Origin of the sequence: Pseudomonas sp. L13 (assembly GCF_009935965.1) — a bacterium.
GTDB classification, from domain to species: Bacteria; Pseudomonadota; Gammaproteobacteria; order Pseudomonadales; family Pseudomonadaceae; genus Aquipseudomonas; species Aquipseudomonas lactis.
Genome location: NZ_QODJ01000033.1, coordinates 1 through 55,917 on the forward strand (window position 1 = coordinate 1; position 55,917 = coordinate 55,917).

Here is a 55,917-nt window from a genome sequence, read left to right on the forward strand (position 1 = left end):
CCGAGTGGTGGGGCAAGAGCGCTTTGCTTACTTTCGCGCTTTTCGAAAGTGAGCCGCCGTCAGGGCGGAACCCTAAGCGGCCGTTACCTAAATAACGGATATATACCCGGTCCAACTGTGTTGACTGCCAGGCCGCCTTCGCAGGCAAGCCAGCTCCCACATTTTGATATGTGAATACATTCAAATGTGGGAGCTGGCTTGCCTGCGATAGCGGCCTCAAGGCCGACACCAATCACAACTTGGCAATCGACACCTCAGTGGATTTCACAAAGGCAATCACTTCACTGCCGATCACCAGCTCCAACTCCTTGACCGAACGAGTAGTAATCACCGAGGTGACAATGCCAGACGCGGTCTGCACGTCAATTTCCGACAGCACGTCGCCGACCACGATCTCCTTGATGGTGCCTTTGAACTGGTTACGCACGTTGATGGCTTTAATAGTCATACGGTTTCTCCTCGGGTCGAAATAGCTGCAAGTTGTTAGCTGCAAGCTGCAAGTAAAAGCGCTGTGCTTCCCCTTGCAGCTTCAAGCTTGAAGCTTGCTGCTGCTTTATTGCGCCCAACGCAATTGCGTCGGCAGCGGTGAAACAGGTTCGGGTTCCGGTGGTGAGCCGGGGAGCGACAGCACGCGGTTGAGCACCTCGGCTTCCAGCGCGGCCAGGCGGTGTGAGCCACGGGCCCGTGGGCGTGGCAGGTCGATGGTCAGGTCGAGGCCGATTTCGCCGTTTTCGATCAGAATCACGCGGTCGGCAATCGCCACGGCTTCGCTGACGTCGTGGGTCACCAGCAACACCGTGAAGCCGTGCTTGCGCCACAGGTTCTCGATCAGTTGCTGCATCTCGATGCGGGTCAGGGCATCCAGTGCGCCCAGCGGTTCATCGAGCAGCAACAGCCGCGGTTGGTGGATCAACGCCCGGGCGAGGGCCACGCGCTGTTTCTGGCCACCGGACAACGCCGCCGGCCATTCATTGGCGCGCTCGGCCAGGCCAACCGCTTCCAGCGCATCCAGCGCTTTGGGCCGCCAGTCGCCCTTGAGGCCCAGGCCGACGTTATCGATGATCTTCTTCCATGGCAGCAAACGCGCTTCCTGGAACATCAACCGCGTATCTTCAATCGCTTCGTGCAGCGGCGCGGAGCCGGCCAGCAGCTCGCCGCCACTGGCTTTGTCCAGCCCCGCCAACAGGCGCAGCAAGGTACTTTTGCCGCAACCACTGCGGCCGACCACGGCCACGAACTGCCCTGCGGGAATATGCAGGTCAATCTCCTTGAGTACTTCGCGGGTACCAAAGGCCTTGCGCAATTTGCGCACCGCCAGCGGGATGCCCTTCAACAAGCGCGGAGGTTGTTGAGCCGTCATGCTGCACCTCCTTTGACTTGATACGCCGGGTGCCAGCGCAGCCACACACGCTCCAGCCCACGGGCTGCCAGGTCGGCCAGTTTGCCGAGGATGGCGTACATGACGATGGCCAGCACCACCACGTCGGTTTGCAGGAATTCACGGGCATTCATTGCCAGGTAACCGATGCCGGAACTTGCCGAGATGGTTTCCGCCACGATCAGCGTAAGCCACATGAAGCCCAGGGCAAAGCGCACCCCCACCAGGATCGACGGCAGCGCGCCCGGCAGGATCACTTGCCAGAACAGGCTGAAACCGGATAAGCCATAGCTGCGCGACATCTCTACCAGCGCCGGGTCGACATTGCGGATGCCGTGGTAAGTGTTCAGGTAGATCGGGAACAAGGTCCCCAGGGCCACGAGGAAAATCTTCGCGGTCTCATCGATGCCGAACCACAGGATCACCAGCGGAATCAGCGCCAGGTGCGGCACGTTGCGGATCATCTGCACGGAGCTGTCGAGCAAGCGCTCGCCCCACTTCGACAGCCCGGTGATAAAGCCCAGGGCCAGACCGATGCTGCCACCGATCACAAAACCCAGGCCGGCGCGCCAGCCGCTGATGGCCAGGTGCGTCCAGATTTCGCCGCTGACCACCAGGTTCACCCCGGCTTCGATCACCGCGCTCGGCGCTGGCAGAATGCGCGTCGACAACCAACCCGCCGACACCGACAACTGCCACACCGCCAGCAATAAGATCGGCAGCACCCAGGGCGCCACGCGATGGCTGATTTTTTCTAAGTCCATAACGGCGCCTCAGCTCTGTGACGCAGCTTTGGGAAGGATGTCGTTGGCGACCATCTCGCCGAACGGGCTGACGTAGCCGGCGCTTTTGGGCAGCTCGGGACGTTCGATATCCAGGTGCGGGAACAACAGCTCCGCCACCCGATACGACTCTTCCAGGTGTGGATAACCGGAGAAGATAAAGGTATCGATGCCCAGGTCCGCGTACTCCTTGACCCGCGCCGCAACCGTTGGGCCATCGCCCACCAGCGCCGTCCCTGCGCCGCCACGTACCAGGCCGACGCCGGCCCACAGGTTAGGGCTGACTTCCAGGTTGTCACGGCTACCGCCATGCAAGGCTGCCATGCGTTGCTGGCCCACCGAATCGAAGCGCGCCAGGGATGCCTGGGCGCGAGCGATGGTCTCGTCGTCCAGGTGGGAGATCAGTTTGTCGGCGGCTTTCCAGGCTTCGTCGTTGGTTTCGCGCACGATCACGTGCAAGCGAATGCCAAAGCGCACCGTGCGTCCCAGCTTTGCGGCCTTGGCGCGTACCTGCGCGATCTTTTCCGCGACGGCTGCCGGCGGCTCGCCCCAGGTCAGCACCATCTCCACCTGTTCGGCCGCCAGGTCCTGGGCGGCTTCGGAGGAACCCCCGAAATACAGTGGCGGGCGTGGCTGCTGGATCGGTGGGTAGAGCAATTTGGCGCCTTTGACGCTGATGTGTTCGCCGTCGTAGTCCACGGTCTCGCCTTCCAGGACACGGCGCCAGATGCGGGTGAATTCCACCGACGCCTGGTAGCGTTCTTCATGGCTCAAGAACAAACCGTCGCCAGCCAGTTCTTCCGGATCGCCACCGGTGACCAGGTTGAACAGCGCACGACCGCCAGACAGTCTGTCCAGGGTCGCGGCCTGACGCGCGGCCACGGTCGGGGAGATGATTCCGGGGCGCAGGGCAACCAAAAATTTCAAGCGCTGGGTCACGGGGATCAGCGAGGCAGCCACCAACCACGAGTCTTCGCAAGAGCGACCCGTAGGGATCAACACCCCGCCGAAACCCAGGCGGTCAGCGGCCTGGGCCACTTGTTGCAAATAACCGTGGTCGACAGCGCGGGCGCCTTCGGCGGTGCCAAGGTAATGACCGTCGCCGTGGGTGGGCAGGAACCAGAAAATATTGAGGCTCATGGAGTTGTCTCCTGAATGAAGTCGGATTACGGCGCTTTGGCAACCGCGGCGGGTGGCGTCCAGATCACGTCCTTGATGCTCAAGGGCTTGGGGATCAATTTGAGTTGGTAGAAGCTGTCGGCGATTTTCTGCTGGGCGGCGACCACTTCCGGGGTCAGGAACAGCGCGCCGTAGCCTTGGCGTTTCACCGAAGTGAGGGTGATATCTGCTGGCAGGCCGAGCAGTGGGGCGACCTGCTCAGTCACTTCCTGCGGGTTGGCCTTGGACCACTCGCCTACCGCACGCACCTCTTCCACCAACGCCTTGATCACATCAGGGTGTTGCTCGGCGTAGGGCTTGGTGGCGAGGTAAAACTGATGGTTGTCGGCAATCCCGGTGCCGTCTCGCAGGGTGCGCGCTTGCAGTTGCTTCTCGGCGGCGGCCTGGTACGGGTCCCAGATCACCCAGGCGTCCACGCTGCCACGCTCGAACGCGGCACGGGCATCGGCGGGTGGCAGGAATACGGTCTTCACGTCGGTGTAGTTGAGGCCGGCGTCTTCCAGGGCACGCACCAGCAGGTAGTGCACGTTGGAGCCTTTGTTGAGCACGACCTTTTTACCCTTGAGCTCGGCCATCGATTTGATCGGCGAGTCCTTGGGCACCAGGATCGCTTCGCTGGTAGGCGCGGGTGGCTCGTAGGCGACATAGAGCAGATCGGCGCCAGCCGCCTGGGCGAACACCGGCGGGGTTTCGCCGGTAACGCCGAAGTCGATGGAGCCGACGTTCAGGCCCTCGAGCAATTGCGGGCCACCGGGAAACTCGGTCCACTGCACCTGCACACCTTGGGCGGCCAGGCGTTTTTCCAGGGTGCCTTTGGCCTTGAGCAGCACCAGGGTGCCGTACTTCTGATAACCGATCCGCAAGGTCTCGGCGGCGTGAGCTTGAACAATGGCGCCGAAGGACACAGCCGCAGCAAAGAGTGCGACCAGACCACGACGCAAGATGACAGTGCGCATGGCGCTCTCTCCAACTGTGCGATTAGGGTTTTGGCTGCACCTGCTTGGCCGTTGTCGGCTGAGTAAGGTGAGGGTTTCCAGCTTTTCGGGGTGAGGCTCAGATGCTCCAGCGAGCACTCAACAAACGTTCATTCAATACGTCAGGGTCCAGCGGTTTTGGCCGGCGCGCCATGGCGCTGTAGAGCTGCTCCAGCGCTTCGTGCAGACGCTGCTCGAGTACCGGCACCAACTGCGCCTGGACGCTGCCTTCGCCATAGGCGATCTGGCTGTCTTCGGCAAAAATACCGTGGAGCAATTCCTGGGCCTTGAGCGCCGACAGCACCGGCTTCAGGGCGTAGTCCACCGCCAGCATGTGGGCGATGCTGCCGCCGGTCGCCATCGGCAGCACCACCTTATGGGCCAGGGCGCGTTCTGGCAGCAGGTCCAGTACGGTCTTCAACGCCCCGGAAAACGACGCCTTGTACACCGGCGTGGCGATCACCAGGCCGTCGGCATTGGCGACTTGTTGCAGCAGGTCGATGACCTTGGGGCTGTCGAAGCGTGCGTGCAGCAAGTCTTCAGCCGGGAAGTCCCGTACCTGGTAACTCACCACTTCCACGCCCTGCTGTTGCAGCCACTGACGGGTTTTATCCAGCAAGACCCCAGAGCGGGAACGCTGGCTGGGACTGCCTCCAAGTGTTACGACCAGCATGCAGGAGATTCCTTGAGCAAGTGTCGGCGGTTCGCCGTACGGCGATGGCGCCAAGATGGGATAGACCTTATCAGCAGATTTATATATCTATAAATCTTATTTATTCATTTGTTTATTCCACAAGTGCATAAGTGTTTAATCAATCGCCAGGCGAAAAAAAAGGCCGTCGAAACGGCCTGAAAACCCCTGCTGTGTGAGACGGTTTGGAAACATGTGTTGTTGATAAGGCCCTATCGCGGGCAAGCCCGGCTCCCACAGGGGAATGCGGTCAACTGTGGGAGCCGGGCTTGCCCGCGATGGCAATATCAGCCTTAACGATTAGGTTGTGGGGTAAGACGCAGGTACGGCTTCACCGCGCGATAGCCTTTGGGAAAGCGTTTTTTGATCTCTTCCTCGTCCTTGAGCGACGGCACGATCACCACTTCATCCCCATCCTGCCAGTTGGCCGGCGTCGCCACCTTGTGGTTGTCGGTCAGCTGCAGGGAGTCGATCACCCGCAGGATTTCATGGAAGTTACGCCCGGTGCTGGCCGGGTAAGTGATGGTCAGGCGGATCTTCTTGTGCGGGTCGATCACGAACAAGGAGCGCACGGTGAGGGTATCGCTGGCATTCGGGTGGATCAGGTCGTAGAGGTCCGAGACCTTGCGGTCGGCGTCGGCCAGGATCGGGAAGTTGACCACGGTGTTCTGGGTCTCGTTGATGTCTTCGATCCACTTGTGGTGCGAGTCCACCGGGTCTACCGACAGGGCGATGGCCTTGACCCCACGTTTAGCGAATTCATCCTTGAGCTTGGCGGTGAAACCCAGTTCGGTGGTGCACACCGGCGTGAAGTCCGCCGGGTGGGAAAACAACACACCCCAGCTGTCGCCCAGCCATTCATGGAAACGAATCTTGCCGGCGCTGGAATCCTGTTCGAAGTCGGGGGCGATGTCGCCCAGTCTTAGGCTCATGGTATGGCTCCTGATGAGTGCTTATGGAGCCCACTGTGCATGGATTTTTGCTGATTTAAAAAGAATAAATATCGATTTATCTAGACGATAAAGGAATATTAAAAATCAGTTCATTGGACTTGGGAACGGCCTGAGGCCAACATCGCTTTCAAGGTTCGAGAAGGCCTTGAGACGCTGCAAAAAAGACGGGTTCAGGAAGGGCTTGCGGGGGTTGAGCCCGACTTGAACAGCAAGACACCTTGCCCGGCATTGCGCCGGGCAAGGTTTTACAGTTTTACGATAGCTTCACGCTACTAGAACAGTGGCAGCGAGTAGCTGACGATCAGGCGGTTTTCGTCCTGGGAACGGGTGTTCGCCAGGTCGGTGCGCCACATCGCGTTTTTCCAGGCGACGCCCAGGTTTTTCAGCGGACCTTCCGGGATCACGTAGGCAACAGTGATGTCGCGCTCCCACTCGGATTGACCTGTCAGCTCGGCACGCGAAGCGGTGACGGTGTCGATATCGCTACCTTTGAGGTAGACAACACCCGCAGTCAGGCCAGGTACGCCAACCTTGGCGAAGTCATAGGAGTAGCGAGCCTGCCAGGTACGCTCGCCGGCACGGGCGAACTTCTGGATCTGCATGTCGGTGGTGATGTAGGCCGACGAGCCGTCACCCTGGTTCAGCCAAGGGAAGTCACTGCTACCGTTGCTGACCTGATAGCCACCACCGAAGGTGTGACCGGCAACCGAGTACAGGAACAGGCCGCTATACAGGTTGTTGTCGACTTTGCCCTTACCCGAGGCAAAACCGTTGTAGTTACCGCTGGAGTAGTAAGCGGCAGTATCGCCGTTCTTACCATCGTCGGTACTGTGGAAATAACGCAGGTCAGACTTCAACACGCCTGGGCCGATTGCCCAGTTGTGGGTCAGGCCCAGGAAGTGCTGCTTGTAGAAGTCTTCCAGATTGCCGTAGTAGTACTGGGCAGTCAGGTCTTTGGTCAGTTTGTAGTCGCCACCGGCGTAGTAGAACTTATTGCTCCACTTGCCCGCGTTGTAGTTGGAGCTACCGTTGGCACCACCAATCGACAGGTTCTCGTTGTTGCTGGAGTTACGGCCCTTGGCCTTCTCCACCTGACCGGCCACCAAGGTCAGATCCTTGATATCGTTGGTAGTGATCTGGCCACCCTGGAAGGTTTGCGGCAGCAGACGACCATCGTTGGTCACGATAACTGGCAGCTTAGGCTGCAGAGTGCCCAGCTTCAGTTCGGTCTGGGAGATTTTCACCTTGCCAGTCACGCCCAGGCTGGCGTAATCGTTGACAGCCTTGTTGCCGTCGCTTGGGAAGACGGTGCCGCCCGAAGCCGTGCCAGTGTAGTTGCCGTGGTCAGAACGGCTCGAATCCAGACGCACGCCGTACAGGCCGATCGCGTCAACACCGAACTGAACGGTGCCCTGGGTGTAGCCCGAGATGAAACGCAGGTCGAAGCCTTGGCCCCACTCAGCATTTTTGCTGCGAGTGTTGGACGTGGCGCTTGGGTGACCGTCACGGTTATCGGTGTTGATGTAGAAGTTACGCAGGCCCAGTGTGGCCTTGCTGTCTTCGATGAAACCGGCAGCGCCTGCTTGCTGGACGATTGCGCCCAACGTTACAGCCACAGCCAAGGTGGACTTCTTCATGTACCGCTCCTCTCATTTCTAATTTTTGTATTTCTTTGGTCTCGGGTCTGACGCCCTCGATCCACAGATGCGCGATTAGCGCCAGATAGTGACCAGCAAGTCAATCGTAACCTTGTGTGTCTACTACCTTCGTCTAATCGCAGTTGATTTGGTCCCTGCAGGGTAATGAGTTTTTCATACACCCAAAAAGAATTATTTCATTCTTTTTCATACGATCCAGGAATAAGACTTTCCGTGAAGCCGGATGGTCAGGATAGACGCACCGCTCCATAAGCTAATTCCTAAAGGGTATTTACCGGTGCTTTTTTAGATCGATTAGTGTGGCCTTACGGTTGCACACGTCACTCACGATCAAAAAGGCGACGCCATCATGGCCAAACGCACATCCTCCCGTCAATTTGTTACAGTTTTTGTATCGCTATTACTTTCTTTTGGTGTCAGCGCCGCCGACCTGACGGTGGGCTACCAGACCGGCATCGATCCCAGCAAAGTTCCCCAGGCCGACGGCCTGTACGACAAAGCCATCGGCGAAAAAATCGCCTGGCGCCGCTTCAACAGCGGGCCAGAGGTGGTCACGGCCATCGCGTCGGGTGATGTACAAATCGGCAACCTCGGCTCCAGCCCGCTCGCGGCGGCGGCATCGCGCAACCTGCCGATTGTGGCGTTTATCGTATCGGCACAGATCAACGCTTCTGAAGCCCTGGTGGTGCGCAACGGCAGTGGCATCGACAACCCTCAAGACCTGATCGGCAAAACCATCGCCACCCCGTTCGTCTCGACTTCCCATTACAGCCTGCTCGGCGCGCTGAAACACTGGGGGCTGAACACCCAGCAAGTCAAAGTGGTGAACCTGCAACCGGCCGAAATCGCCGCTGCCTGGAAGCGCGGCGATATTGATGGGGCTTTCGTGTGGTCGCCGGCCCTGGGCGAAATCCGCAAGACCGGCAAAACCCTCACAGACGCGGCGCAGGTGGGCCAATGGGGCGCGCCGACGTTTGAGGTGTGGGTGGCGCGCAAGGATTTTGCACAAAAACATCCTGACGTAGTGGCCAAGTTTGCCAAGGTCACCCTGGATGCCTTTGCCGACTATGCTGCCCACAAAGACAGCTGGACAGTGGATTCCGAACCAGTGCAGAAAATCGCCAAATTGACAGGTTCCAATGCCGACGACATTCCGGAGCTGTTGGCGGGCACAACGTTTCCGGATGCGCAGGCACAGCAAACCGCTGCGTTGCTCAAGGGCGGCACGGCCAAGGCGATTGGGGAGACGGCGAAGTTCTTGAAGGAACAGGGGAAGGTGGAGACGGTGCTGCCGGATTATTCGGCCTATGTGACCGATAAATTCATCACACAGTAATTACGCTCTTCTGTGGGAGCTGGCTTGCCTGCGATGCCAGCAACTCGGTCCTTCAGATAAACCGAGGCGCCGCTATCGCAGGCAAGCCAGCTCCCACACAGAGCCGTACTCTTTTACAGGGCCTTTTCGAAGATCTTGGAGTTACGCTGATAGTTGTACAGCGACGCCCGCGCCGACGGCAGGCGATCCACGCTGCTGGGCACAAAACCGCGTTCGCGAAACCAGTGGGCCGTGCGCGTGGTGAGCACGAACAAGGTCTTCAACCCCTGCGCTCGTGCCCGGGTCTGGATGCGTTCGAGCAACACATCGCCGCGCGCGCCGTGGCGGTATTCCGGGTTCACTGCCAGGCACGCCAATTCGCCCGCATCCGAATCCGCAATCTGATACAGCGCTGCGCACGCGATGATCATGCCTTCGCGCTCGACCACGCTGAACTGTTCGATCTCCCGCTCCAGCACTTCCCGCGAGCGGCGCACCAGAATGCCCTGCTCTTCCAGCGGGCTGATCAGATCCAGCAAACCGCCGACGTCTTCAATCGCCGCTTCGCGCACCAGTTCGAATTGCTCCTGGGCCACCAGCGTACCGCCGCCGTCGCGGGTAAACAGCTCGGTGAGCAAGGCGCCATCTTCGGCGTAGCTGACGATATGGCTGCGCCCTACTCCACCCCGGCAGGCTTCGGCAGCAGCATCGAGCAGTTCGGCTTGATAGTTGCTGCCCAAGCGTTGCAAGTGCGCGGGCACTTGTTGTGGGCGCAATTCACGCACCAGGCGGCCGTTCTCATCGATCAGACCGGGATCGGCACCGAACAGCAGCAACTTGTCGGCGCCCAGGTCGATGGCGGCGCGGGTAGCGACGTCTTCGCAGGCCAGGTTGAAGATCTCGCCGGTAGGCGAATACCCCAGGGGCGACAGCAGCACGATGGAGCGTTCGTCCAACAGGCGGTTGATACCCTTGCGATCGACCCGGCGCACTTCGCCGGTGTGGTGATAGTCCACGCCTTCAAGCACGCCGATTGGCCGTGCGGTAACCAGGTTGCCGCTGGCCACACGCAGGCGCGAGCCCTGCATCGGCGAGGACGCCATGTCCATGGACAAGCGCGCCTCAATGGCAATACGCAGGTGGCCCACCGCGTCGATCACACACTCCAGCGTCGCGGCATCGGTGATGCGCAAGCCTTCGTGGTAAGCCGGGGTAAGGCCGCGTGCTTGAAGGCGGGTTTCGATTTGCGGGCGCGAGCCGTGCACCAGCACCAGGCGCACACCCAGGCTGTGAAGCAGCACCAGGTCGTGGACGATATTGCCGAAGTTGGGGTGGTCCACACCATCGCCGGGCAGCATGACCACAAAGGTGCAGTCGCGGTGGGCGTTGATGTAGGGCGAAGCGTGACGAAGCCAGTTGACGTATTCGGGCATAACACCTGGGCCTGTAATAAAAAGCAGCCAAATAAAGGATCAATCGTGAAAGCGCACAGCGGCTGATGGTTATCGTCGGAACAGGCTTGGCGACACGCTCACTCTCCTTATGTACGAATGGGCAGGGGTAAATTTATGCAGGTTTCAGGCAGTAGTGTTCGATCAGTTCCCGCAATAGACGCACTGTAGGCGTCAAGCGTGACATTTCAAGGTATTCGCCCGGCTGGTGGGCGCAGGCAATGTCGCCAGGGCCGAGCACCAGGGTTTCGCAACCGAGGCGCTGAAGATAAGGCGCTTCGGTGCCGAACGCTACTGCTTCGGCACGATGACCGGTCAAACGTTCCGCCACCCGCACCAGCTCGGCGTCTTCGGGCTGCTCGAAGGGTGGCACTTCGGGGAACAACGGCGCGTAGTCGATCTTGACCTTATGCCGCTCGGCCACGGGTTCGAGCTTCTGGCGAATCGCGGCGCGCAGTACCTCGGGGTCCATCCCCGGCAGGGGGCGCAGGTCGAATTCCAACGAGCATTGGCCGCAGATGCGGTTGGGGTTGTCGCCGCCGTGAATGCAGCCGAAGTTCATGGTCGGCTGCGGCACGCTGAATTGCGCGTTGCGGTACTCGCGCTGCCACGCCAGGCGCAGGCCGCGCAACTCGCCAATAGCGTCATGCATGGCTTCCAGGGCGCTGTGGCCCAGGCTAGGGTCCGACGAGTGGCCGCTGCGCCCGAGGATGTCGATGCGCTCCATCATCACGCCTTTGTGCAGGCGGATTGGCTTGAGCCCGGTCGGCTCGCCGATCACCGCCGCACGACCCAGCGGCCGCCCCGCCTCGGCCAGCGCACGGGCACCGGACATGGAGCTTTCCTCGTCACAGGTGGCAAGAATCAACAGCGGCTGCTTGAAGGGTTGGTCGAGCAGCGGCAACACTGCTTCGATGATCAGGGCGAAGAAACCCTTCATGTCACAGCTGCCCAGCCCTACCCAGCGGCCGTCGACTTCCGTCAGCTTGAGCGGGTCGGTTTTCCACAACGCCGCGTCATACGGCACGGTATCGCTATGCCCCGCCAGTACCAGGCCACCAGGGCCGCTGCCGAAGCTGGCCAACAGGTTGAACTTACCGGGGCTGACGTGTTGGATATCGATGGCAAAGCCCAGGTCGCCCAGCCATGCGGCGAGCAGGTCGATCACCGGGCGGTTGCTCTGGTCAAGAGACGCCTGGGTGCAACTCACCGACGGCGCGGCGATCAAGGCGGCGAACTGCTCTTTCATGGACGGTAACGGCATGCGCGGTCTCCCAACTTCCCGGATGAACCTCACTATAGAGGCATCTGCGCAACACAATAAACCGTTGCGGCGCGTTGCCGGGCTCAGTCCTGTACACTGCACGACCTTGGCAGCCACACTTTTCCCCGGCTGCGCTCCCGATCCTGGATTTTCCGGCCATGCAGAAAGAAACCGAAATCAAGCTACGCGTCAGCCGCGAAACACTCGCCGCGCTGCGTGAGCACCCGTTACTGAAAAAACGCAACAAAAGTGGCTGGGAACGCCGTGAGTTGATGAACCAGTACTTCGACACCCCCGAGCGTGACCTGGCCCAGGCCAAGGTTGCCCTGCGCCTGCGCAAGGACGGTGACGACATCATCCAGACCCTCAAGACCCGCGGCCAAAGCGTCGCCGGCTTGTCGGAACGCAACGAATACAACTGGGACCTGCCCAAAGCCAAGCTCGATGTGAAGAAACTCGATGGCGAATGCTGGCCCGAGCAACTGGCCGAGCTGGACAAAAAGACCCTCAAGCCGATCTTCACCACCGACTTCGTGCGTCAACGCGCCGAAATCGCCTGGGGCCGCGGCAAGGCCAAGGTGGTGATCGAAGCCGCCCTGGACCTGGGCCACGTGGTGGTCGGCAAGCAGAAAGAAGAAATCTGCGAGCTGGAACTGGAACTGCGCGAAGGCGAACCGGCAGCCCTGCTGGAGTTGGCCGCCGAGCTGGCCGCGACCCTGGCCCTGATGCCGTGTGACATCAGCAAGGCCGAACGCGGCTACCGCTTGTATGACGCCAGCAGCTACTCCCTGAGCCTGCCGGCGCCACAGATCCACGCCGAAATGCCATTGGACGATGCCTTCGCCGCAATTCTGTGGCACCTGCTGGGCAGCAGCCAGCGCCTGGCCGAGCAATACCGCTTCAATGGCCACTGGCGCCTGCTGCAAGACTGGGTCGAGAACCTCGGTGAATTGCGCGCCCTGATCGGCAGCCTCGGCCAGGCCGCGCCGCGCCAATCCACCAGCGAACTGCGCAGCGCCCTGGATGCGTTGCTGGAAGACTGGCGCCCGCTGGTCCAGGCCGGTGACGACGATGAAGACATTCGCAAAGCCGCGCCGGAACAGTTCATCGAAGAACTGCAAGACGTGCGCTGGGGCCTGTTCTCACTCAACCTCTCGCGCTGGTTGCTGGCTCGCACCTGGACAGCCGAACGTAACGTGCGTGGCAACCGCCAGGGCGCTGCGCAAATCACCAACTGGCTGCCACGCCTGTTGGCCGACGACGCCGTCGCCCTGCAACTGCAGCGCTACCAGCAACAGCCGGAAGACCTGGCCGAGCAACTGCCGCGGATCGAACGCATCCAGGCCTGGCTGCACCATGCGCGCCACGTGGTGGACATTCCTGAGCTGGACCGTTTGTACGGCGAGTTGAACAAACTGGCGCACCTGGCCAACCAGCCGATTACCGATGAATCGCTGGATGCGCGTATGCACCAGGCGATTGCGGTTTATCAGAATCGTGCCTGGAAGACCCTTCTGCGCCTGTAAGTCCCTCTACCTGTAGGAGCGAGCTTGCTCGCGAAAAACCCGAGAGCGATGTGGGGAGCCAGGCTTCCCGCGTTATCGTTAACGTTCTTCGCGAGCAAGCTCGCTCCTACAGTCAATGGCATGCCTGTCAGCGCAATACTGGCAGGCTGGTGGTGGACTTGATCTCCGACAGCGCCACAATCGAGTTGACCTCCTGAATCCCCGGCACCATCGACAGCTTCTCGAAGAAAAACCGCTCATACGCCTCGATATCCGAGGTGACGATACGCAGCAGAAAATCCACCGCCCCCATCAGTACATAACACTCCAACACTTCCGGAAACCCGCGAATCGCCTCGGTGAACTCGGTGAAATTGGAGCGACCGTGAGCGTTGAGTTTGACCTCGGCGAAAATCTGCGTGTTGAGCCCGATCTTCTTGCGGTCCAGCAGCGTGACCTGGCCGCGGATCACGCCCTCTTCCTTGAGCCGCTGAATGCGCCGCCAGCACGGCGACTGCGACAGCCCGATCTGCTCGGCAATCTGTGCGCTGGAGAGCGAGGCGTCCTCTTGCAGCAAAGCCAGGATGCGGCGGTCGTAGGCGTCCAACTCACTGTGCATAAACGTACCCGTTAATAGGCTGATCTTGAATTGATTGAGTCGATTTATCGCCAAACAGGCTCATCTTAGATAAGAAATCTCCCGGGGCGAATGTAAAAATTCCTCCAGTCGAATTTGGAGAGTCAGCATGCACGCCGTCGAAACCGCCTACCCTGCCACCCGCGTCGATGCGTGGGCGGCCAATAGCAGCCACTGCCAGGCGCACTATCACATCGTCGCCGAGGCCGAACCGGACGTGCTGTGCCGGGTGCTCAACTACTTCGCGCTGCAATTGCTTACGCCCACCCAGGTCAGCGTGAACCGTGAAGCCGACCTGCTGAGTATTGATATCGTGATGACCGGCCTGAGCTGGCACCGCGCCCAAGTGATCGGTGAAAAGATTCGAAACCTGATCAGCGTCTGCACCCTGGCGCTGTGGTCGGCTGATTCCGAGCGGCCTCAAGCGCTGGCGGCGATGGCGCAGTAAAAACCTGCAATACACGCGCAAGCGGCATCTTCAGCGGCTGGCTAGCCTGGGATTACACCCCAAGCCGCCCAGGAAAACCTGCATGTCCGTCACCGCTCACGATCACCCCTTGGAGCTGCAGCAATTGTTGCCGGCGTTGGTCGAGCAAGGGCTGATCACGGCGCAGGCAGCACAAAAGGTTGCGCCAGCGTCCGGCAGCCAGCATCCCTTGGAATGCATCGCAGCCCAGGGCCCTTGCCTGGAGACCTTGACCCAATGGCTGGCCCGCCAGGTCGGCCAACCTTACCTGCGCATCGACCCGTTGAAGATCGACGTGGCGGCCGTGGTGCCCTTGATGTCCCACGCCTTTGCCCAGCGCCACGGCATTCTTGCAGTCGCCGTGGATGCCCGCAGCGTGACGGTCGCCAGTGCCCAACCCCATATCACCGCCTGGGAAGCCGGGCTGTCCCAGGTGCTCAAACGCACGATCAAGCGCGTGGTTGCCAACCCCAAGGATATCCAACGCTGTATCAACGAGTTTTACCGCTTGGCCAAGTCCGTCAGCGGTGCGGATCAAAAGATGACGGCGCCTGGCAATGTCGACTTGCTCAGCCTCGGCGCCAGTGACAAGGAGCCGGATGCCAACGACGCACATATCGTCAACATCGTCGACTGGCTGCTGCAGTACGCCTTTGGCCAGCGGGCCAGCGATATCCATATTGAGCCCGGCCGCGACCAGGGCCGGGTGCGCTTTCGCATTGATGGGCTGCTGCATGACGTCTATCAATTTCCTCCGCAGGTCACCATGGCCGTGGTCAGCCGCCTCAAAAGCCTGGGGCGGATGAACGTGGCCGAGAAACGCAAACCCCAGGATGGCCGCGTCAAGACCCGGAGCCCTGCGGGTATCGAGGTGGAATTGCGGCTTTCGACCCTGCCCACGGCATTCGGCGAAAAGCTGGTGATGCGAATTTTTGACCCTCAGGTGCTGCTCAAGGATTTTGACCAGTTGGGGTTGTCCAACGCCGACCAGCAACGCTGGCACGCCATGACGCGACGCACCCACGGCATCATCCTCGTCACCGGCCCAACCGGCTCAGGCAAGACCAGCACCCTCTACACCACCCTCAGGCAACTGGCGACCCGCGAGGTCAACCTGTGCACGGTGGAAGACCCGATTGAAATGGTCGAGCCGGCCTTCAATCAGATGCAGGTCCAGCACAACATCGATCTCACGTTCGCCAGCGGCATTCGCGCCCTGCTGCGCCAGGACCCGGACATCATCATGATCGGCGAAATCCGCGACCAGGAAACCGCAGAGATGGCTATCCAGGCCGCACTGACCGGGCATCTGGTGCTCTCGACCTTGCACACCAACGACGCGCCCAGCGCCATCAGCCGCCTGCAGGAGCTGGGTATTGCTCACTATTTGATCAAAGCCACGCTCATAGGCGTGATGGCGCAGCGCTTGGTGCGGGTTCTGTGCAGCCACTGCAAGCGCCCCGTGGGCCAGGAGGACGCTGGCGGCTTTGATGCTGTGGGCTGTGCGCAATGCCGTGACAGCGGTTATCGAGGCCGGGCCGGGCTGTATGAAATCATGCTCATGGACCCGGCACTCCAGGCGCTGGTCACCCCGGGCGCGGACATACAAGCCCTGCGCCGAGAGGCACTGGCGCAGGGCATGAGCAGCCTGCGCATGGCCGGCATCGAGAAAGTGAAGGCCGGCCTGACCACGATGACGGAGGTGTTGCGGGTCACGCCAGGGGATTCAGAAACAAATCCTTTGTTTGTTGGGCCATGAAACCGTCTTTATCCGTGACCAGACCGTTACAATCGGCCTAATGTCGTTCACTGACACCTTCAGATAGGGAATCGCTATGCAGATCGGAACCGTACTGCTTCTTTTCGTGGGCTTGGCCATCGCCATCCTCTTCATGGGGTTCAAAGTGGTGCCCCAGGGCTACCAATGGACCGTCGAGCGTTTCGGCCGCTACACCAACACCCTCAAGCCTGGCCTGAATATCATCATCCCGGTGATGGACCGCATCGGCCGCAAGATCAACGTGATGGAAAGCGTGCTGGATATCCCGCCTCAAGAAGTCATCACCGCCGACAATGCCACCGTACAGATCGATGCCGTGTGCTTCTTCCAGGTGGTCAACACCGCCCAGGCCGCCTATGAGGTCAACAACCTCGAACATGCTATCCGCAACCTGCTGCAGACCAATATCCGTACCGTACTCGGCTCCATGGAGCTGGATGCCATGCTTAGCCAGCGTGACGGCATCAACGAAAAACTCCTGCGCACCGTGGATGAAGCCACTGCGCCATGGGGCATCAAGATCACCCGTATCGAGATCAAGGACATCAGTCCTCCCGCCGACCTGATGGCCGCCATGTCCGGCCAAATGAAAGCCGAGCGAATCAAGCGTGCACAGATCCTTGAAGCCGAAGGCCTGCGTGCCTCAGCAATCCTGACAGCCGAAGGCAAGAAGCAGGCGCAGATCCTCGAGGCCGAAGGTAGCCGTCAAGCCGCGTTTCTGGAATCCGAAGCACGCGAGCGCCAGGCCGAAGCCGAAGCGCGGGCGACACAAGTGGTATCCGAAGCCATTGCGTCGGGCAACGTGCAGGCGGTGAACTACTTCGTCGCGCAAAAATACATCGACGCCTTGGGCAAGCTTGCGTCGGCCAACAACAGCAAGGTCATCCTGATGCCGCTGGAAGCCAGCCAGGTGATTGGCGCTGTGGGTGGCATCGGCGAGATCGTCAAAGCCACGTTCGACAACAAGAAAGGCTGAGGCCATCACCATGTGGGACTTCCTGCTGCATTTGTCGTTCTGGGACTGGTTGGCACTGGGCACCGTGCTGTTGATTCTCGAGGTGTTCGGTGCAGGAGGCTACCTGCTCTGGATGGGCATCGCCGCCGCTGCCGTGGGCGTGATCAAGTTCCTGTTCCCACCGCTGGGGCTGGAATGGCAACTGCTGCTGTTTGCGATGTTGTCGATATTGACTGCCGTGTACTGGTGGAAACGCCAACGCAACAGTGCCAAGGCCAGCGATCAACCGGGGTTGAACGAGCGCGGTTCAGAGTTGGTGGGGCGCACTTTCGTGGTGCATCAAGCCATTGTGGATGGCCGCGGCAAGGTCAAAGTCGGCGATGGCGTGTGGATGGTCACCGGTGCCGACGCCCCCGTGGGCGCTCAAGTCCGCGTGGTTGGGCAGGATGGAGTGATTTTAAAGGTTGAAACTGTTTAGTCAGTGATGGAACTGGATCGGCTTAACTACAATCAAAACGTACAGATAACCCATCGGAGTCACCCATCATGCGTCTCAAATATGCTGTCGCAACCCTCGCTGTGCTTTCCCTACCTGTCGGCTCAGCCATGGCCGATAGCTTCTGGCGTAATGTCATCTCGTCCGGCGCCACCACTGGCTCGACGTACCTGACGTTCAAGGACCACAAGCTGGTGGTCGCCGCCCAGGACGACGCAGGCAGCTTCGTCGCCAGCGACGGCGGCATTCGCGGCCCGTACCTGGAAGCGGCCATGCAGAAGGTCCGCGCCGACAACCCTGGCCTCCAAGCCACGGACATGGAACTGGCTAACGCCATCCTGGCGAAGAATGCTGTCACCGAGTAACACTGCCCTCATAAAAAATGCCGCTTTTTCAAGCGGCATTTTTTTGCCTGTTGAATGACGAATCGTTCATGGATGACAGGCTATATTCAGTCTCAGCATGCAACCATGCCCTACTGACACGTCTATTTTAATTGCCTACCTGAAACGGATGCCTTCTTCGTCATGAGCCCACAGCCCTTCCTGCCGTTTTCCAAACCTACCATCGATGAAGCCACCATCTCGGCCGTCGGCGATGTTCTGCGTTCCGGCTGGATCACCAGCGGGCCAAAGGTGCAGGCGTTCGAAGCACAGCTGTCAGAGTATTTTGGCGGCCGTCCGGTGCGCACCTTCAACTCGGGCACTTGCACCATGGAGATCGCCTTGCGCATCGCCGGGATCGGGCCTGGGGATGAAGTCATCACCACGCCAATCTCCTGGGTTGCCACGGCCAACGTGATTCTCGAAGTCGGCGCCACTCCGGTCTTTGCCGATATCGACCCGGTGACGCGCAATATCGACCTGGCCCAGGTGGAAGCTGCCATTACCCCGCGCACCAAGGCGATCATCCCGGTCTATCTGGCCGGCTTGCCCCTGGATATGCCGATGCTCTACGCGCTGGCCAACAAGTACAACCTGCGCATTGTCGAAGATGCTGCCCAGGCCTTGGGCTCCAGCTGGGATGGAGAACGCATCGGCGCAACTGGCGACTTCGTGTCCTTCAGCTTCCAGGCGAACAAGAACATTACGTCGTCCGAAGGCGGCTGCCTGGTGTTGAACAATGCCGAGGAGGCCCGTCTGGCAGAGAAGTACCGCCTGCAAGGCGTCACCCGCAGCGGCTTCGATGGCCTGGATGTGGATGTGCTGGGTGGCAAGTTCAACATGACCGACATTGCCGCCGCCATCGGCCTGGGGCAATTTGCGCACATCGAGAAAATCACCGCTCATCGTCAGAACCTGGCACGGCACTACTTCAAATGCTTCGGCAGCAATTTCGAAGCCCAATACGGCGCGCAACTGCCGCCGGCCGACTTCGAAAACAGCAACTGGCACCTGTTCCAACTGGTATTGCCGGAGCGCCAGGATGGCCTGCCAGCCCGTGCGACGTTCATGGAGCAGATGCAGGCCCACGGCGTGGGTATCGGCTATCACTACCCGCCGATCCACCTGCTGAGCCTCTATCGGGCACAGGGTTTCAAGGAAGGCATGTTCCCGGTGGCCGAACGTGTTGGGCGTTTGATCGTGTCGTTGCCGATGTTCACGGCGATGACAGAGGCGGATGTGGAGCGGGCTGTAGCGGCGGTTAAAGCCGTACTGAAAAAAGGCTGATCACAACAAATCAACTGTGGGAGCTGGCTTGCCTGCGATGCTGGCACCTCGGTGTATCGGTGATACCCGGGTGATCCAATCGCAGGCAAGCCAGCTCCCACATTGAGGTGTGCTGTTGCAGCTGTTGCGTTTATTCGCCGATCGCGGCTTTGTAGCCGGCGGCATCCAGCAGTTTGTCCAGCTCGGCCTTGTCGCTTGGCTTGAGCTTGAAGATCCAGGCGCCGTACGGGTCAGAGTTCAACAGCTCAGGACTGCCACCCAATTCTTCGTTGACGGCAAGTACTTCGCCCGCAATCGGCGAGTAAATATCCGAAGCGGCCTTGACCGACTCCACCACGCCCGCCTGGTCTTGAGCGGCAAACACCTTGCCCACTTCGGTCAGTTCAACAAACACCACATCACCCAAAGCTTCCTGTGCATGGTCGGAGATCCCGACGGTCACGGTGCCGTCAGCTTCCAGACGGGCCCATTCGTGACTTTCGGCAAAACGCAGGTCGGCAGGGATATTGCTCATAGTCTGTGTCCTCAAGATGAAATGTCAGCGGCCATTGGCCTGCCGGAATTGGTTAGATCAGGGTTTTGCCATGACGCACGAAGGTCGGCTTGACCACTCGAACCGGATACCACTTGCCGCGGATTTCCACTTCGGCCCGGTCGGCAGTCGCCGTCGGCACACGCGCCAGCGCAATGGATTTGCTTAGCGTAGGCGAGAAACTACCACTGGTGATCTCTCCTTCGCCAACATTGGCGATACGAACCACTTGGTGAGCACGCAGCACACCACGCTCTTCAAGGACGAGCCCGACCAGTTTGAACTGCACGCCGGCTGCTTTTTCTGCTTCCAGCGCAGCGCGGCCAATGAAGTTACGCTCGACAGGTTCCCAGGCGATGCTCCAGGCCATGTTGGCCGCCAGCGGCGAGACCGCCTGGTGAATATCCTGGCCATACAGGTTCATGCCGGCCTCCAGGCGCAAGGTGTCGCGCGCACCGAGACCGATGGGGGAAATGCCAGCGCCCACCAGGTCGTTGAAAAAGCCCGGAGCCTGATCGGCCGGCAGCACGATTTCGAGGCCGTCTTCGCCGGTATAGCCGGTGCGGGCGATATACCAGTCGCCGTCGGCCCGGCCTTCGAACGGTTTGAGCTGATGGATCAGGATGCCACGGGACTGGGTCACCAGTTCGGCGATTTTCTGCCGGGCGTGGGGGCCCTGGATGGCGAGCATGGCCAACTCGGAGCGCTCATGCAGTTGCACTGAGTAGCTGCCCAGTTGCGCCTGCATCCAGGCCATGTCCTGATCGCGCGTGGCGGCGTTGACCACCAAGCGGTAACCGGTTTCGGTGCGGTAGACGATCATGTCATCCACCACCCCGCCCTGCTCGTTGAGCATGGCGCTGTACAACGCTCGGCCACAGCCGTGCAGTCGGTCAACATCATTGGCCAGCAGGTACTGGAGCCATTCCTTGGCCTGGGGGCCGGTGACATCGATCACGGTCATATGAGATACATCGAAGACCCCGCAGTCGCGTCGCACCTGATGGTGTTCTTCAACTTGCGAGCCGTAATGCAAAGGCATATCCCAACCGCCAAAATCGACCATTTTCGCGCCGAGGGCGAGATGCAGGTCATACAGAGGCGTACGCTGTCCCATGGGTTTCTCCTTCCGGGCTTGGCGAAGGCGCGCAGAGCTGCCACTTGCGCCGAACACCTTGTATTACAAGGCCCGCAGCCACATACAGCAGGTCGATCCGAAAGACGGAGCGCACCGAATGCCGCGCATTGTAGCCTCAAGCCGTAGGACTGGCACCTAACCGATTTGCCGAGCCGAGCGGCGGATCAGCCCGATGACCGGCAACAAGCCGACCAGCACAAGGGTCAGCGCCGGCAAAGACGCCCGCGCCCATTCGCCTTCACTGGTCATTTCAAAGATCCGCACCGCCAGGGTGTCCCAGCCAAACGGGCGCATCAGCAAGGTGGCGGGCATTTCCTTGAGCACATCCACGAACACCAGCAGCGCTGCGCTCAACGTGCCCGGCAGCAATAACGGCAGATACACTTTGCAAAACAGTCGTGGGCCGCTCACCCCAAGGCTGCGTGCCGCTTCGGGCAAAGACGGCCGGATGCGCGCCAGGCTGTTTTCCAGCGGCCCATAGGCCACCGCCAGGAACCGCACCAGGTACGCCAGCACCAGTGCCGACAGGCTGCCCAGCAACAGAGGCTTGCCCGCCCCGCCCAGCCAGCCGGAGAGCGGCACCACCAACTCGCGGTCCAGGTAGCTGAACGCCAGCATGATCGACACCGCCAGCACCGAGCCCGGCAAGGCATAGCCGACATTGGCCAGACTGATACCGGAGCGAATCGCGCGGGTCGGTGCAAGACGGTTGGCAAAGGCCAGTATCAGCGCCACGCTGACCGTGATCAGGGCTGCGATCCCGCCCAGGTAGAGGGTATGGATGATCAGCCCGGTGTAACGCTCATCCAGGTCGAAGCGGCCCCGCTGCCAGAACCACGCCACAAGTTGCAGCATCGGAATCACGAATGCACAGGCGAAAACCAGACCGCACCAGGCGCTGGCCGCCAAGGCCTTGAATCCGCGCAAGTGGTACAACGCCTGGCCCCGCGGGCGCTCATTGCTCGGTCGGCTGGCCCCGCGCGCGCGTCGCTCGCCATACAGCACCAGCATCACTACCAGCAGCAGCAAGCTGGCCAGTTGCGCGGCGCTGGACAGGCTGAAAAAGCCGTACCAGGTTTTATAGATAGCGGTGGTGAAGGTATCGAAATTGAACACCGAGACCGCGCCAAAATCCGCCAGCGTCTCCATCAACGCCAGGGCCACACCGGCACCAATCGCTGGTCGCGCCATCGGCAATGCCACGCGCCAGAACGCTTGCCATGGCGATTGCCCCAGCACCCGCGCCGCTTCCATCAAGCCTTTGCCCTGGGCCAGGAACGCGCTACGCGCCAGCAGGTAGACATAGGGATAGAACACCAGCACCAATACGATGACCACGCCGCTGGTGGAGCGCACCCGTGGCAAACGCAGCCCGGTGCCGAACCACTCGCGCAGCAGGGTTTGCACCGGGCCGGCGAAATCCAGCAGGCCCACGAACACGAAGGCCAGCACATAGGCAGGGATTGCAAAGGGCAACATCAATGCCCAGTCGAGCCAGCGCCGCCCGGGGAATTCGCACAGGCTGGTCAGCCAGGCCAGGCTGACACCCAGCAGCGTCACGCCCAGGCCGACGCCGAGCACCAGGGTCAAGGTGTTGCCCAGCAAGCGGGGCATCTGCGTGTCCCAGAGGTGCGCCCAGATCTGTGGGTCGATGCTTTGCCAGGACAGCAGCAGCACGCTCAGCGGCAACAGCACCAGGACGGCGACGCTGAAAACCGGCAGGTACCAGCGACGTTGGGCGGGGTGGGCCAAGGAAAAGCTCTCAGAAAAATAAAGATGTTGAAGCGGCCACTAACCAATGTGGGAGCTGGCTTGCCTGCGATACAAGCACCTCGGTGTATCAGTGATACCGAAGTGATGCAATCGCAGGCAAGCCAGCTCCCACAGTCGAGCGGCGCAGCTTCAGTTCCAGCCAGCGCGATCCATCAGGCGAATCGCCTCGGCCTGGCGCTTGCCTGCCACTTCCACCGGCAAGGTATCGGCCACGAACTTGCCCCAGGTCGCCACTTCCGCCGATGGCGGTACCGCCGGGTTGGCAGGGAATTCCTGGTTGACGTCGGCGAAGATCTTCTGTGCCTCAGGCGTGGTCATCCACTCCACCAGCGCCTTGGCGGCTTCCGGGTGCGGCGCGTGCTGGGTCAGGCCAATGCCGGACAGGTTCACGTGCACACCGCGGTCGCCCTGGTTGGGCCAGAACAATTTCACCGCCAGTTCTGGCTTCTGCTTGTGCAGGCGACCGTAGTAATAGGTGTTGACGATACCCACGTCGCACTGCCCGGCGTTGATGGCCTCCAGCACGGCGATGTCATCGGAGAACACATCGGTGGAAAGGTTATTCACCCAACCCTTGATGATTTCTTCGGTCTTGGCCGCGCCATGGGTTTCGATCAACGTGGCGGTCAGCGACTGGTTATAGACTTTTTTCGCCGTGCGCAGGCACAGGCGGCCTTCCCACTGCTTGTCGGCCAGGGCTTCGTAGGTGGTCAAGTCGCCCGGCTTTACCCGGTCGGTGGAGTAGGCGATCGTTCGCGCACGCAGGCTCAAACCGGTCCAGGCGTGGGCCGATGAGCGATATTGCAGGGGAATATTCTTGTCGATCACAGGCGAGGTGAACGGTTGCAGGATGCCCATCTGTTCGGCCTGCCAGAGGTTGCCTGCGTCAACGGTCAGCAGCAGGTCGGCGGTGGCGTTCTCGCCCTCGGCCTTGATGCGCTGCATCAACGGGGCTTCCTTGTCGGTGATGAACTTGACCTGTACGCCGGTCTTTTTGGTGTAGGCGTCGAACACTGGCTTGATCAGCTCGTCGATACGCGAGGAGTAGACCACGACTTCGTCGGCCGCCTGCACGGTGGTGCTGCCGATCAGGGTGAGTGCCAGGGCAGTCAGGAGGCGCTTGGGTGCCAACATGGGTGCGGTCTCTCATTTGCAAATGGAGGGCAAATGATAAGGACTCACATTTGGTAACGCTTGGTGGAGGCGTTACCAGATGTTGCACAGCCAGAATATGCGCTGGAGCTGACGGCCTCATCGCGGGCAAGCCCGGCTCCCACAGAGGGTTGTATTGTCAGTTCAGGGTTTGGCGAGTTCGGGGAGATCGCCCGTCAATCCGAGTGCCTGGCGCACAAACACGGCTTTGGCTTCGGGCATCTGGTCGACGATTTTCAAACCCGCGTTGCGCAACCAGCGCAGCGGCAGTTGATCGGCCTGGAACAAGCGCTCAAAGCCTTCCATCGCCGCCATCAGCGCCAGGTTATGGGGCATGCGGCGCCGCTCGTAACGGCTCAGCACTTTCACATCGGCCAGGCGCTCGCCGCGCTCGGTCGCCGCCAACAGCACTTCGGCCAGCACGGCTGCATCGAGGAAACCCAGGTTGACGCCCTGCCCCGCCAACGGGTGGATGACGTGGGCGGCGTCGCCGATCAACGCCAGGCCTTCGGCCACATAGCGTTTGGCATGGCGCTGGCGCAACGGTACGCACACACGCGGGTCAGCACTGACCACGGTGCCCAGGCGCCCTTCGAAGGCACGTTCCAGTTCGCGGCAGAAGCGTTCATCATCCAGCGCCATCAAGCGCTCGGACTCAGCAGGCGTGGTCGACCAGACAATCGAACACCAGTCTTCCTGCCCATCGCGCACCAGCGGCAGGAACGCCAACGGGCCGGTGTCGGTGAAGCGTTGCCACGCGGTGCGCTGGTGCGGCTGGCTGCTGCGCACGCTGGTGACGATGGCGTTATGCAGGTAATCCCATTCGCGGGTGGGTGTACCGGTCAGGCGGCGTACGGCGGAGTTGGCACCGTCGGCGGCCACCACCAGCGGTGCGCGCAGCTTGCGGCCGTCGGCCAGGGTCAGCAACCAGTCATCGCCAGAGCGGCGCATTTGTTCCAGGCGCGCATTGGCCAGCAGGCCGAGGTCGCAGTCATGCAGGCGATCGAGCAAAGCATCCTGCACCACGCGGTTCTCGACGATATGCCCAAGCACCTCGGCATGCACACTGGCCGCCGAGAAGTGGATCTGCCCGGTGCCGCTGCCGTCCCATACCTGCATTTCGCCGTAGGGGCTGGCACGCCGCTCTACGATGCCGTCCCACACACCCAGGCGCTCAAGAATGCGCTGGCTGGCCGCCGACAACGCGCTCACCCGCGGTTCAAACGCCGCAGCCGGCTCAAACGGCTTGACGCTCAACGGGCTGCCGTCGAGCAGCAGCACCTGCAGGCCACTGCCCTGTAACGCCAGCGCCAGGGCGCTTCCGACCATTCCGGCCCCGACAATCAGCACATCTGCGCGCATGTCCATATTCAAGCCTTATCTCGTGTGCGGCACAGGCCGCAAGTAAAGGTGTGGTCCGCTTCAAACATCGGAACGCGTGCCCAGGCCCATGGCCTGACGGGCGAACCAGCGTTTGGCCGGGGGCAACAGGTCGAGGCCGAGCAAGCCCATATTGCGGCCCAGCGCCACCAATGGCTGAGCACTGCCGAACAGGCGCGTGACCTGGTCGGAGAAGCCTACGGTGAGTTGCTGGTCCAGGCGCTGACGCTCGCGATAGCCTTGCAACGTCGCCAAGTCACCCGGCACGGCCGGCCCAGCCAACAGGGCTTCGGCCAAGGCATTGGCATCGCGCAGGGACAGGTTGAACCCCTGCCCGGCAATCGGGTGCAGGCTGTGGGCGGCATTGCCGAGGACGGCCAGGTGCGAGCGCACTTGCTCTTCGGCTTCCACCAGGGTCAACGGGTACAGGTGGCGGGCGCCCACTTGTTTGAGGGTGCCCAGGCGATACCCGAATACACCCTGCAGTTCGCTCAGGAAGCTACGCTCGTCGAGGCTGGCCAGGCGCTGGGCGTCCATGCCGATGCGGGTCCAGACCAGCGCGCAGCGGTTGTCCGGCAGCGGCAGCAAGGCCATGGGGCCTTCATCGGTAAAGCGCTCGAACGCCTCGCCATTGTGGGCTTCGCTCGGGGTGATGTTGGCGATCAACGCGCTCTGGTTGTAGGGCCGGGTTTTCACGCCAATGCCCAGTTGCTCACGCAAGCCGGAACGGCCGCCATCGGCCAGTACCGCAAGGTCGCATTCCAGTACGGTTTCATCGTTGAGGGTCAGGCGATAGCCATCGGGCAGCGGCTCCATGCGCGTGACTTCCGCCGGGCATCGCCAGCTCACCACGTCCTTGTCCAAGCCTTGCCATAGGCATTGGCCGAGCCAGGCGTTTTCCACCACATAACCCAGGGCCGGCACGCCCTCCTCCATCGCGGACAAGCGTGCGGTGGAGAAACGCCCACGGTCTGACACGTGGATCTGCTTGATCGGCTCGGCGCGCCGGGAAATGGCTTGCCACAGGCCCAGCCGCTGGTAAATCTGGCGTGCGCCAAACGACAGCGCAGAAGAGCGCGCATCGTAGCTCGGCTGGTAGCTGTCGCCCGGTGCAAAGGGTTCGATCAGCACGATCTTCCAGCCCCGCGCCTTGGCCCCCGCTTGCAATGCCAGGGCCAGGCTGGCGCCCACCAGGCCGCCGCCGATAATCGCCAGGTTGACCCGGCTCATCGGGCAGCCGCCATCAACGCTTCGATCTCGGCAACGGTCTTGGGCACGCCGCCGGTCAGGATTTCACAGCCTTGCTTGGTCACTACCACGTCGTCCTCGATGCGCACGCCAATGCCACGCCATTTCTTTGCCACAGTCTGGTTGTCCGGGGAAATATAGATGCCCGGCTCCACGGTCAAGGCCATGCCCACTTCCAGCACGCGCCATTCACCGCCCACTTTGTACTCGCCCACATCATGCACATCCATGCCCAGCCAGTGGCCAGCACGGTGCATGTAGAAGGCGCGGTAGGCTTCGCTGGCGATCAGCTCATCAACGTCGCCCTGCAACAACCCCAGCTTCACCAGGCCGGCGGTGATGACCTGCACGGTCGCCTCGTGGGCCTGGTTCCAATGTTTGTTCGGCGCGATCTGCTTGAAGGCGGCTTCCTGGGAGGCCAGCACAATCTCGTAGATCGCCTTCTGCTCGGGCGAAAACTTGCCGTTGACCGGCCAGGTACGGGTGATGTCACTCGCGTAGCAGTCGATCTCACACCCGGCGTCGATCAGCACCAGGTCGCCGTCCTTGAGCACCGCGTCATTCTGCTGGTAATGCAGGATGCAGCTGTTGCGCCCGGCGGCGACGATGGAGCCATAGGCCGGCATCTTCGCGCCGCCTTTGCGAAACTCGTAATCCAGCTCGGCTTCCAGGCTGAACTCATGCAGGCCGGCACGGCTGGCCTGCATCGCCCGCACATGGGCTGCACAGGAAATTCGCGCCGCCTCGCGCATCACCCTCACTTCTGCTGCCGATTTATACAGGCGCATATCGTGAAGCAAATGATCCAGGGCAACGAATTCGTTCGGCGGCTGGGCGCCCAGGTGCGCTTTGGAACGGATCACGTTGATCCACTCCATCACATGCCGGTCGAACTCGGCATTGCTGCCCATGGCCGAGTACACGCGGTCGCGGCCTTCGATCAGGCCGGGCAGGATGTCGTCAATATCGGTAATGGGGAATGCGTCGTCAGCGCCAAAGTCGCGGATCGCGCCCTCGGTGCCGGCACGCAGGCCGTCCCACAATTCGCGCTCGGCATTGCGCTCGCGGCAGAACAGCACGTACTCGCCGTGCTGGCGACCGGGCATCAGCACGATCACCGCTTCGGGCTCGGGAAAACCGCTCAGGTACTGGAAGTCGCTGTCCTGGCGGTAGACATGCTCGACATCGCGGTTGCGGATGGCCACGGCGGCGGCCGGCAGGATCGCGATGCTGTTGGGTTCCATCTGCGCCATGAGCGCCTTGCGGCGCCGGGTGTATTCCGCTTTGGGGATATGGATCATGGGCAGATGGGTGTCCTTTCTCAGTGCAGCGACGGCTTGGGCGCGGCGGGCTCAGCGGACTTGCGGGTCTCGGCGAACAGCAGCAGCGGCGCGACGCGCAGGTATTCCATGACTTCCATGTAGTCGCCTTCGCCGTCTTCGGATTCTTCCAGGGCGTCTTGCACCTGGGAGATGGCCGCCAGGTCCTGCAGCACTTCCTTGGCGTCGGTGCTCAGCTCCAGGCCGCCGGCATTCACGCCGAAACCGTGGAGGAAACCCTGGCACCATTGGCCCAGCGCGGCGGCGCGGTCAGCCAGCGGGGCGTCGTCGGTAGGCAATAGCAGGACCACGGTGACGTCATCACCGGTCAGCTCGCCCTTGACCATTTCTTGCAAGCCGATCAATGCGTTACGCACATTGTCGGTGGGTTCGGTTTCCAGCAGCTCGGCCACATCGGCCAGCCAGTTGTCGGCATCAAAGCCCACGCCGGTGCAACTGCGGCCCAGCAGCACGCCGTGCAGTTCAGCAGGCGAGCATGGATGGCCGCTGGTGCTCAGCAGTTTGGAAAAAGCGTCGTAAGGGGAATTCTGAATGGGCATGGTGAGCTAGGCGCCAGACGGCGCAATGTCTAGAATGGAGCGCTGTATCCTAGCACCGGCAGACGCACCAAGACTATCGAGGGCGTCAGATCGTTTATCCTGCAGTTGCCATTCATCAGACAAATCCAGTGGAACCCAATGGAAGACACCGACCTGCAAGCGCTGATGGCCAGACTCGAACTGCTAATTGATCGGGTCGAGCAACTTAAGAGCCAAAACGGACTCCTATTAGCTCAGGAAAAGACCTGGCGCGAGGAACGCGCTCACCTCATTGAAAAAAACGAAATCGCCCGGCGTAAGGTCGAATCGATGATTTCGCGCCTGAAGGCCCTGGAGCAAGACTCATGAGTTCAAGCAATAGCGTTACCGTGCAGATCCTCGACAAAGAATATTCGATCATCTGCCCCCAGGAAGAACGCAGCAACCTGGTGAGCGCTGCCCGCTACCTGGACGGCAAGATGCGCGAAATCCGCAGCAGCGGCAAAGTGATCGGCGCCGACCGCATCGCCGTAATGGCCGCGCTGAATATTACCCACGACCTGCTGCATAAGCAGGAGCGCCCTGACGTACAGGCCAGCGGCTCAACGCGCGAGCAGGTGCGTGACCTGCTTGATCGCGTGGATCTGGTGCTTTCCACCGATTCAGACACACCCAAGGGCTGATTGCCGAGCAGGTTTAAGGTATACTCGCCCCACTCCCTGGCGTGTTTGCCAGTCGGCGATGTCCCTGAGCCGATTCGCACTACCCTGGAAGTTGCACGTTGGGCTGGTGTGCATGTCCGCTAGACGGAAAGCCTTAAAGCCTACTGCTTCTTCCACCTTGAACTTTCGGGTTCAAGGGCTAAGTCGACAGCGGCTCTGTCGGGGAGCCTGAATTCCCAAACTCAATGCCAGTCCCCGGACTGGCATTGTTTTATGAGCCGAAAATCATGACCGAACCTGCGCCGCTATCTCGTCCGCACCTTCGACGCATGTTGCGCAAGGCCCGTCGCGCCCTCACGCCAAGCGAGCAGCGCCAGGCCGCTCACGGTCTTTACCGGCAACTGGCACAGCACCCACTGTTTCGCCGGGCCAAACATATCTCTTTATATCTGCCCACGGACGGTGAAATCGATCCGCGCCTGCTGCTGCGTGCAGCCCAGCGCCGCGGCAAAGCCACTTACCTGCCGGTGCTCAGCGCCTGGCCGCGCACCAAGATGGTGTTCCAGCGCGTACGGCCTGGGGATAAGTTGCTGCCCAACCGCTTTCGCATCCTTGAGCCACGGGTCAATGCCCGTCGCCAGCGCAAAGTCTGGGCGCTGGACCTGGTGTTATTGCCGTTGGTAGGGTTCGATGATGCAGGTGGGCGCCTGGGCATGGGCGGCGGGTTTTACGACCGCAGCCTGGCCTATCTTGCTCAGCGCCAGAGCTGGCGCAAGCCAACGCTGCTGGGGCTGGCCCATGAATGCCAGAAAGTCGAACGCCTGGCGCAGGCAAGCTGGGATGTACCGTTGGCGGGGACGGTGACTGATAAGCAGTGGTATGTCGCACAAACGCCGCTGGAAACAGCGGCGCCTTGGTGAGTGCTTGAGTTAACGCTTGAACGGTTGTGGCTGCTGCTGAGCCAGTTCAACCGGTGCATCGGTCTTGTTCGACCACAGGCTTTGGGCATAACCGGTGGTCACGACGCCCAGACCAAACAAAATAACCAAAATCCATAGTAAATCCGGCTTACGTTGCATCGATTGCCCCCCTTTCAGGCACCTCGTACACGATGACAACAACGTTCCAAAGTAGTCCGTTGCAGCTGCGTCAAGCTTAAAAGCGCGCATTCTGCGGTAACGTGAACCAACACGCAAACCTTGACGCCAACCGACTGTCGGTTTGTCACGGGATTGCCCGACAACTTGCCCAATGCCTTTTTCAGGAGCCCCATAATGGCCTACTGGCTGATGAAATCCGAGCCCGACGAACTCTCCATCAACGGCCTGGAAAAGCTCGGCGAAGCGCGCTGGGACGGGGTACGCAACTATCAGGCGCGCAACTTTTTGCGCACCATGGTCGTGGGGGACGAGTTTTTCTTTTACCACTCCAGCTGCCCGGAGCCTGGGATTGCCGGCATAGGCAAAGTCATCCGGGCCGCCTATCCGGACCCCACTGCGCTGGAACCCGAAAGCCACTATTTCGACGCCAAGGCTACAACGGAGAAAAACCCGTGGAGTGCGATCGATGTCGCCCATGTGCAGACCTTCCCCAAGGTGCTGGGGCTCGGCTATCTAAAGCAGCAAACCGCACTGGCTGAAATGCCGCTGGTGCAAAAGGGCAGCCGGCTTTCGGTCATGGCGGTCACACCGGAACAGTGGGCGGCGGTCCTTCAGTTGCTTTAACTGGCCCGGGCTTCTTGTAGGAGCGAGCTTGCTCGCGAAAAACTCACAGGCGCCGCGTTTATTCAGGAAGCACGCGTTATCGTTGACGTTTTTCGCGAGCAAGCTCGCTCCTACTGGATAATCAGGTTGTTGAACAGCAGGTCTTCCACCACCGGCTTGCCGGTTTCATCGTTCATCACCTGCTGCGTTTGCTTCAACGCCTCTTGGCGCAGCTTTTCCTTGCCCTCCACACTGCTCATGGTCTCGTTGGTCTGCTGGGTAAACAGCGCCACCAGTTGGTTACGAATCAACGGATCGTTGGCCTTGACCAACTTCGCCGCTTCTTCACCGGTCACGCGCAGGGCAATGTCGGCCTTGTAGACCTTGAGCTTGGCGGTGCCATCCAGGCCGTAATTGCCCACGAACGGCGGGCTCAGGCTGATATAGCTGACCTTCGGCGCCTCGCCCTCTTTGGCCTCTTCGGCCTGGGCTGCCATCGGCAAGGTCAGGGCCAGCATCAACAGGATCCACGCTTTCACAGTTCATTCCTCGAATTCGGTTGCCGAGTAGCATAACGCTAGCAAGGCTGAGCACAAGCTTATGGGGGCTTATCAGGCGCGGGCATGCTCGTTGACCCACGGGCGTTCCCTCCTACACTTATCGGCCACGACGCCAAAAGGAATAGTCCGATGAAAGCTGTGCTGTGCAAAGCCTTCGGCCCCGCCGAAACCCTGGTGCTGGAAGAGATCGCCAGCCCCGCGATCAAGAAGAACGAAATCCTGTTGGACGTGCACGCGGCCGGAGTGAATTTCCCGGACACCCTTATCATCGAAGGCAAATACCAGTTCAAGCCGCCCTTTCCGTTCTCACCCGGCGGCGAAGCGGCGGGCGTGGTCAGTGAAGTGGGTGAGAAAGTCAGCCACCTGAAAGTCGGCGACCGTGTGATGGCGTTGACCGGCTGGGGCAGCTTTGCCGAACAGGTCGCGGTGCCCGGCTACAACGTGCTGCCAATCCCGCCGAGCATGGACTTCAACATTGCCGCCGCCTTCAGCATGACCTACGGCACCTCCATGCACGCGCTGAAACAACGCGCCAACCTGCAACCCGGCGAGACTTTGTTGGTGCTTGGCGCGTCCGGCGGCGTGGGCCTGGCTGCCGTAGAGATTGGCAAGGCCATGGGCGCCCGGGTGATTGCCGCCGCCAGCAGCGCCGACAAGCTCGCAGTGGCCAAGGCGGCCGGCGCCGATGAGCTGATCAACTACAGCGAAGCCAACCTCAAGGATGAGGTCAAGCGCCTGACCGATGGCAATGGCGCTGATGTCATCTACGACCCGGTGGGTGGTGACCTGTTTGACCAAGCCGTTCGTTCGATCGCCTGGAATGGGCGCCTGTTAGTGGTGGGTTTCGCCAGCGGGCGTATTCCTGAACTGCCGGTGAACCTGGCGTTGCTCAAGGGCGCAGCGGTGGTCGGGGTGTTCTGGGGCTCGTTTGCCCAGCGTCAGCCACAGGACAATGCGGCGAATTTCCAGCAATTGTTCACCTGGTATGGCGAGGGCAAGCTCAAGCCGCTGGTGTCGCAGGTGTATCCGCTGGAACAGGCGGCACAGGCGATCAATGATCTGGGGCAGCGTAAGGCGGTGGGTAAAATAGTTGTCCAAACCCGATAACACACCTGAAATGCAATCCATGTGGGAGCTGGCTTGCCTGCGATAGCGGTGGGTCAGCTGCTACAGATGTACCTGAAAGACCGCCATCGCAGGCAAGCCAGCTCCCACAGTTGATCTGTGTTGGCTCTGAGGAATTCGTTACGACCACACCTTATCTATTAGCGACATGTTCGTAAAAGAACATGCAATTGCTCATGTTTCCTGTGTTTGCGGATAAGAGGCGATGCTATTTTCGGTAACGAAACTGTAACATTCGCATCCGCAGTCAAAACAAGAAATTTGGAGCTCTTGAATGTTTGCTTTCTTTCGACCTGCCGCACACCAGGCGCCCCTGCCTGAAGAAAAAATAGACAGTACCTACCGACGACTGCGCTGGCAGATCTTCGCGGGTATTTTCTTCGGTTACGCCGGCTACTACCTGCTGCGTAAAAATTTCTCCCTGGCCATGCCTTACCTGATCGACGAGGGTTACACCCGTGGCGAACTGGGCCTGGCGATGTCGGCGATTGCGATTGCCTACGGCTTGTCCAAATTCCTGATGGGCCTGGTGTCCGACCGCTCCAACCCACGCTATTTCCTGCCCTTTGGCCTGCTGGTTTCGGCGGGGGTGATGTTCATTTTCGGTTTCGCGCCTTGGGCAACGTCCAGCGTGACCATGATGTTCATTTTGCTGTTCATCAACGGCTGGGCCCAGGGCATGGGCTGGCCGCCAAGTGGGCGGACCATGGTGCACTGGTGGTCGCAGAAAGAACGCGGCGGCGTGGTGTCCGTGTGGAACGTTGCGCATAACGTCGGCGGTGGCTTGATCGGCCCACTGTTCCTGCTGGGCATGGCGTGGTTCAACGACTGGCATGCGGCGTTCTACGTGCCGGCCACCGTGGCCCTGGCAGTGGCGGCGTTTGCCTTCATCACCATGCGCGACACCCCGCAATCGGTGGGCCTGCCGCCTATCGAGAAATACAAGAACGACTACCCAGAAGGCTACGACGCCAGCCACGAAGACGAATTCAGTGCCAAGGAAATCTTCGTCAAATACGTGCTGCGCAACAAAATGCTCTGGTACATCGCCTTCGCCAACGTGTTTGTCTATCTGCTGCGCTATGGCGTACTGGACTGGGCGCCCACCTATTTGAAAGAAGCCAAGCACTTCACCGTCGATAAGTCGTCCTGGGCGTACTTCTTCTACGAGTGGGCAGGCATTCCGGGCACGCTGCTGTGCGGCTGGATGTCGGACAAGATCTTCCGTGGCAACCGCGGCCTGACCGGCATCGTGTTCATGGCCCTGGTGACCGTGGCAACCCTGGTTTACTGGCTCAACCCGCCGGGCAACCCGATGATCGACATGATTGCGCTGTTCTCCATCGGCTTCCTGATCTACGGCCCGGTGATGCTGATCGGCCTGCAGGCACTGGAGCTGGCACCGAAGAAAGCCGCCGGCACCGCAGCAGGCTTCACCGGTTTGTTCGGTTACCTGGGCGGTTCGGTAGCGGCCAGTGCGGCCATGGGCTACACGGTTGACCATTTCGGCTGGAACGGTGGTTTCGTACTGCTGATTGGCGCCTGCGTACTGGCGATCGCATTCCTGATCCCTACGTTGTGGCACACCAACAGCGTCAGCTCGGCGCGTTAACCGCCCAGGCAATCCTTGGCACAACGCTTGAGCCGCGCCTCCAGGTTTTTATCTGGCATGGCGTGGCTACGCAGGGCGTTCACGGTCTGCTCGACATAATCGCGAGTGGTGCCGTAACGCCCGCAAGCGCTTTGCAGCACATGATTAAGCACGATATCGGGCAAGTTGCCGGCATAGCTGGGCAAATGCCGCTCCAGCACGAACCCTAACGCCTGCACGGTACTGCCATCTTGCAATCGGCAGCTGAGCCAGTGCGGTCGGTAAGAGGGGTAAGGCATCTCGCGCTGCCACAGGGCATACAGCGAGGCCTCCAACTGGTCTTCCGGCAAACGGTAGGCAAACCCGCTGCAGGAGCCACCGCGATCCAGCCCGAACACCAACCCCGGCAACTCCGGCGTACCCCGATGCTCATGGGACCACAGGTACAAGCCCCGGTGATAACCGTGGACCCGCGCCCGTACGCGCTCGGTGGATGAACATTCAGGGCGCCAGATCAGCGAACCATAAGCAAATAGCCACACCGGCCCACCCTTATGCCGAGCCATGGTGGCTTGCATCGAGCTCATTAACTGTTCGTGGGTGAGTTGCGGCCCAAGATCGAGTCGCGGAGGGTAAGCCAATTGCAGAAGATCGGTTTCAATGACGGTCATGGCGAAATGCGGTGCGCCTCCTGTGTGTTACCCGTTGTAAGCGACTTTACCGTAATAAAACCCAGCGCTGTAACCGTACGGCGAAAAAGTACCACTGGGCATAATCAACGCCCACCACTCGTCAGGATCTGCACGGTTAATCCCGCTACTGTCAGCCCCGGTTCAGCCTGGGCGGGTGCCAAGCCGTCAAAATAGCGCGCACACAACGACCCACTTAGCCGTTCATCACATCGACTACCGAGGTCGCCCCATGAAAAAATTTCGATTGCCTGGGCTGTTGTTCCTGGCCCAAGCCACCACCGCGCTGGCGAGCGAAACCCCACCCGCCAACGACGACAAAGGCTTCTGGTACGCCCAGACCAGCGTCTACACCCGGCACTTCGCGCCAGACCCAGAGCACAACAACAAGCAGGACTTGATCGGCCTGGAACGCAACGAGGCATCGGGCCTGCTGTACGGTGGGGTGACTTTTCGCAACTCGTTCCGCCAGCGCTCGTACTACGCCTATGTGGGCAAGCGCTATGACCTGGCCGACTATCCGGTGTATGCAAAATTGACCGGGGGATTGCTTCAGGGCTATCGCGGCGAGTACCGCGACAAGATCCCGTTGAACCGATTCGGTGTGGCGCCGGTGATCATTCCATCGGTGGGCACGCATTACGGGCCGGTGGCGGCTGAGCTGGTATTGCTCGGGTTCAACGCGGCCATGGTGACGACTGGCGTGCGCTTCTGACAAAGCACGGTCCCGGGTGGGAGCTGGCTTGCCTGCTCCCACATTATCAGCGCAAGGCTTCAGGGCCTTGGGGCGTAGGCGAAGACGTCGGCGCGCATCCGGTGCGCATCCATGCCGGCGTTGACCAGTGCGTCCAGGGTGCCGTAGATCATCGCCGGTGAACCGCTGGCGTAGACGTGCACGCTATTGAGGTCGGCAATGTCTTCGCACACCGCCTCATGCAGCAAACCACAGCGCCCTTCCCAACCACACAGGTCGCTGACCACTTTGTGCAGGAACAGGTTGGGTAAATGCAGCCATTGGTCCCAATGCTCGATTTCGTAGAAATCTTCCGGCAGGCGCACGCCCCAATACAGATGCACCGGGTGCTTGAAGCCTGAAGCGCGGCAATGCTCGATCAGGCTGTGCATTTGCGCCATGCCGGTACCGGCGGCCATCAGTACCAGTGGCCCATCCGGCAGTTCGGCCAGGTGAGTGTCACCAAACGGCAGCTCGACGCGCGCCATCTGGTTACGCTGCAACTGCTCGATGAGGCTGCGCGCACTGACTTCCCGTGCCAGTACATGCAACTCCAACTCACGCCCGGCATGGGGCGCCGAGGCCAGGGAGAACGCCGATTTCTCGCCGCTGTCCCGCTCGATCATCAGGTATTGCCCGGCGTGGTAACGCACCGCCTTGCCTGCCGGGGCGCGCAGGCGCACACGCCACACATCGCCACCCACTTGCACACATTCGATCAATTGGCACGACAATTGGCGCAACGGCAACTCTCCCGGCGCCAGAACGCCATCCCACAACACCACGCAGTCCTCCAGCGGCTCGGCGATACAGGTGTAGAACTCACCCTGATCGCGCTCCTCCCCGGCCTGCCTTACGCGGCCTTCAACCAACAACGCCGCGCAGACATGGCACACGCCATTACGGCAGGCTTGGGGGCACTCATAGCCCAGGCGGCGTGCGCCCTCGAGGATTCGCTCGCCAGGGGCCAGTTCCAGCACAGCACCGGAAGGTTGCAGGGTTACACGCATCAATCTATTCCCAATTCTTTCCAGATCGCATCGACCCGCGCCGTGACGGCTTCATCCTTGACGATCACCCGGCCCCACTCACGCGTGGTTTCGCCCGGCCATTTATGCGTGGCATCCAGGCCCATCTTTGAGCCCAGCCCCGATACCGGCGACGCGAAGTCGAGGTAGTCAATGGGCGTGTTGTCGATCATCACCGTGTCGCGCTTGGGGTCCATGCGCGTGGTGATGGCCCAGATCACGTCGTTCCAGTCCCGGGCATTGATGTCGTCGTCGGTGACAATAACGAACTTGGTGTACATGAACTGTCGCAAAAACGACCACACACCGAGCATTACCCGCTTGGCATGCCCCGGATACGACTTTTTCATGGTCACGATGGCCATGCGGTACGAACAGCCCTCGGGCGGCAGGTAGAAGTCGGTGATTTCCGGGAATTGCTTTTGCAGGATCGGCACGAACACTTCGTTGAGCGCCACACCGAGGATGGCCGGTTCATCGGGCGGACGGCCCGTGTAGGTGCTGTGGTAGATCGGCTTGACCCGATGGGTGATGCGCTCGACGGTGAACACCGGGAAGCTGTCGACTTCGTTGTAATAGCCGGTGTGGTCGCCGTAGGGGCCTTCATCGGCCATCTCGCCTGGATGAATCACGCCTTCGAGGATGATTTCAGCGGTGGCCGGCACTTGCAGGTCGTTGCCACGGCACTTCACCAGCTCGGTGCGGTTGCCACGCAATAACCCGGCGAAGGCGTATTCGGACAGGCTGTCGGGCACCGGGGTCACGGCGCCGAGGATGGTCGCTGGGTCGGCGCCCAGGGCCACGGAGACCGGGAACGGCTTGCCGGGATGCTTCTCGCACCATTCACGGAAGTCGAGGGCGCCGCCACGGTGGCTCAGCCAGCGCATGATCACTTTATTACGACCAATGACTTGCTGACGGTAGATACCGAGGTTCTGGCGGTCCTTGTTCGGGCCTTTGGTGACGGTCAGGCCCCAGGTGATCAGCGGGCCGACGTCGCCGGGCCAGCAGGTTTGCACCGGGAGCATGGCCAGGTCGACATCATCGCCTTCAATAACCACTTCCTGGCACACCGCGTCCTTGACCACCTTGGGGGCCATGGCGATGATTTTGCGGAAGATCGGCAGCTTGGACCAAGCGTCCTTCAAGCCCTTGGGCGGCTCGGGCTCCTTGAGAAAGGCCAGCAGCTTACCGATCTCGCGCAGTTCGCTGACAGACTCGGCGCCCATGCCAAAGGCCACGCGCTCGGGAGTGCCGAACAGGTTGCCCAGCACCGGAATATCAAAGCCGGTCGGGTTTTCGAACAACAGCGCCGGGCCCTTGTTGCGCAAGGTACGGTCGCAAATCTCAGTCATTTCCAGCACCGGAGAAATCGGCATCTGGATACGTTTCAACTCTCCGCGCTGCTCAAGTTGCTGCACGAAATCCCGAAGATCCTTGAATTTCATTAACCATGCCACCCGTAAAATAGGCGTACATCCTACCTGCTCTGAGGGCGGCTGGCAGCTTAATTGGCCGTCAATCCGCGTGATTGCAAGGAACTGAACAACGGCTCCAGGAAGGCTTCGATGTGTCGCGCCCCAACGTCCGAAAGGTGATTATCGTCGGTATACAGCGCGCGGCCATTGAGTTCGACGCGGCACAACCCATCGGAGCCGCACAGTAATGGCGCAGGGTCCAGCACCGCGACACCGCTGTCGGCCGCCGCCAATTCGTCAAACAATTGCGTGATAAACGCCTGACGCTTCACATGCTCGGCCACGGCGAGCCCTTCACCGTCCACGGAGCGGTTCATCATGGCCAGGCGGCTGAGACGGTAAGGCACGATGATTTCCTGCAGCGGCACTTCTTTGACCAGCCAGACCTTGTGCCCGGCAGCGCGCAAGCCCTGGACGCGCTCGCGCAGGCCTTGGGCAAAGCGTTGTTCGGCGACGGCACGCACGTACTGGCCGGTGCCAGGGTCCTTGAGCGCATGTTCTTTGTCACCCGACATCTGCCCATACACATACAGGCTCCAGCGAGCGGCCAACACCACATCGCTGAAAGTCTGCTCGGCCATGGCCTTCTCGACGCGCCGGTTGAAATGCGCGCAGCGGGCAATATTCTCCAGGCCATCGAGGGGAATACAGCCGGCAAAGCTGGCTTCGACCAGGCTGATATCGTGGCGATCAGCGCCGTCTTTGAGCGCCGGTATCAGCGCGGTGGCGTGACTGTCGCCCCATACCAACGCTGAAACCGATTGGCCTTTGGGGCCGAAATGGCAGAACAAGCGTTCATCGGGGGTATCTTTGTCGGCCATGCACGCCAACAAGTCCGGGCTCCACTTCTTGGCCTGGGCAAAACGCAACGCCTGTTCGGACAAGCGCGAAGGCACGCCGTCAGCTTCGCGTATCGCAAGGCCAGTGAAGCCCAGCCCCAGAATGCCGACCACGGCTGAAGCCAGAATCGCCTTACGCGAAGCCAGCAAACGTTTTTCCCGGAACGGCGTTTCCACGAAGCGCCAGGACAGATAGCCCAGCACCAGTGAAAGCAGCATCAGCCCCGCCAGTTCTAGCGCGCTCAAGCCATCCACCGCGGCGTAGTTGGCGTACACGAATACGGGCCAATGCCACAGATACCAGGAATAAGAGATCAGCCCGATGCCCACCATGATCCGCGTGCCCAACAGGCGAGCGACCCAGGTCGATTGCTGGCCGTTGGCCCAGATCAACCCGACCACCCCCAGCACGGGCAACAACGCGGTCGCACCTGGGAACGGGGTTTTAGCGTCGTAGCCCAGCACAGCGATGAGGATCAATGCCAGCGAAGCCAGGCTAACCCCTTGAGCTAAGGCCGGCGAGGCGCGCCATTCACGCTTGGGCTGCACCGCCAGCATCGCACCGGCCAGTAGTTCCCAGGCCCGCAGGTGCAACAGGAAGAAAGCTTTCTGCGGCTCATGCTGAACCGCCCAGACGCTCATGCCAAACGACACCAGCAGCACCGCGAACAATGCCAGGCGCCAGTGCTTCAAGCGACTGGAAAGCAAGGTCAGCAGTAACGGAAAGAAAATATAGAACTGCTCTTCTACTGCGAGCGACCAGGTATGCAGCAAGGGCTTGATGTCGGATGAGGCATCAAAGTAGCCGTGCTGGCGTGAAAACAGCAGGTTTGAGGTAAAGGTCACCTGATAGTGCGCAGACCGCCCCAACTCTTCATAGTCCTTGGGCGCCAACAGAAACCAACCCACTGCCAGCGTCGCCGCGATCATCACAAACAGGGCCGGCAAGATACGCCGGGCGCGGCGGGCCCAGAAGTCGATGAAGCTGAAGCGGCCGGCCTGACGCTCACGCCAAATAATTGACGTAATCAGAAAGCCGGAAATGACGAAAAACACGTCAACGCCAACAAAACCGCCAGTAATGCCTGGTACACCAAAGTGAAACAACACGACTGCAAGGACAGCGATGGCACGCAGGCCGTCGATGTCTCTGCGGTAAGCAAGAGTGGTCATATGAATGTGGTCAGTCTGTGACGAAAGGAATGAGCGTAGTCACGCGTCAATTTTTGTTACTTAACTGATACTTATGCCATAAAAACCACACAAACTCGACGCAAAAAAAATGGCGCCCCCTGGGGGGCGCCATTTTTTTGGACCACAAACGCAGTATTTACTTACGTTTCATCGACAGGAAGAACTCGTCGTTGGTCTTGGTGGTTTTCAGCTTGTCGATCAGGAACTCGATGGCAGCGACTTCGTCCATCGGGTGCAGCAGTTTGCGCAGGATCCACATACGCTGCAGTTCGTCGTCTGCGGTCAGCAACTCTTCGCGGCGGGTGCCGGAGCGGTTGATGTTGATCGCAGGGAACACACGCTTTTCAGCGATGCGACGGTCCAAAGGCAGTTCCATGTTGCCGGTACCCTTGAACTCTTCGTAGATCACTTCGTCCATCTTCGAGCCGGTTTCAACCAGCGCGGTGGCGATAATGGTCAGCGAGCCGCCTTCTTCGATGTTGCGCGCAGCGCCGAAGAAACGCTTCGGTTTCTCCAGGGCGTGGGCATCGACACCACCGGTCAGCACCTTGCCGGAGCTCGGGATCACGGTGTTGTAGGCACGGGCCAGACGGGTGATGGAGTCGAGCAGGATCACCACGTCTTTCTTGTGTTCGACCAGGCGCTTGGCCTTTTCGATCACCATTTCGGCAACCTGCACGTGACGGGTTGGCGGCTCATCGAACGTCGAGGCAACCACTTCGCCGCGCACGGTGCGCTGCATTTCGGTCACTTCTTCCGGACGTTCATCGATCAACAGCACGATCAGATGAACTTCAGGGTTGTTACGCGCAATGTTCGCTGCAATGTTCTGCAGCATGATGGTCTTACCGGCTTTCGGCGGTGCGACGATCAGGCCACGCTGGCCTTTGCCGATTGGAGCGCAGAGGTCGATCACACGGCCGGTCAAGTCTTCGGTGGAGCCGTTACCGGCTTCCATCTTCATGCGCACGGTCGGGAACAGCGGAGTCAGGTTCTCGAAGAGAATCTTGTTTTTCGCGTTCTCGGGGCGATCGAAGTTGATCGTGTCGACCTTGAGCAGGGCGAAGTAACGCTCGCCTTCCTTCGGAGGACGGATCTTGCCAACGATGGTGTCACCGGTGCGCAAGTTGAAGCGACGGATCTGGCTCGGCGAGACGTAGATATCGTCTGGGCCGGCGAGATAGGACGCGTCTGCAGAGCGGAGGAAGCCGAAGCCGTCCTGGAGAATCTCCAGCACGCCATCACCGGAGATTTCCTCGCCGCTTTTCGCGTGCTTCTTGAGCAGGGAGAAAATCACGTCCTGCTTGCGCGAACGGGCCATATTTTCTATGCCCATTTCTTCGGCCAGTTGGAGCAGGTCGGTAATCGGCTTTTGCTTGAGTTCAGTCAGATTCATATAGGAATGACGTAATCATTTATGGAGGGGGGAAATTAAGCTTTTGGCTTAATGAGGCCGCGCCGCAGAGAAGGCGACAGGATCGCGTACTAATCGAAAAGGAATGCGTCGGCGACGGCTTGCAGGGGGCAGTGGAGAAACCACTGCGGGGCCGAATGTACCACCTGGATTTCGGAGCGTCTAGCCCTGCTTTACGAAAAAGCCCCGCAATTTGCGGGGCTTTTTTGACGACGCTTAGATGTTCGCGTCGAGGAAAGCTTGCAGCTGGGACTTCGACAGCGCGCCCACTTTAGTCGCTTCAACATTGCCGTTCTTGAACAGCATCAGCGTAGGAATACCACGTACGCCATGCTTGGCCGGAGTTTCCTGGTTGTCGTCGATGTTCAGCTTGGCAACGGTCAGCTTGCCTTCGTAGGTGGTTGCAATGTCGTCCAGGACCGGAGCGATCATTTTGCAAGGGCCGCACCATTCAGCCCAGTAGTCAACCAGCACCGGGCCGGCAGCCTTGAGTACTTCGGCCTCAAAGGTCGCGTCGGTGACGTGCTTGATAAGATCGTTGCTCATGGATGTCTCCGGATTGTAAGCAAAAAAAACGTTGCCCATCATAGCCGCCCTTCCCCTGTTCAGGAAGCCGCGTCTGATTGAGTCTTGCTATGAAGTTGAATGAGTGTGGGTATGACCCTACTCATGGCGTAGCGGGCGTCACGAACGCAATGCCCGTGCGCAACGCTGCATTACGTATATGTTCCTGCATGGTTTTCTGCGCCGCCGTACTGCTGCGACGGGCCAGGGCGCGCAGGATTCGGCGATGTTCCTGCCAGGTTTCCATGGCCCGTTCCGGCCGGATGAACGGTAGCTTCTGACTTTCCAAAAATACCTCGGCACTGGCACTGAGGATGCTCACCATGGCCTGGTTACCGCTGGCCAGCAAAATGCGCTGGTGAAACTCGAAGTCCAGGCGGGCAGCCGCTTCGAAATCGCCCGCCTTGAGCACTTTACGCATGGCTTGAACATTGTCTTGCAGGCTGTCCAGTGCATCGAGGGTTAGTGTCACCGCTGCCAAGCCCGCCGCAAACCCCTCCAAGGCGTAGCGCAACTGGAAGATATCCGGCGGCGTGGCCTGCGCCGCAAAGGGCCAGGCGAACCCCGGCGCCTCTTGCACATCCTGCACGAACACGCCCTTGCCCGGCTGCACGCTGACCACGCCCAAAGCGCTGAGGGACGACAGCGCCTCGCGCAACGACGCCCGGCTCACCCCCAATTGCAGCGCCAGGTCGCGCTGGGACGGCAACGCGTCGCCCGGCCCGAAGCCTTGCTCCTTGATCAGTTTGCGGATGGCCTGCAAGGCCGCTTCCGGTACGGCTTGGGCAATGGAATTCATAAAAAGCTCTGGGTTTCGATAGCGGTGTGCCCCGTTGTAAAACTATTCAGGGCCGGCTGCAAGCCACGCCCCAAAGGGGCTCGCCGCTTTTTGCCGACGCTCGAAAAGGGTGCGCAAAACCTGACCACTGTTCAGACCAGTAAGACCTGTGCAACTCAACAAACATCAGCCTTGCAGACGATCCGAACGGTGCTGGCATGGGCTGTGCACTGGGCAAACTCAGAAAATTCCTTCGCCATTTTCGGAGAGTTGCCATGACCAAGCGCTACAGCGCCCTGCTCACTGCCCTGTTTGCCAGCCTGATGCTGAGCCAGGCACCCGCCCAGGCGAACGGTCTGGATGACATCGTCGCCCGTGGCACCCTGAAGGTTGCCGTCCCCCAGGACTTCCCACCCTTTGGTTCGGTCGGCCCTGACATGCAACCCCGTGGCCTGGACATCGACACCGCCAAGCTGCTGGCCGACCAACTCAAGGTCAAGCTGGAACTAACGCCGGTAAACAGCACCAACCGCATCCCGTTCCTCACCACTGGCAAGGTCGACCTGGTGATTTCCAGCCTGGGCAAGAACCCCGAGCGCGCAAAGGTGATCGACTTCTCCAACGCCTACGCACCGTTCTACCTTGCCGTGTTTGGGCCGCCTGATGCCGCCATCGCCAGCCTCGACGACCTCAAGGGCAAGACCATCAGCGTGACCCGTGGCGCCATCGAGGATATCGAGCTGACAGCGGTAGCGCCCAAGGAAGCCACGATCAAGCGCTTTGAAGACAACAACTCCACCATCGCTGCCTACCTGGCCGGCCAGGTGGACCTGATCGCCAGCGGCAACGTGGTCATGGTGGCCATCAGCGAACGCAACCCCAAACGCGTACCGGCACTGAAGGTGAAACTCAAGGACTCGCCGGTGTACGTGGGCGTGAACAAGAACGAGCCGGCGCTGCTGGAAAAGGTCAACCAGATCCTGGTGGCAGCCAAGGCTGACGGCAGCCTGGGAAAAAACGCGATGCAGTGGCTCAAAGAACCGCTGCCTGCCGACCTCTGACGCGGAGCTCAAAGATGGCCTATCAATTCGACTTTGTGCCGGTGCTGGCCAATACCGACCTGCTCCTGCGCGGCGCGCTGTTCACCCTTGAGCTGACGGCCATTGGCGCCATCCTCGGCGTGGCCGTGGGCACTGTCGGCGCGGTGGTACGGGCGTGGAAGATCCAGCCGTTTGCGTGGTTCTTTGGGGTGTATGTCGAGTTGATCCGCAACACGCCGTTCCTGGTGCAACTGTTCTTTATCTTCTTCGGCCTGCCGTCCCTGGGGTTGAAAATCACCGAGTGGCAAGCCGCCGTGCTGGCGATGGTGATCAACCTGGGGGCGTACTCTACCGAGATCATTCGTGCGGGCATCCAGGCCATCCCACGGGGGCAACTGGAGGCGGCGGCGGCGCTGGCAATGACGCGCTTGGAAGCGTTCCGCCATGTGGTGCTGCTACCGGCCCTGGGCAAGGTGTGGCCGGCCCTGAGCAGCCAGATCATCATCGTGATGCTCGGTTCGGCGGTGTGTTCGCAGATCGCCACGGAAGAGCTGAGCTTTGCCGCCAACTTTATCCAGTCGCGTAATTTCCGCGCCTTTGAAACCTATGCCCTGACCACCCTGGTGTACCTGTGCATGGCGTTGATGATTCGTCAATTGCTCAACTGGATCGGCCGACGGTTTGTCATGAGGAACAGCCGATGAGTGATTTTTCGTTCTGGGACATCGTGCGCAACCTGCTTACCGGCCTGCAATGGACGCTGTTGCTGTCATTGGTGGCGTTTGTCGGAGGCGGCCTGATCGGCTTACTGGTGATGACCCTGCGCATCAGCCGCAAAGCGTTCCCACGCAATATGGCCCGCACCTATATCGAACTGTTCCAGGGCACGCCGCTGCTGATGCAGCTGTTCCTGGTGTTTTTCGGCGTTGCCCTGCTTGGCGTGGACATATCGCCCTGGCTTGCAGCGGCGATTGCCTTGACACTGTTTACCAGCGCCTACCTGGCTGAAATATGGCGCGGCTGCGTCGACTCCATTGCCCACGGCCAATGGGAAGCCTCGGCCAGCCTGGCCCTCAACCCGCTTGAACAACTGCGCTATGTGATCTTGCCTCAGGCGTTGCGTATTGCTGTCGCGCCGACGGTGGGCTTTTCGGTGCAGGTGGTCAAAGGCACCGCCGTGACCTCAATCATCGGCTTCACCGAACTGACCAAGACAGGCGGCATGCTCGCCAACGCCACCTTTGAGCCCTTCATGGTCTATGGCTTGGTGGCCCTCGGTTACTTTTTGCTCTGTTATCCCTTGTCCCTCAGTGCGCGCTACCTGGAAAGGAGACTGCATGCCTCTGCTTAGAATTTCTGCCCTGCATAAGTATTACGGCGATCACCACGTGCTCAAGGGCATCGACCTGACGGTGGACGAAGGCCAGGTGGTGGCGATCATCGGCCGCAGCGGCTCGGGCAAGTCCACCTTGCTGCGCACCCTCAATGGCCTGGAGTCGATCAACGACGGCGTCATCGAAGTCGATGGCGAATACCTTGACGCCGCCCGCGCCGACCTGCGCAGCCTGCGGCAGAAGGTCGGCATGGTCTTCCAGCAATTCAACCTGTTCCCGCACCTGACCGTGGGCGAGAACGTGATGCTGGCGCCGCAAGTGGTGCAGAAAGTGCCCAAAGCCAAGGCTGCCCAGCTGGCCAGGCAGATGCTGGACCGGGTCGGGCTGGGCGAAAAGTTCGACGCCTTTCCCGATCGCCTGTCCGGCGGCCAGCAACAGCGCGTCGCCATTGCCCGCGCCCTGGCCATGTCGCCCAAGGTGTTGCTGTGCGATGAAATCACCTCGGCCCTGGACCCCGAACTGGTCAATGAAGTGCTGAGCGTGGTGCGCCAACTGGCCCAGGACGGCATGACGCTGATCATGGTGACTCACGAAATGCGTTTTGCCCGTGAGGTCGGCGACAAGCTGGTGTTCATGCACCAGGGTAAGGTGCATGAAACCGGTGACCCGAAGGTGTTGTTCGCCAACCCGCAAACAGTCGAGCTCGCCAACTTCATTGGCTCGGTGGAACAGCCTGGCTGATCAGTTCGAAACTGCCCAGCCCTTCAAGGTGGGCCTCCCCGCGTACCATCAACGCGTCGAAGGGCAGTTCGGTGTCGAGATCGACCTGGGCGGTGAGTTGGCGCCCTGCCACCGGCACACCTGCGGCGCGCGCGACCAAGGCCTGGCCGGGTAATAACTGGCCTCTGGCCGACTCGTCAGGCGCTTGAGCAGACACCCAGCCGACAGCTCGCCCGTCGACCTGGGCATGCTTGAGACGCAAGCGAAAACGCCCCTCACGACCAAACCGAAACCCTTGCCCATCGGCAGGCGCTGCGACAAAACGCAGGGCCATTACCGCCGGCTCAACGCAGAGCACAGTCAGGTTGAACGTGCGAGTGCCCAGCACCACAGCGGCGTTTTCGACCACTGCGTCCCGGCGTATTGCGCCATAGTCGATGCGCGGCGAGCTCAGCGATAGCCGACAATTTTCAGCTTGCGCATCAAGCGTTGCCAGCAGCATGCATGAGAGCGCCAAGGGCAGGCTGGTACGCTTAACCACCCTGGCACACCGCCGATACCGCGTCATAGAATTTGTCATTGTCAGGCTTGGCCTCGGGGTCGATGTGCAACAGGCAAGTGGGAGAGTCCGGCAATGAAACCCTCAGGTTTTGCGACTCGGAGACGTCGTTGAGAAAAATCATGCCCTCGCCCACCACGCTGGTGAGGAAGCGGTTGCCCTTGCCGAACACCGAGGCGCCCTGAGGCAATGGCCGGCCGTGCTGATCGTTGGCGGTCACCAGCATCCGGCGCACTTTCACCACGTCAAAATCCACGTGATTGAACGAGCCTCGGCCCGCCGCAAGGACCTGGGTGCCGTTTTTCAGGTCCACACGCTTGGGCAAGGAAGGGGTCTGCACCTGGACGCGGCTGTTGGTGTAGGCCGGCAAGCCGGCGATCACCGCCTGGCCGCTGAAGTCGGTCCATACCGGGCCTTGTGGCGTCTCGACTTTCGCCGAGCCGATATCGCCGACCGAGACGATGCCGAACGTGTCCTGCACGCTGTACGGCGAAAAGGTCAGCCCGCCTTCGTGAGCCACCACGCCCCCCTGCAACTGGCCTGTGTAGCTGCTACCCAACGGGTCGCGGCTGACGCCCAGGCCCACTCGTGTATAGCGTGGCAACACGTCCACTTGCCCACGCAACGATTGCTCCCGGGCTCGCATGTCACGCTCCACCGCCACTTCGTAGTTCACATACTCGTTGACCCGTTCGCTCAGTGCAGTGCCGGCGGTAAATTGCTCCCCACGGCGGCTGGTGTAGCTGCTCACACGGCGATCGCCGCCTAGGGGCACACTGACCTGCAAGCGCAGGGACACGTCGTTATCTACCGTACGATCACGCCGGCTACCGGCATAGTAGGCGTCACGGCGAGCCCGTGAGCCGCCCACTTGGGAGTCAGCGATCAGCGCCACATCGGCCCGGCCAAACGACTTGTTCCATGAGGCAAACACATGCTCGCTGGTTTGCCCGCCAAATTGCGCGCTGCGGGTGTAATTCAAAGAAAATACGCCCAGCGTGGGTTCGGCCCAGCTCACGCCTGCGGTGTACTGGTTTTTGAAGTGCGAATTGAGATCATCGGCTCTGAGCGACTGGCCCACCTGCGTGACTTCGCGATAACCACGCGTCTGGGTGGTGGCGCTGAGGTTGACGTCGATATTGGCCCCGATCGGGCTGCTCAGCGACAGGCTGCTGCGTGAGCCGGACACGGCCTTGTGGCTGTCGCGGGACAGGTTGTGGCGTGCGTTGACAGAAACCCGTTGGAAAAACACGCTGCTCAGGGTCCCCCCTGCCGCCCAATAGTCATCGGTACTCAACAAGCCAAAACCCGCAGACGAATGACTCCCCAGCCCCCAGGTGCCACTGCCCATGGCGATCACCGGGGATGGCCCTTCCTCACCCGCCGTTCTGCGCAGTTCGCCCACCGATAAATAGTAACCCGGCGCCGCCGGGGCAGCCCCCGCGAATGATGCCGCCGGTACCACGAAACTGCGCTTGGCGCCCCGCACATCAATCACGCTGACCTCAAGGTCGCTGGTGGCGTTGAGCAGGGGCAAGCCCGTCAGCCGGAACGGTCCTTCAGGTACCAACGTACTGTGGACCAACACACCGGACTGGCGTATCTCGACGCGAGATTGGCTTTGGGCCAGCCCCTCGACCACTGCGATATTGCCGCCTGTGGGTGTCCTGGACTGCCCATCGGGGGAAAACTGCACGCCAGACAGTTGGATCCCGCCAAACAACGGGCTATTACTGGAGAGCTGGCCTGCCTGGAACGTCGAACGCAACGCGGCGATATCCCGCTGGGCATAAGCGTGCAAGTGTTCGGTACGGGTCTGGCCGTTGTCCGACACATAGAACTGGCGGCTGCGGACAATCCAATCGTCGAGATTGAAACCCGCTTCAGTGTAGGCCGACACGAACCGGCTGGGTCCGCTGCGCGAATGGCTGTCGTAACCCAGCACGTCATAGTTGAACAACGCTGCCGCGCCGCCCTGGGAAAAATCCCCGCTTTCCCACTCGGGTTCGCGCAAGGCCTGGGTGGGCACCACCAGCACCACTTCGTCGGTACCGGGACGCAGGCGCACCATCGTCGCTGGAAATGCGCCGAGAAAGTCATGGCAGGCCTGGTCTGGCCTGGCGCCTGGCTGCAGGATTGCGCCGGGTTTCACCAACCCCGCCTTCTCCAGTAACCCAGGGGTGAAACATAACTCCCCCTGTGGACCAAACCGAGCATCCACCCGCCCAAGCGGGTTGCCATTGACCCGCAACCCCACCACCTGGACACCTTCGCGAAAGCGCGCCGCACTGCGAAAGTAATCGGCAACCTTGGGGTCTATGCCGTGGGTGGTGAGGGCCGCCAGGTCAAACCCTTCACCGAGTTCCAGCGCGGTCGCGATACCAGGCAAACTCCAGAGCGCCGCGAAGCCGATGGACAACTTGGACCGACCGGGCCAGGCAGTACCGGCGATGCCCCGCCTCGAAGGGACCATCATGAACCGATCAACCTTCATTGGTGATGACCGGCGCTCGGTAGTTATCTACCGAAAACCCGTAGACCGTGGCGGGCTGGATCTCTACGTGAGCCACATTGCCTAACGGACCTTCGCCCTTCGCCACCAATGCCTCACCGGGCAAAATGTAAGTGCGCGGCAATGTCGCCAGCGTGCCTTGTGGCAGCAGTTGCACATCCGGCGCCAGGCGCACCACATAGGCGCTGTCGTTGTGGACGCTGAGCCGTTCGCCGACGCGCTTCCACGTCAACAGCTCCCAGGGCGTGTGGTGACGCGGCAGGCCTTGGGGGTGCAGGATCAGCGGTAAATTCTGCCGCAGGGTGATGCCGATGGTCGCACCGCCCGCCGCCCGCGCCTGGGGTATGCCCTCGAACGACACGCGCTTGAGCCGCTGGGTCTTGAGCGGCTGTTTCAGGGTGCTGATAAAACGCACCAGTTGGGTGTCGCCTGCCTCCACACGGGTAACTGGCGGTGTGACAATCAGTAGCGGCTCCAGGTCTTCAGGCACATTCTCAACAACGGAATGCAGCAGCGCCGGCCCCGTATCGGTGTTCTTGATACTAAGAGTAGCTTCGCCGTCCTCTTCATAAAGCACCACCACTGTCGTTTCCGGCAACATACCGTCGGCGGCGACAACAGTACTGAAAAAAAGATGCCACAACAGCGCACAACTTATTAAAAAACCACGCACTCAGTATTCCCCTCACTCATGCCGTTGACGATTGGTAATTACGCGCCCATAGAAAAACAGCCAATAAGAAAGGGTCAGTTTCTTGATCGGCTGCTTTCGGCTATTTAGATGTAGCTCAATACAAGCGTGGCGCGCCCATCAATGGAAATGTCGCGGCTTAAATCCAGATCCTGAGCCTTATTGATCACCGCTTTCACCGCAAGCGTGCCGGTCAATTGGCTGATAGCGGCAGGGGTAATTGCCGCTCCATTACGCCAGGAGTACTGGCTGGGCGACTGGGCCACCTTGCCATCGCTGTTGTACCAGGCCCCAAGGCCTGTGCGCATGATCGGAAACAGCGTCGTGCCGGACGACCTGAGGTCCCTGAGAGTGACCGAATAGCCACCGGTACGCCGGGCGCCCACCATACCCAAGCCATAGTTCTGTGCTTCGGTGAAACCCGCGCCGAGGATGCCCGTCACCTTGCTGCCCGCTTGCAAATCGGTAAACGTGAGCCCGAACCTGGCAGGCGTGGTGCCGCAATTGATCACCAGCGAAGTGGTCCTCTCTTCGCGCGGGTTGAACGCTGTCTGGGACAATTCGCCGGAGCGAATCGTGCCGTAGTCGATGATGCCACTGCCCGCCAGGCTGAGGTTGCAGGCAGCAGGTGTAATAGTGCCCCTGACGACCAACTGCGCACTGGTGGTTGCCTGGGCATTGAGGGTTGCAGCCAGGCACGCCATACCGACGGTTAATCCAATAATTTTTTTCATGCTCGTCCTGTCACGTGAAGTTAACAGGCGTTCTTTATTTTGGTTTTAGCGACTCCGTCGCTCAACGCTTTATCATCCGTAATACAAAACTATAAATAAATAACACCCAGGCAGAATTGCCGACTGACAGTCTGGCGCCTTCGTGCTTGGCAAAAAAATCAGACAACACGGCATTTGCTGTGGTCTCTATTAAATTTGGCAACGACTTTAATCCATCAGCAAAGTAGTCCTGTACCTGAAACCGCATAACCTATAATCCCGATCACTTGTAGGCCATGTCATACACAACTTGCGACGACATACAGTTAAAACGTCTTACAGCATCGGAGTACCTACTCGCTTAACGCTTGCGAAGCGACCCTACATTTCCCAAAGATTTTCCTACAGACACCATCGGGCCCTTTACCGAAGCACAACGCGTTGGCGTCAGCGGTCGATCGTGGCACGATGGCAAGGTTATCGACCGAGATCCCCAAACCATGCCGCAATCCCAAGCCAAGAATCTGTCCTTGATCGCCGCCATCGACCTGGGCTCCAACAGCTTTCATATGGTCGTGGCCAAGGCCCAGAACGGCGAGATCCGCATCCTTGAGCGGCTCGGCGAGAAAGTGCAACTGGCCGCCGGGATCGACGACGAGCGCAAGCTCAATGAAGAATCCATGCAGCGCGGGCTCGATTGCCTCAAGCGTTTCGCTCAGTTGATCAACGGCATGCCCCCTGGCGCGGTGCGGATCGTTGGCACCAACGCCTTGCGCGAAGCGCGCAACCGCAACGAATTCATTCATCGCGCCGAGGAAATCCTCGGGCATCCGGTGGAAGTCATCTCGGGCCGTGAAGAGGCGCGCCTGATCTACCTCGGCGTGTCCCACACCCTGGCCGATACGCCCGGCAAACGCCTGGTGGCCGACATCGGCGGCGGTAGCACCGAGTTCATCATCGGCCAGCGTTTCGAACCACTGCTGCGTGAAAGCCTGCAGATGGGGTGCGTGAGTTTCACGCAGCGTTATTTCAAGGATGGCAAGATCACCCCGGCGCGTTATGCCCAGGCCTACACCGCAGCGCGCCTGGAAATCATGAGCATCGAACATGCCCTGCACCGCCTGACCTGGGATGAAGCCATCGGCTCGTCCGGCACCATCCGTGCCATTGGCCTGGCCTTGAAAGCCGGCGGCCATGGCACCGGCGAGGTGAACGCCGAAGGCCTGGCGTGGCTCAAGCGCAAGCTGTTCAAGCTTGGGGATGCAGAGAAAATCGATTTCGACGGCATCAAGCCCGACCGTCGCGCCATTTTCCCTGCGGGCCTGGCGATTCTCGAAGCCATCTTCGACGCCCTCGAACTGCAACGCATGGACCACTGTGACGGCGCCCTGCGCGAAGGTGTGCTCTACGACCTGCTGGGCCGACACCACCACGAAGACGTGCGCGAGCGCACACTCAGCTCGCTGATGGAGCGTTACCACGTCGACCTGGAACAAGCCGCCCGTGTGGAGCGCAAAGCCCTGCACGCCTTCGACCAGGTGGCCGAGGACTGGGACCTGGAAGACGGCGTCTGGCGCGAGCTATTGGGCTGGGCAGCCAAGGTGCACGAGGTGGGCCTGGACATCGCCCACTACCATTACCACAAGCACGGCGCCTACCTGATCGAACACTCGGACCTGGCCGGTTTCTCACGGGAAGACCAACAGATGCTCGCACTGTTGGTGCGCGGCCATCGTCGCAATATTCCCAAGGACAAGTTTGCCGAATTCGGTAAAGACGGCATCAAGCTGATCCGTCTGTGTGCGCTATTGCGCTTTGCAATCCTGTTCCACCACATCCGTGGCACCCAGGAAATGCCCCAGGTCAAACTGCACGCCGATGGCGACAGCCTGGAAGTGATGTTCCCCAAAGGCTGGCTGGATGAAAACCAACTGACCCAGGCGGACTTTGCCCAAGAAGCGGAATGGCTGACGCGGGTAGGTTTCAGCCTGAACTTGCGCTAAAGCACACTGCAAAAAAATGTGGGAGCGGGCTTGCCCGCGATGACGGAGTGTCAGCCAATGCATCTTTGGCTGACCTACCGCTATCGCGGGCAAGCCCGCTCCCACTTTTCGAACTGCGTTGGGTTTTAGTTCACCGCAAGAATCGGGCTACCCAACTTCTCCAGCAACGTCGCTTGCGCGCTGCGCGGGTTCTGGTTGCCGGTCGGGGTGTTACGCACATAGCGCCCATCCGACTGCAGGCTCCAGCTGTGGGTGTTGTCGGTCAGGTAGCTTTCCAGCTCCTTCTTGACCCGCATGATCAGCTTCTTGCCTTCCACCGGGAAGCAGGTCTCCACGCGCTTGTCGAGGTTGCGCTCCATCCAGTCGGCACTGGAGAGGAACATCTGCTCTTCGCCGCCGTTGAGGAAGTAGAACACGCGGGTGTGCTCCAGGAAGCGGCCAATGATCGAGCGCACGTGGATGTTGTGCGACACGCCCACAATGCCGGGGCGCAGGCAGCACATGCCACGCACCACCAGGTCGATGCGCACACCGGACTGGCTGGCCTTGTACAGCGCGCGGATGATCTTCGGGTCGGTCAGCGAGTTGAACTTGGCGATGATGTGCGCAGGCTTGCCATCGAGGGCGAACTGGGTCTCGCGGGCAATCATGTCGAGCATGCCCTTCTTGAGCGTGAACGGCGCGTGCAGCAGTTTCTTCATGCGCAGGGTCTTGCCCATGCCGATCAACTGGCTGAACAACTTGCCGACGTCTTCGCACAGCGCGTCGTCGGACGTCAGCAAGCTGTAGTCGGTGTAGAGCTTGGCGTTGCCGGCGTGATAGTTGCCGGTGCCCAAGTGGGCGTAGCGCACGATCTCACCGGCCTCACGGCGCAGGATCAGCATCATCTTGGCGTGGGTCTTGAAGCCGACCACACCATAGATCACCACCGCACCGGCCGCTTGCAGGCGGCTGGCCAGTTGCAGGTTGGACTCTTCGTCGAAACGCGCACGCAGCTCGATCACCGCGGTGACTTCCTTGCCGTTACGCGCCGCATCCACCAGCGCATCGACGATTTCCGAGTTGGCACCGCTGCGGTACAGGGTCTGGCGCACGGCCAGCACATGGGGGTCTTTGGCGGCCTGGCGCAACAGGTCGACCACCGGGGTGAACGACTCGAAGGGATGTAGCAGGAGGATGTCCTGCTTGCTCACCACGCTGAAAATGTTCTCGCTGTTTTGCAAAAGTTTCGGGATCTGCGGGGTGAACGGCTTGTATTGCAGCTCCGGATGGCTGTCCAAGCCGGTGATGCTGAATAGGCGCGTCAGGTTCACAGGGCCGTTGACCTGGTACAGCTCGGATTCGGCCAGGTTGAACTGCTTGAGCAGGTAGTCCGACAGGTGTTTGGGGCAAGTGTCCGCCACTTCCAGGCGCACCGCGTCGCCGTAGCGCCGCGAGAACAGCTCGCCGCGCAGGGCACGGGCCAGGTCTTCGACGTCTTCGGAGTCCAGCGCCAGGTCGGCGTTACGGGTCAGGCGGAACTGGTAGCAGCCCTTGACCTTCATGCCCTGGAACAGGTCATCGGCGTGCGCGTGGATCATCGACGACAGGAATACATAGTTGTCGCCAGCGCCACCCACCTCTTCCGGTACCTTGATGATCCGAGGCAACAGGCGCGGCGCCGGGATGATCGCCAGGCCCGAGTCGCGGCCGAAGGCATCGATACCTTCAAGCTCGACGATGAAGTTGAGGCTCTTGTTCACCAGCAAAGGGAACGGGTGCGTCGGGTCGAGGCCGATAGGCGTAATGATCGGCGAAATTTCGTCCCGGAAGTAACGGCGCACCCAGGTCTTGATCTTGGCGGTCCAGTGACGACGACGAATGAAGCGGACCTGATGCTTTTCCAGTTCCGGCAGCAGGATGTCATTGAGGATCGCGTACTGGCGGTCCACATGGCCGTGCACCAGTTCACTGATGCGCGCCAGGGCCTGGTGCGGTTGCAGGCCGTCGGCACCGGCTTGTTCACGGGCGAAGGTGATCTGCTTCTTGAGGCCGGCGACACGGATCTCGAAGAACTCGTCCAGGTTGCTGGAGAAGATCAGCAGGAATTTCAGCCGCTCCAACAAAGGGTAGGACTCATCCAGCGCTTGCTCGAGCACGCGGATGTTGAATTGCAGTTGTGACAACTCGCGGTGGATGTACAGGCTGCTGTCATCCAGGTTGGTGACCACCGGCGCCGGCGCAGGTGCTTCAGCCACCACCGCAGGCGGTGCGGGCTCCAGCTCCGGCGGGGTCTCGGCGACTTGTTCAACCACCGGGTGAGCGTCTTTTACGGCAACTTCTGAGAGTCCTTCGGTATTCATCGAGTGTTCCTGTGAGGGCTATTGTTGCTCTCTAAGCAATTGGGCGGCGCGGGCGGCGAAGTAGGTCAGAATGCCATCAGCGCCGGCACGTTTAAAGGCAGTCAGGGATTCGAGGATCACCCCTTCACTCAACCAACCATTCTGGATTGCCGCCATGTGCATGGCGTATTCACCGCTGACCTGATAGACAAAGGTCGGCACTTTGAATTCCTCTTTGACCCGGTAAAGAATGTCCAGGTAGGGCATCCCGGGCTTGACCATCACCATATCGGCGCCTTCGGCCAGGTCGGCAGCCACTTCGTGCAGGGCCTCTTGGCTGTTGGCCGGGTCCATCTGGTACGAGGCCTTGTTGGCCTTGCCCAGGTTCAGCGCCGAGCCTACCGCATCGCGGAATGGGCCGTAGTAGGCGCTGGCGTATTTGGCCGAGTAGGCCATGATCCGTACATTGACGTGGCCAGCCAGCTCAAGAGCCTCGCGAATCGCCTGGATGCGTCCGTCCATCATGTCCGACGGTGCAACCACCTGGGCGCCTGCCGCGGCGTGGGACAACGCCTGCTTGACCAGTGCGTCGACGGTAATGTCGTTCTGAACATAACCTTCTTCGTCAAGAATGCCATCCTGGCCGTGGGTGGTGAACGGGTCCAGCGCCACGTCGGTGATCACCCCCAGTTCCGGGAAGCGCTCGCGCAGGGCACGGGTGGCACGCTGGGCAATCCCCTCGGGGTTCCAGGCTTCGGCGGCGTCCAGAGACTTGAGTTCGGCCGGGGTGACCGGGAACAGCGCTAGCGCCGGAATGCCCAACTCGACCCAATTCGCCGCTTCTTCAAGCAACAAATCAATGGTCAGACGCTCCACACCCGGCATCGACGCCACCGCTTCCCGACGATTTTCACCGTCAAGCACGAAAACCGGCAGGATCAGATCATTCGTGGTCAGTACATTTTCACGTACCAGGCGACGAGAAAAATCATCACGACGATTGCGACGCAGACGGGTGGCGGGGAACAGGCGATTGGCAGGGGTAAAGCTCACGACAGACTCCTGAGCCCGTGTTTACGGGCGAGCGTTGCAGTTATAAGCGGCCATTATGACGAATGAATGACAGTTGTGCTTATCGACGCGACCTGTAGTCCCATTCGTCATTTGCGTAGGAATTGTTCACTTCGTGACACATCTCGATACTTTCATGAATCTTCGTGAAGGCGTAGGCTGCGCGTTCATTTCGCCAGCACCCTAGACCATGCTTCAACAATTTCTGCATGACTTCGGCTACTTTGCCCTCTTTCTCGGCACGTTCTTCGAAGGCGAGACCATCCTTGTACTCGCAGGCTTCCTGGCGTTCCGTGGCTACATGGATATCAACCTGGTGGTGGTCGTTGCCTTTTTTGGCAGCTACGCCGGCGACCAGCT

General features: G+C 60.4%; 55 protein-coding genes and 1 other RNA gene (1 of these 56 only partly in view). 22 read left to right on the forward strand and 34 right to left on the reverse strand.

Annotated elements, in window-relative coordinates; genetic code table 11:
- Nucleotides 1-232 precede the first annotated feature (232 nt).
- The 8 genes from DK871_RS17135 to DK871_RS17170 form a co-directional block, all read right to left on the reverse strand.
- Nucleotides 233-448: a molybdopterin-binding protein gene (locus DK871_RS17135; RefSeq protein WP_003176783.1), complete on the reverse strand. Its 216-nt coding sequence runs from the start codon at nt 446-448 to the stop codon at nt 233-235.
- A gap of 105 nt (nt 449-553) precedes the next feature.
- Nucleotides 554-1,360, reverse strand: a complete 807-nt coding sequence (ssuB, locus tag DK871_RS17140) for an aliphatic sulfonates ABC transporter ATP-binding protein (RefSeq protein WP_161905958.1) — start codon at nt 1,358-1,360, stop codon at nt 554-556.
- Nucleotides 1,357-2,142: an aliphatic sulfonate ABC transporter permease SsuC gene (gene ssuC, locus DK871_RS17145; RefSeq protein ID WP_003195258.1), complete on the reverse strand. Its 786-nt coding sequence runs from the start codon at nt 2,140-2,142 to the stop codon at nt 1,357-1,359. Before ssuC ends, ssuB begins: the two co-directional genes overlap by 4 nt.
- Before the next feature lie 9 nt (nt 2,143-2,151).
- Nucleotides 2,152-3,300, reverse strand: a complete 1,149-nt coding sequence (gene ssuD / locus DK871_RS17150) for an FMNH2-dependent alkanesulfonate monooxygenase (protein ID WP_003195260.1) — start codon at nt 3,298-3,300, stop codon at nt 2,152-2,154.
- 26 nt (nt 3,301-3,326) lie between these two features.
- Nucleotides 3,327-4,295 (reverse strand): sulfonate ABC transporter substrate-binding protein, encoded by a 969-nt coding sequence (locus DK871_RS17155; protein ID WP_161905960.1) that lies wholly within the window; start codon nt 4,293-4,295, stop codon nt 3,327-3,329.
- A 97-nt stretch (nt 4,296-4,392) separates the two neighbouring features.
- Nucleotides 4,393-4,986 carry an NADPH-dependent FMN reductase gene (gene ssuE, locus DK871_RS17160; RefSeq protein WP_014720392.1) on the reverse strand — a complete coding sequence of 198 codons (594 nt, stop codon included), beginning with the start codon at nt 4,984-4,986 and terminating at the stop codon, nt 4,393-4,395.
- 311 nt (nt 4,987-5,297) lie between these two features.
- Nucleotides 5,298-5,936: a peroxiredoxin gene (locus tag DK871_RS17165; RefSeq protein ID WP_161905962.1), complete on the reverse strand. Its 639-nt coding sequence runs from the start codon at nt 5,934-5,936 to the stop codon at nt 5,298-5,300.
- A gap of 293 nt (nt 5,937-6,229) precedes the next feature.
- Nucleotides 6,230-7,594 carry an OprD family porin gene (locus tag DK871_RS17170; protein ID WP_161905964.1) on the reverse strand — a complete coding sequence of 455 codons (1,365 nt, stop codon included), beginning with the start codon at nt 7,592-7,594 and terminating at the stop codon, nt 6,230-6,232.
- Between the two features lie 370 nt (nt 7,595-7,964).
- On the opposite strand from DK871_RS17170, the gene tauA reads away from it, so the two are divergent.
- Complete coding sequence (gene tauA, locus DK871_RS17175) at nt 7,965-8,951, forward strand: taurine ABC transporter substrate-binding protein (protein ID WP_161905966.1); 987 nt, start codon at nt 7,965-7,967, stop codon at nt 8,949-8,951.
- Nucleotides 8,952-9,064: 113 nt separating this feature from the next.
- On the opposite strand, the gene argA is transcribed toward tauA, so the two are convergent.
- Together argA and argE are read right to left on the reverse strand one after the other, a co-directional pair.
- The gene (gene argA / locus DK871_RS17180; protein ID WP_014720395.1) at nt 9,065-10,363 is read right to left on the reverse strand and encodes an amino-acid N-acetyltransferase; all 1,299 of its coding nucleotides are present in this window, start codon (nt 10,361-10,363) and stop codon (nt 9,065-9,067) included.
- A 133-nt stretch (nt 10,364-10,496) separates the two neighbouring features.
- Nucleotides 10,497-11,645 carry an acetylornithine deacetylase gene (argE, locus tag DK871_RS17185; RefSeq protein WP_161905968.1) on the reverse strand — a complete coding sequence of 383 codons (1,149 nt, stop codon included), beginning with the start codon at nt 11,643-11,645 and terminating at the stop codon, nt 10,497-10,499.
- A gap of 158 nt (nt 11,646-11,803) precedes the next feature.
- Here argE and DK871_RS17190 point away from each other — a divergent pair, with 158 nt between their 5' ends.
- Nucleotides 11,804-13,171: an inorganic triphosphatase gene (locus DK871_RS17190; RefSeq protein ID WP_161905970.1), complete on the forward strand. Its 1,368-nt coding sequence runs from the start codon at nt 11,804-11,806 to the stop codon at nt 13,169-13,171.
- 127 nt (nt 13,172-13,298) lie between these two features.
- On the opposite strand, the gene DK871_RS17195 is transcribed toward DK871_RS17190, so the two are convergent.
- On the reverse strand, nt 13,299-13,769 hold the full coding sequence (locus tag DK871_RS17195; RefSeq protein WP_094064342.1) for an Lrp/AsnC family transcriptional regulator: 471 nt from the start codon (nt 13,767-13,769) through the stop codon (nt 13,299-13,301).
- 127 nt (nt 13,770-13,896) lie between these two features.
- Here DK871_RS17195 and DK871_RS17200 point away from each other — a divergent pair, with 127 nt between their 5' ends.
- From DK871_RS17200 to DK871_RS17225, 6 genes are all read left to right on the forward strand, one after another.
- A complete protein-coding gene (locus tag DK871_RS17200) occupies nt 13,897-14,235 on the forward strand; it encodes a hypothetical protein (protein WP_161905971.1) in 339 nt (112 codons plus the stop codon).
- Between the two features lie 82 nt (nt 14,236-14,317).
- Nucleotides 14,318-16,012: a GspE/PulE family protein gene (locus DK871_RS17205; RefSeq protein ID WP_161905973.1), complete on the forward strand. Its 1,695-nt coding sequence runs from the start codon at nt 14,318-14,320 to the stop codon at nt 16,010-16,012.
- Nucleotides 16,013-16,088: 76 nt separating this feature from the next.
- Entirely contained in the window at nt 16,089-17,009 is a 921-nt protein-coding gene (locus DK871_RS17210) for an SPFH domain-containing protein (RefSeq protein ID WP_003176797.1), read from the forward strand.
- A gap of 10 nt (nt 17,010-17,019) precedes the next feature.
- Nucleotides 17,020-17,466 carry an NfeD family protein gene (locus DK871_RS17215; protein ID WP_161905975.1) on the forward strand — a complete coding sequence of 149 codons (447 nt, stop codon included), beginning with the start codon at nt 17,020-17,022 and terminating at the stop codon, nt 17,464-17,466.
- 68 nt (nt 17,467-17,534) lie between these two features.
- Nucleotides 17,535-17,849 (forward strand): DUF2388 domain-containing protein, encoded by a 315-nt coding sequence (locus DK871_RS17220; RefSeq protein WP_003176799.1) that lies wholly within the window; start codon nt 17,535-17,537, stop codon nt 17,847-17,849.
- 162 nt (nt 17,850-18,011) lie between these two features.
- The gene (locus DK871_RS17225; protein ID WP_161905977.1) at nt 18,012-19,154 is read left to right on the forward strand and encodes a DegT/DnrJ/EryC1/StrS aminotransferase family protein; all 1,143 of its coding nucleotides are present in this window, start codon (nt 18,012-18,014) and stop codon (nt 19,152-19,154) included.
- 130 nt (nt 19,155-19,284) lie between these two features.
- On the opposite strand, the gene gcvH is transcribed toward DK871_RS17225, so the two are convergent.
- The 8 genes from gcvH to DK871_RS17265 form a co-directional block, all read right to left on the reverse strand.
- Nucleotides 19,285-19,668, reverse strand: coding sequence for a glycine cleavage system protein GcvH (gcvH, locus tag DK871_RS17230; protein ID WP_020301818.1), 384 nt, complete (start codon nt 19,666-19,668; stop codon nt 19,285-19,287).
- 52 nt (nt 19,669-19,720) lie between these two features.
- The gene (gcvT, locus tag DK871_RS17235) at nt 19,721-20,803 is read right to left on the reverse strand and encodes a glycine cleavage system aminomethyltransferase GcvT (protein WP_003195295.1); all 1,083 of its coding nucleotides are present in this window, start codon (nt 20,801-20,803) and stop codon (nt 19,721-19,723) included.
- Between the two features lie 156 nt (nt 20,804-20,959).
- Nucleotides 20,960-22,576: an iron ABC transporter permease gene (locus DK871_RS17240; protein ID WP_161905978.1), complete on the reverse strand. Its 1,617-nt coding sequence runs from the start codon at nt 22,574-22,576 to the stop codon at nt 20,960-20,962.
- A 150-nt stretch (nt 22,577-22,726) separates the two neighbouring features.
- On the reverse strand, nt 22,727-23,731 hold the full coding sequence (locus tag DK871_RS17245) for an extracellular solute-binding protein (protein WP_057975325.1): 1,005 nt from the start codon (nt 23,729-23,731) through the stop codon (nt 22,727-22,729).
- Between the two features lie 162 nt (nt 23,732-23,893).
- Nucleotides 23,894-25,111 (reverse strand): 2-octaprenyl-3-methyl-6-methoxy-1,4-benzoquinol hydroxylase, encoded by a 1,218-nt coding sequence (locus DK871_RS17250; RefSeq protein WP_168220205.1) that lies wholly within the window; start codon nt 25,109-25,111, stop codon nt 23,894-23,896.
- Between the two features lie 60 nt (nt 25,112-25,171).
- Nucleotides 25,172-26,359: a 2-octaprenyl-6-methoxyphenyl hydroxylase gene (gene ubiH / locus DK871_RS17255; protein ID WP_161905980.1), complete on the reverse strand. Its 1,188-nt coding sequence runs from the start codon at nt 26,357-26,359 to the stop codon at nt 25,172-25,174.
- A complete protein-coding gene (gene pepP / locus DK871_RS17260) occupies nt 26,356-27,678 on the reverse strand; it encodes a Xaa-Pro aminopeptidase (protein ID WP_120247475.1) in 1,323 nt (440 codons plus the stop codon). The genes ubiH and pepP overlap by 4 nt, the downstream gene beginning before the upstream one ends.
- A 20-nt stretch (nt 27,679-27,698) precedes the next feature.
- Nucleotides 27,699-28,256: a YecA family protein gene (locus DK871_RS17265; protein ID WP_161905982.1), complete on the reverse strand. Its 558-nt coding sequence runs from the start codon at nt 28,254-28,256 to the stop codon at nt 27,699-27,701.
- Between the two features lie 138 nt (nt 28,257-28,394).
- Here DK871_RS17265 and DK871_RS17270 point away from each other — a divergent pair, with 138 nt between their 5' ends.
- From DK871_RS17270 to DK871_RS17285, 4 genes are all read left to right on the forward strand, one after another.
- Nucleotides 28,395-28,604: a TIGR02449 family protein gene (locus tag DK871_RS17270; protein WP_003177365.1), complete on the forward strand. Its 210-nt coding sequence runs from the start codon at nt 28,395-28,397 to the stop codon at nt 28,602-28,604.
- A complete protein-coding gene (locus DK871_RS17275) occupies nt 28,601-28,918 on the forward strand; it encodes a cell division protein ZapA (RefSeq protein WP_014720410.1) in 318 nt (105 codons plus the stop codon). The genes DK871_RS17270 and DK871_RS17275 overlap by 4 nt, the downstream gene beginning before the upstream one ends.
- Nucleotides 28,919-28,948: 30 nt before the next feature.
- Nucleotides 28,949-29,127, forward strand: a non-coding RNA gene (gene ssrS / locus DK871_RS17280) — 6S RNA.
- A 57-nt stretch (nt 29,128-29,184) separates the two neighbouring features.
- Nucleotides 29,185-29,817, forward strand: a complete 633-nt coding sequence (locus DK871_RS17285) for a 5-formyltetrahydrofolate cyclo-ligase (protein ID WP_161905984.1) — start codon at nt 29,185-29,187, stop codon at nt 29,815-29,817.
- Nucleotides 29,818-29,826: 9 nt separating this feature from the next.
- Here DK871_RS17285 and DK871_RS28655 read toward each other — a convergent pair whose 3' ends face one another.
- Complete coding sequence (locus tag DK871_RS28655; RefSeq protein WP_010207387.1) at nt 29,827-29,976, reverse strand: hypothetical protein; 150 nt, start codon at nt 29,974-29,976, stop codon at nt 29,827-29,829.
- Between the two features lie 195 nt (nt 29,977-30,171).
- Here DK871_RS28655 and DK871_RS17290 point away from each other — a divergent pair, with 195 nt between their 5' ends.
- Entirely contained in the window at nt 30,172-30,621 is a 450-nt protein-coding gene (locus DK871_RS17290) for an EVE domain-containing protein (protein WP_161905986.1), read from the forward strand.
- Nucleotides 30,622-30,731: 110 nt separating this feature from the next.
- Here the strand turns inward: DK871_RS17290 and DK871_RS17295 are convergent, their stop codons facing one another.
- Nucleotides 30,732-31,139 carry a flagellar basal body-associated protein FliL gene (locus tag DK871_RS17295; protein WP_003195317.1) on the reverse strand — a complete coding sequence of 136 codons (408 nt, stop codon included), beginning with the start codon at nt 31,137-31,139 and terminating at the stop codon, nt 30,732-30,734.
- Between the two features lie 150 nt (nt 31,140-31,289).
- Here DK871_RS17295 and DK871_RS17300 point away from each other — a divergent pair, with 150 nt between their 5' ends.
- Together DK871_RS17300 and glpT are read left to right on the forward strand one after the other, a co-directional pair.
- On the forward strand, nt 31,290-32,267 hold the full coding sequence (locus DK871_RS17300; protein ID WP_161905987.1) for an NADPH:quinone oxidoreductase family protein: 978 nt from the start codon (nt 31,290-31,292) through the stop codon (nt 32,265-32,267).
- A gap of 292 nt (nt 32,268-32,559) precedes the next feature.
- Nucleotides 32,560-33,897: a glycerol-3-phosphate transporter gene (gene glpT, locus DK871_RS17305; protein WP_161905988.1), complete on the forward strand. Its 1,338-nt coding sequence runs from the start codon at nt 32,560-32,562 to the stop codon at nt 33,895-33,897.
- Here glpT and DK871_RS17310 read toward each other — a convergent pair.
- Nucleotides 33,894-34,547, reverse strand: a complete 654-nt coding sequence (locus DK871_RS17310; protein ID WP_161905990.1) for a gamma-glutamylcyclotransferase — start codon at nt 34,545-34,547, stop codon at nt 33,894-33,896. The two genes, glpT and DK871_RS17310, sit on opposite strands and share 4 nt — an antisense overlap.
- 250 nt (nt 34,548-34,797) lie before the next feature.
- Between DK871_RS17310 and DK871_RS17315 the strand changes: the two genes are divergently transcribed.
- Nucleotides 34,798-35,280, forward strand: coding sequence for a sn-glycerol-3-phosphate transporter (locus DK871_RS17315; protein WP_161905992.1), 483 nt, complete (start codon nt 34,798-34,800; stop codon nt 35,278-35,280).
- A 59-nt stretch (nt 35,281-35,339) separates the two neighbouring features.
- Here the strand turns inward: DK871_RS17315 and DK871_RS17320 are convergent, their stop codons facing one another.
- The 6 genes from DK871_RS17320 to DK871_RS17345 form a co-directional block, all read right to left on the reverse strand.
- Nucleotides 35,340-36,308: a CDP-6-deoxy-delta-3,4-glucoseen reductase gene (locus DK871_RS17320; protein WP_161905994.1), complete on the reverse strand. Its 969-nt coding sequence runs from the start codon at nt 36,306-36,308 to the stop codon at nt 35,340-35,342.
- The gene (gene ubiD, locus DK871_RS17325; RefSeq protein ID WP_003195329.1) at nt 36,308-37,774 is read right to left on the reverse strand and encodes a 4-hydroxy-3-polyprenylbenzoate decarboxylase; all 1,467 of its coding nucleotides are present in this window, start codon (nt 37,772-37,774) and stop codon (nt 36,308-36,310) included. Before ubiD ends, DK871_RS17320 begins: the two co-directional genes overlap by 1 nt.
- A 59-nt stretch (nt 37,775-37,833) precedes the next feature.
- On the reverse strand, nt 37,834-39,816 hold the full coding sequence (locus DK871_RS17330; RefSeq protein WP_161905996.1) for an acyltransferase family protein: 1,983 nt from the start codon (nt 39,814-39,816) through the stop codon (nt 37,834-37,836).
- 157 nt (nt 39,817-39,973) lie between these two features.
- Complete coding sequence (gene rho / locus DK871_RS17335) at nt 39,974-41,233, reverse strand: transcription termination factor Rho (protein ID WP_003176825.1); 1,260 nt, start codon at nt 41,231-41,233, stop codon at nt 39,974-39,976.
- A 234-nt stretch (nt 41,234-41,467) separates the two neighbouring features.
- Nucleotides 41,468-41,797 carry a thioredoxin TrxA gene (trxA, locus tag DK871_RS17340; RefSeq protein WP_034129019.1) on the reverse strand — a complete coding sequence of 110 codons (330 nt, stop codon included), beginning with the start codon at nt 41,795-41,797 and terminating at the stop codon, nt 41,468-41,470.
- 121 nt (nt 41,798-41,918) lie between these two features.
- Complete coding sequence (locus tag DK871_RS17345; protein ID WP_034134033.1) at nt 41,919-42,614, reverse strand: FadR/GntR family transcriptional regulator; 696 nt, start codon at nt 42,612-42,614, stop codon at nt 41,919-41,921.
- Nucleotides 42,615-42,868: 254 nt separating this feature from the next.
- On the opposite strand from DK871_RS17345, the gene DK871_RS17350 reads away from it, so the two are divergent.
- From DK871_RS17350 to DK871_RS17365, 4 genes are read left to right on the forward strand one after another with little or no spacing between them, the layout of a single operon-like run.
- Entirely contained in the window at nt 42,869-43,654 is a 786-nt protein-coding gene (locus DK871_RS17350; RefSeq protein ID WP_122365591.1) for a transporter substrate-binding domain-containing protein, read from the forward strand.
- A 14-nt stretch (nt 43,655-43,668) separates the two neighbouring features.
- Nucleotides 43,669-44,337 (forward strand): amino acid ABC transporter permease, encoded by a 669-nt coding sequence (locus DK871_RS17355; protein WP_161905998.1) that lies wholly within the window; start codon nt 43,669-43,671, stop codon nt 44,335-44,337.
- Complete coding sequence (locus DK871_RS17360; protein WP_032894590.1) at nt 44,334-44,984, forward strand: amino acid ABC transporter permease; 651 nt, start codon at nt 44,334-44,336, stop codon at nt 44,982-44,984. Before DK871_RS17355 ends, DK871_RS17360 begins: the two co-directional genes overlap by 4 nt.
- The gene (locus DK871_RS17365) at nt 44,971-45,708 is read left to right on the forward strand and encodes an amino acid ABC transporter ATP-binding protein (RefSeq protein ID WP_161905999.1); all 738 of its coding nucleotides are present in this window, start codon (nt 44,971-44,973) and stop codon (nt 45,706-45,708) included. Before DK871_RS17360 ends, DK871_RS17365 begins: the two co-directional genes overlap by 14 nt.
- On the opposite strand, the gene DK871_RS17370 is transcribed toward DK871_RS17365, so the two are convergent.
- The 4 genes from DK871_RS17370 to DK871_RS17385 all read right to left on the reverse strand — a co-directional run bounded on the left by DK871_RS17370 (nt 45,680) and on the right by DK871_RS17385 (nt 50,183).
- Nucleotides 45,680-46,189, reverse strand: coding sequence for a hypothetical protein (locus DK871_RS17370; protein WP_161906000.1), 510 nt, complete (start codon nt 46,187-46,189; stop codon nt 45,680-45,682). The two genes, DK871_RS17365 and DK871_RS17370, sit on opposite strands and share 29 nt — an antisense overlap.
- 31 nt (nt 46,190-46,220) lie before the next feature.
- A complete protein-coding gene (locus tag DK871_RS17375; protein ID WP_375139743.1) occupies nt 46,221-48,722 on the reverse strand; it encodes a fimbria/pilus outer membrane usher protein in 2,502 nt (833 codons plus the stop codon).
- Between the two features lie 7 nt (nt 48,723-48,729).
- On the reverse strand, nt 48,730-49,401 hold the full coding sequence (locus tag DK871_RS17380; RefSeq protein ID WP_161906002.1) for a fimbria/pilus chaperone family protein: 672 nt from the start codon (nt 49,399-49,401) through the stop codon (nt 48,730-48,732).
- A gap of 134 nt (nt 49,402-49,535) precedes the next feature.
- Nucleotides 49,536-50,183 (reverse strand): DUF1120 domain-containing protein, encoded by a 648-nt coding sequence (locus tag DK871_RS17385; protein ID WP_161906004.1) that lies wholly within the window; start codon nt 50,181-50,183, stop codon nt 49,536-49,538.
- A 479-nt stretch (nt 50,184-50,662) separates the two neighbouring features.
- On the opposite strand from DK871_RS17385, the gene ppx reads away from it, so the two are divergent.
- A complete protein-coding gene (ppx, locus tag DK871_RS17390; RefSeq protein WP_003195352.1) occupies nt 50,663-52,165 on the forward strand; it encodes an exopolyphosphatase in 1,503 nt (500 codons plus the stop codon).
- A 125-nt stretch (nt 52,166-52,290) separates the two neighbouring features.
- On the opposite strand, the gene ppk1 is transcribed toward ppx, so the two are convergent.
- Nucleotides 52,291-54,507 (reverse strand): polyphosphate kinase 1, encoded by a 2,217-nt coding sequence (gene ppk1 / locus DK871_RS17395; RefSeq protein ID WP_161906006.1) that lies wholly within the window; start codon nt 54,505-54,507, stop codon nt 52,291-52,293.
- An 18-nt stretch (nt 54,508-54,525) separates the two neighbouring features.
- Nucleotides 54,526-55,539, reverse strand: a complete 1,014-nt coding sequence (gene hemB, locus DK871_RS17400; RefSeq protein ID WP_056791040.1) for a porphobilinogen synthase — start codon at nt 55,537-55,539, stop codon at nt 54,526-54,528.
- Nucleotides 55,540-55,747: 208 nt separating this feature from the next.
- Here hemB and DK871_RS17405 point away from each other — a divergent pair, with 208 nt between their 5' ends.
- Nucleotides 55,748-55,917, forward strand: the 5' portion of a protein-coding gene (locus tag DK871_RS17405) for a DedA family protein (protein WP_161906008.1). The gene runs 466 nt beyond the window's last position; only the first 170 of its 636 coding nucleotides appear in the window; it begins with the start codon at nt 55,748-55,750; its stop codon lies off the right edge, out of view.

Excerpts from the sequence above, each read along its gene's own strand:
- glpT (WP_161905988.1), top strand. The coding sequence starts at position 32,560 with ATGTTTGCTTTCTTTCGACCTGCCGCACACCAGGCGCCCCTGCCTGAA.
- DK871_RS17225 (WP_161905977.1), top strand. The coding sequence starts at position 18,012 with ATGAGCCCACAGCCCTTCCTGCCGTTTTCCAAACCTACCATCGATGAA.
- DK871_RS17385 (WP_161906004.1), bottom strand. The coding sequence starts at position 50,183 with ATGAAAAAAATTATTGGATTAACCGTCGGTATGGCGTGCCTGGCTGCA.
- DK871_RS17265 (WP_161905982.1), bottom strand. The coding sequence starts at position 28,256 with ATGCCCATTCAGAATTCCCCTTACGACGCTTTTTCCAAACTGCTGAGC.
- DK871_RS17355 (WP_161905998.1), top strand. The coding sequence starts at position 43,669 with ATGGCCTATCAATTCGACTTTGTGCCGGTGCTGGCCAATACCGACCTG.
- argA (WP_014720395.1), bottom strand. The coding sequence starts at position 10,363 with ATGCCCGAATACGTCAACTGGCTTCGTCACGCTTCGCCCTACATCAAC.
- DK871_RS17300 (WP_161905987.1), top strand. The coding sequence starts at position 31,290 with ATGAAAGCTGTGCTGTGCAAAGCCTTCGGCCCCGCCGAAACCCTGGTG.
- DK871_RS17290 (WP_161905986.1), top strand. The coding sequence starts at position 30,172 with ATGGCCTACTGGCTGATGAAATCCGAGCCCGACGAACTCTCCATCAAC.
- gcvT (WP_003195295.1), bottom strand. The coding sequence starts at position 20,803 with ATGGGACAGCGTACGCCTCTGTATGACCTGCATCTCGCCCTCGGCGCG.
- gcvH (WP_020301818.1), bottom strand. The coding sequence starts at position 19,668 with ATGAGCAATATCCCTGCCGACCTGCGTTTTGCCGAAAGTCACGAATGG.
- DK871_RS17200 (WP_161905971.1), top strand. The coding sequence starts at position 13,897 with ATGCACGCCGTCGAAACCGCCTACCCTGCCACCCGCGTCGATGCGTGG.
- DK871_RS17215 (WP_161905975.1), top strand. The coding sequence starts at position 17,020 with ATGTGGGACTTCCTGCTGCATTTGTCGTTCTGGGACTGGTTGGCACTG.
- ssuD (WP_003195260.1), bottom strand. The coding sequence starts at position 3,300 with ATGAGCCTCAATATTTTCTGGTTCCTGCCCACCCACGGCGACGGTCAT.
- DK871_RS17360 (WP_032894590.1), top strand. The coding sequence starts at position 44,334 with ATGAGTGATTTTTCGTTCTGGGACATCGTGCGCAACCTGCTTACCGGC.
- DK871_RS17135 (WP_003176783.1), bottom strand. The coding sequence starts at position 448 with ATGACTATTAAAGCCATCAACGTGCGTAACCAGTTCAAAGGCACCATC.
- DK871_RS17170 (WP_161905964.1), bottom strand. The coding sequence starts at position 7,594 with ATGAAGAAGTCCACCTTGGCTGTGGCTGTAACGTTGGGCGCAATCGTC.
- DK871_RS17320 (WP_161905994.1), bottom strand. The coding sequence starts at position 36,308 with ATGCGTGTAACCCTGCAACCTTCCGGTGCTGTGCTGGAACTGGCCCCT.
- DK871_RS17245 (WP_057975325.1), bottom strand. The coding sequence starts at position 23,731 with ATGTTGGCACCCAAGCGCCTCCTGACTGCCCTGGCACTCACCCTGATC.
- DK871_RS17375 (WP_375139743.1), bottom strand. The coding sequence starts at position 48,722 with ATGATGGTCCCTTCGAGGCGGGGCATCGCCGGTACTGCCTGGCCCGGT.
- rho (WP_003176825.1), bottom strand. The coding sequence starts at position 41,233 with ATGAATCTGACTGAACTCAAGCAAAAGCCGATTACCGACCTGCTCCAA.
- DK871_RS17345 (WP_034134033.1), bottom strand. The coding sequence starts at position 42,614 with ATGAATTCCATTGCCCAAGCCGTACCGGAAGCGGCCTTGCAGGCCATC.
- DK871_RS17275 (WP_014720410.1), top strand. The coding sequence starts at position 28,601 with ATGAGTTCAAGCAATAGCGTTACCGTGCAGATCCTCGACAAAGAATAT.
- DK871_RS17285 (WP_161905984.1), top strand. The coding sequence starts at position 29,185 with ATGACCGAACCTGCGCCGCTATCTCGTCCGCACCTTCGACGCATGTTG.
- DK871_RS17330 (WP_161905996.1), bottom strand. The coding sequence starts at position 39,816 with ATGACCACTCTTGCTTACCGCAGAGACATCGACGGCCTGCGTGCCATC.
- DK871_RS28655 (WP_010207387.1), bottom strand. The coding sequence starts at position 29,976 with ATGCAACGTAAGCCGGATTTACTATGGATTTTGGTTATTTTGTTTGGT.
- DK871_RS17350 (WP_122365591.1), top strand. The coding sequence starts at position 42,869 with ATGACCAAGCGCTACAGCGCCCTGCTCACTGCCCTGTTTGCCAGCCTG.
- tauA (WP_161905966.1), top strand. The coding sequence starts at position 7,965 with ATGGCCAAACGCACATCCTCCCGTCAATTTGTTACAGTTTTTGTATCG.
- ssuC (WP_003195258.1), bottom strand. The coding sequence starts at position 2,142 with ATGGACTTAGAAAAAATCAGCCATCGCGTGGCGCCCTGGGTGCTGCCG.
- ppx (WP_003195352.1), top strand. The coding sequence starts at position 50,663 with ATGCCGCAATCCCAAGCCAAGAATCTGTCCTTGATCGCCGCCATCGAC.
- DK871_RS17250 (WP_168220205.1), bottom strand. The coding sequence starts at position 25,111 with ATGCGCGCAGATGTGCTGATTGTCGGGGCCGGAATGGTCGGAAGCGCC.
- DK871_RS17370 (WP_161906000.1), bottom strand. The coding sequence starts at position 46,189 with ATGCTGCTGGCAACGCTTGATGCGCAAGCTGAAAATTGTCGGCTATCG.
- DK871_RS17165 (WP_161905962.1), bottom strand. The coding sequence starts at position 5,936 with ATGAGCCTAAGACTGGGCGACATCGCCCCCGACTTCGAACAGGATTCC.
- DK871_RS17310 (WP_161905990.1), bottom strand. The coding sequence starts at position 34,547 with ATGACCGTCATTGAAACCGATCTTCTGCAATTGGCTTACCCTCCGCGA.
- trxA (WP_034129019.1), bottom strand. The coding sequence starts at position 41,797 with ATGAGCAACGATCTTATCAAGCACGTCACCGACGCGACCTTTGAGGCC.
- pepP (WP_120247475.1), bottom strand. The coding sequence starts at position 27,678 with ATGATCCATATCCCCAAAGCGGAATACACCCGGCGCCGCAAGGCGCTC.
- DK871_RS17220 (WP_003176799.1), top strand. The coding sequence starts at position 17,535 with ATGCGTCTCAAATATGCTGTCGCAACCCTCGCTGTGCTTTCCCTACCT.
- DK871_RS17205 (WP_161905973.1), top strand. The coding sequence starts at position 14,318 with ATGTCCGTCACCGCTCACGATCACCCCTTGGAGCTGCAGCAATTGTTG.
- DK871_RS17365 (WP_161905999.1), top strand. The coding sequence starts at position 44,971 with ATGCCTCTGCTTAGAATTTCTGCCCTGCATAAGTATTACGGCGATCAC.
- ppk1 (WP_161906006.1), bottom strand. The coding sequence starts at position 54,507 with ATGAATACCGAAGGACTCTCAGAAGTTGCCGTAAAAGACGCTCACCCG.
- ubiH (WP_161905980.1), bottom strand. The coding sequence starts at position 26,359 with ATGAGCCGGGTCAACCTGGCGATTATCGGCGGCGGCCTGGTGGGCGCC.
- ssuE (WP_014720392.1), bottom strand. The coding sequence starts at position 4,986 with ATGCTGGTCGTAACACTTGGAGGCAGTCCCAGCCAGCGTTCCCGCTCT.
- DK871_RS17270 (WP_003177365.1), top strand. The coding sequence starts at position 28,395 with ATGGAAGACACCGACCTGCAAGCGCTGATGGCCAGACTCGAACTGCTA.
- DK871_RS17155 (WP_161905960.1), bottom strand. The coding sequence starts at position 4,295 with ATGCGCACTGTCATCTTGCGTCGTGGTCTGGTCGCACTCTTTGCTGCG.
- DK871_RS17190 (WP_161905970.1), top strand. The coding sequence starts at position 11,804 with ATGCAGAAAGAAACCGAAATCAAGCTACGCGTCAGCCGCGAAACACTC.
- DK871_RS17315 (WP_161905992.1), top strand. The coding sequence starts at position 34,798 with ATGAAAAAATTTCGATTGCCTGGGCTGTTGTTCCTGGCCCAAGCCACC.
- DK871_RS17195 (WP_094064342.1), bottom strand. The coding sequence starts at position 13,769 with ATGCACAGTGAGTTGGACGCCTACGACCGCCGCATCCTGGCTTTGCTG.
- ssuB (WP_161905958.1), bottom strand. The coding sequence starts at position 1,360 with ATGACGGCTCAACAACCTCCGCGCTTGTTGAAGGGCATCCCGCTGGCG.
- ubiD (WP_003195329.1), bottom strand. The coding sequence starts at position 37,774 with ATGAAATTCAAGGATCTTCGGGATTTCGTGCAGCAACTTGAGCAGCGC.
- DK871_RS17210 (WP_003176797.1), top strand. The coding sequence starts at position 16,089 with ATGCAGATCGGAACCGTACTGCTTCTTTTCGTGGGCTTGGCCATCGCC.
- argE (WP_161905968.1), bottom strand. The coding sequence starts at position 11,645 with ATGCCGTTACCGTCCATGAAAGAGCAGTTCGCCGCCTTGATCGCCGCG.